The organism is Dehalococcoidia bacterium (assembly GCA_035528575.1).
In the GTDB taxonomy this organism is placed as follows: domain Bacteria; phylum Chloroflexota; class Dehalococcoidia; order E44-bin15; family E44-bin15; genus DATKYK01.
Window position 1 is genome coordinate 1 of sequence record DATKYK010000020.1, and the last position, 57671, is coordinate 57671.

Below are 57671 nucleotides of genomic sequence, written 5' to 3' on the forward strand. Positions count from 1 at the left end.
TCCTGAGGCTTCATGCCTCTTTTTTCTTTCACTATCACTATAACACCCTTCTGGGGCAACTGACTTCCGCCGTAATACCTGTTTCTGCTTGCCGAAATGTCGTATGCCCATGATCAATGGATAGGTATTTATGCCTGGTGATAATGATGTAAGCAGGTGGGTGGCCACCTTGATGTTAAGATAGCCTTGATCGGGCACAACGGCTGACGGCAAACCAGTGGCGACTGGCAAAACTTCAGGCTATGCGTGACAGACTATATTTGACAATGCGTGCAAATCACGCCAGAGTTCGCCATGCTTCGTAGAGGCTCTCATGGGACAGCCGTCAATATGAAACCCTCGGGCCTTTTCCCTTTTACTTAATCGCTCTCTGGAACGCAACGTAGGCCAATAACATACCAAAAGCCGCAAAAGCCACAACGACAATAAAACATAGCCATAAGGGCAGAAACTCGGCACCTGCCAGAGTAACGCTGCTGTCGAAAAATGTTTGTCGCATGCCGTCTACTACATAGCTGGTCGGATTCAAGCGGGCACAGATCTCCATCCACTTTGGCATAGATTCCAGAGGATAGAGTGCGTTGCTCATGAATAGAAGCGGCAAGGTTAGGAGAAAGATCACCATGTGATATGAACCAGGGTTGTCCGTCTTGGATGCAAATGCCAGCGCAATGCCAGCAAAGCCCAACCCATAGGCCATGACCAACACCAGTCCACCAAGCCAGCCCAAAGGATCGAGGTTTCCTTGAGCGCCAATCAGCACTCCAATCACTAGTATCACTATCGCCTGAAACAGTGTCTTGGTTACTATGCTCAGGGCATTACCCAACAGTATACTAAGTCGGGGAATAGGCGCTGCAAGATACTCCTTGACAATGCCCTGGATCCGCTCGGTCAACCACACCAGGCCGCCGCCGATAGCACCGCTCATAGCGGTGAGGGCAACAATGCCTGGCACCATGAACGTTATATAGATATCGCCTCCGCCTGCAATTGCCGGTCCAAGCAGGCCCTTCATACCAATACCAAACAGCACGACCCACAGGATGGGCTGGATCAGCATTCCAACAGCTTCTTCCGGGTGCACCCGCAGCTTCTGCATTTGCTTGCTCCAAAGGATCAAAGCTGCACTCATTTCGTATTCCCCCTTATCTTCGGCGCTATAGGCGGTTTGCGTCTATTTATCCCGCAACTGGCGGCCCGTGTACTTGAGGAAAACATCGCTCAGGCTGGGCTTAGCAACTGAGATGTCCTCGACAACAAAGCCGCTGCCGGTCGCCGCAGATATCACATCGGAAAGCCGTCTGTTACCAGAATCGACGCCAATCTGAATCAACCCATCGCCCGTCGTCACAGTCTCTACAAAGGATAAAGCCCGAACTTTCTCAACGAACTTGTCGCTATCTCCTTGCCCCACAATTCGGATAGAATCAGCGCCCATCTGGTCAATCAACTCACGAGGCGAACCTTCAACCACAATGCGCCCATGGTCAATGATTCCAACCCGATCGGCCAGTTGCTCGGCTTCGTCCATATAGTGCGTCGTCAGCAGCAACGTCGAGCCGCGCTGCGTCTTCAAATTGCGGATGTAGTCCCAAATACTGGCTCTATTTTGCGGGTCGAGACCCAGTGTTGGCTCATCAAGAAAGAGCACCTCCGGCTCCGTCATTAAGCCACGTGCAAGCTCCAGGCGGCGCTTCATGCCACCTGAGTAGGTATTGACCCGGCGGTCAGCCGCCTCTTTCAACTCAACCAGTGCCAGCAATTCGGCAATCTTGGCCTTGCGTCGTGCCCTTCTCAAGCCATATAGCCGTCCGTGATATTCCAGTACCTGTCGCCCTGTCAGCTCGATATCTAAAACCATCTCTTGAAATGTTACACCGATGCGTCGGCGGACGGCGCTTGCCTGGTGTACCACATTAAAGCCAGCTACACTTGCCGAACCAGCCGTCGGTTGGATAAGCGTCGTCAGCATGAGAATCGTCGTCGTCTTACCGGCCCCATTTGGACCCAGCAGAGCATACACGGTGCTGCGTCTAATGGCTAGGTCAACTCCATCTACCGCTAGGATATCGTCACCATAGCGTTTAACCAGTCCCCTGGCTTCAACGGCCATGTCTGCGATAGCTTGTTTGTGAACTTCTGCTGCCTGAGTAGTGTCGCCCTCTTGACCTCCAATTGCTACTTTCCCCTTGCACTCAGGATAACGAGTGCACACATGGAATGAACGGCCAACATTTGGGCCTCTTTTTGCTGTCCGTACAACTGTTTGAGAGCCACATTTTGGACATCTAATATCTTGGGACATCACCCAACTCCCTTCTCTCCAAATCCGTCTGGCTGGAGTGTTCGCTCTATTATGGTACTATCATATAGCATGGCACACAATAGACCAGACAGCTTGCCGTTTTAGCTTTCCCAGTTAAAAATGTTAGCCGATAATACGCATGGATGGTGAACAATTCACTAGAATGTGACCGAGTGAACAAATCGTCAAAGAGTGCAGGTTTTTACGTCCTCATGGATACCGATATAACCAAGCAACGCATACTTTAATCTATTGACCTCGCCTCATTAAGATCCCTGTTGCCTATTGGCACTAATGTGTAGGACTGTTATTACCTATCTGCCTATAACCTTCCACTTCATCATCATTAAGGCTGAGCATGTTCCATTCACTCTCGTCCATAATACTTACCTCGCTTCAGTTAGCCTCTTCTTAAAAGTACACTAATCTGCCACCCTGCCTTTGTCGAGAGCCCACTCTGTTTATCATTAATTGGCTATCTAGCAACAGCCAAGTTACTCAGGGATATGCCATTCTCTTTTCGAAGCGAGTGCAATATAGGTTCCTCTGTTCTGCTTAAATCATTTCCATGGTTGAGAACGGTGGATAGCCTCCACTAGAACTTAGATGAAACCAACTTAGGGCGTCGAAATGGAGGTTAGGGGGTTGCCATATATGTAAAACGCTGACTGCTTAACTTCTGATTATGGTGTCGATGTATTTGGTCTCTACTTGTGAGTAACTATTGACATCATCCTTCTTAGCATCTAGGATGTGCACACAAATGAACAGAGCACAATTTGCCTAGTTTGGTATTTAATATAAAGCTGAGGGATGACTATGAAGAAGTTCAGATGTACCGTTTGCAATTACATATATGATGAAGCGAAAGAGGGCAGGGAGTTTTCAATACTAACAGATGATTGGACTTGCCCGGTATGCAATGCTCTCAAGAATGCCTTTGTACCACTCTCAGAAGATCGCAAGGAAATACCTTCTAAACAGAAGACTGTATCTGATGTGCTAGTTGAACAAATGGCAGAGTGGGGTATAAATTACGTCTTCGGCGTACCTGGAACATCCTCATTAGGGTTGGTGGATGCTATCAGAAAAAATGCGAGACTGAAATACTACCAAGTACGACATGAGCAAACAGCCGCCTTTATGGCATCGGCTTATGGAAAGCTCACTGGACATATAGCTGCCTGTCTGACTGTGGCAGGGCCTGGCGCGGTTAACCTCGCTACTGGTCTGTATGATGCTAAGTTAGATCATGCTCCGGTATTGGCTATAACCGGATTAGTAAAGAGGCAGTTGATTGGGCCTGGATCATTTCAGGAAATAGACCAACATTCCTTTTTTGAACCTATATGTGTATTCAATAAAGTCCTTATGTCGGAAGATCAGACAACGAGCTTGGTAACTCTAGCAATCAAGCATGCTTTGGTTGATAGAGGTGTTTCACACATTAGTGTACCCAATGATCTTCAGAAGCTTCCATATAATGGGAACGTTTTGCCCATGCAAGGTAGAATCCCTAATAGAAATATCTTGCAGTGCGATCTGCTTATTAAGGAAGCGGCTTTGGTCATCAATAATACGAAAAGGCCTGTAATAATAGCTGGGTTTGGTGCTATAGACCAGGGGAACAAATTACTGCAACTTGCAAAAAAAATTTCCTCTCCCATTGTGACTACATTTCGGGGTAAGGGAGTTATTGATGAAGAAAATGAACTGTATGTAGGAAGCCATGGGACAATTGGATCGACTGCTGCTGCTAGGCTAGTGCGAGAGAGCGACTTATTGATAGTGATTGGATCGTCATTCTCCGATATGACCCAAATACCACAAAAGAGAATAATACAGATAGATATAGATCCAATGATGATAGCTAAGAATTACCCTGTAGAGGTTGGATTATGGGGCAACAGTGCTGAACTCATACCGAAACTCACTGAAGCTGTTAAGAAAAAACCAAATACCGAGTACCTGGCTGAAATAACCAGACTAAAGGGGGAATGGGTTTCTCAACTGATTCGAGAAGCTGATGCATCAAGAACCCCAATAAGACCGCAATACATAATCAAAGTACTGAATGATAGAATAGGCAGTGACGCTGTGATTTCCTTAGACGTAGGAGAGAACGGCTGGTGGTTTGGCAGGAATTTCTGGATGAAACAAACTCAGAAAATGGTCATGTCAGGTTATTTAGCTTCAATGGGTGCTGGGTTGCCCGGAGCTATGGCAGCACAGATTGCATATCCAGATAAACAAGTTGTATGTATTACAGGTGATGGAGGGTTCTCAATGGTAATGGGTGACTTCCTTACTGCTGTGAAATATGCGTTGCCTGTTAAGGTTATACTCTTTAACAACAAGCAACTCGGCATGATTATGCAGGAGCAGAAGGTTGAGAATTATCCTAATTGGCAGACAGACCTATACAATTGCGATTTTGCGGAATATGCGCGCAACTGTGGCGGACTCGGGATTAAGGTGGTGGATCCTAAGGAGCTCGATAGTTCTATTGAAAATGCACTATCATCCGACATGCCAGTTATTGTAGACATAGATACCGATCCGAGGAGATTCATTAGAAGCTGATTTTATTTATAGCGACCATACATTCTATTTAAACAAATATGGACACAATTTTACTGGTTCATGCTATTAGATATGCAGGCTAATATAACCTCACACGTTAATTATGGTTAACACATTACATGCTCAGTATTCTTTCTATGTGCTATTCCGCTATTACTTAGTATAGTGATAATAAACTACCGTCTTAATGTATTGGAGGGGATAGGAGAACAATGGATGATACATTGAAGCACAAGTCTATCACAGAAGAGGGACTCTCACAGTGTGATGGGCAAGATAGCCACCCATCCTACGTAGCATACAATGGTAAGGGCCTCACATAAGCGAGGAGGTTGGTACTGGCTATATCTATCGTAATATCAGTAAGGATAGGTGCATGAAAGAAAGAAAAGCAGTCGTAACTTTCCATGGCAATCCACTAACGTTGCTGGGGCCAGAGATCGAAGTGGGGCAGAAGGCGCCTCATTTCAGACTATTGTCAACAGATATGAAGGAGGTAGAGCTATCGCAAAGCGGAGGCAAGATCAGGCTTCTCAGCGTCGTACCGTCCCTGGATACGCCGGTCTGCGACCTGCAGACGCAGAGATTTGAAAGCGAGGCGAGCAACTTCAGGGATGTGGTCATATATACGATAAGCATGGACTTGCCTTTTGCCCAAGCCCGCTACTGTGGTGCACACGGTATTAGCAACCTGCAGACTCTTTCTGATCACCGTGAAGCGTCTTTTGGCGCTGCCTACGGGGTTTTAATCAAGGAACTGCGCCTACTTGGCCGCGCAGTTTTCATTATCGACCGCAATGACACTATACGATACGTTGAGTACGTGAAAGAGGTTACACAGCATCCTGACTATGATAAGGCGGTTGAGGCTCTAAGAGAAGCAGTCGCCGCAAATTAGTGATAAACTCGGCTCACAGCACTTTAAACTAGCCCTTAGTTCGAATTGAAAAACCCCAGCATTGTATTGACATCTGTTGTCGGCAGTTGGCAAGAGTAGTTTATACACACATAGGCAGTGGCCTTACCATCAATACTTACGAGGTCTTTAGCAAACGGGGCAATATGGTCGATCTCAGGAGATTCCTGATCCACCGGACGAAGAATTACCACCTTATTCGGTATATATCTCGCTTGAATCGCTTCTAACATCTCTTTCATATCCTCTGCTTTAGAGTCGCCAGCGAGGACGATTTCGTAAGTTAGTCCTAAAGCAAAGTCCAAGGCAACCATAAGTTGGGTATAAGATGATGGTGATTGTCCGACATTATTGGCAAAAGCACGGCCTATTCTGGCCGCTTTGTAATCAAGATCAGGATTGGCAGTTATCCGCCCCAGGCGAAGCAGGTTCAACATTGCGACCGAATTCCCCGACGGTATTGCACCATCATAAATCTCCTTCTGGCGAATTAGGAGATTCTCACTATCATCCGCTGTAAAATAAAATCCTCCGTTATCTTTGTCCCAGAAGTGCTCTATTAAATCTTGGTTCAGTGATAATGCCCATTCTAGGTAACTCTCCTTAAAAGTCGTCTCGTATAGTTCAAGCATTGCATAGATTAAGAAAGCGTAATCATCCAAATAAGCTGGTACTGATGCCTGACCATCTCGATGGCGGTGAAGAAGTCTCCCATCGGCAGTAATCATATTATTCAGGATGAACTGCGTTGCTTTTTCAGCAGCGCTTGTATACCTGGATTCACCAAACACTCGTGCCCCTTTGGCTAATGCAGCGACCATAAGACCATTCCAATCGGTTAAAATCTTATCGTCCTTATAAGGGTGAATGCGCTTCTCACGGTAGGCGAATAGTCTCTGTCGTACTACCTCCATATGCCTTTGCAGCTCTGGTATGGACATCTTCATATCGGAGGCGATTTCTTCAAAGGATGCGGTAAGGTGCAGAATGTTGTTGCCGGTTTTCCTCCCAGTAAACTCCATAAAATTGCCATCATCCTGGATATTGAACACCTTAAAGGCCAAATCTGCTTCTTCCGCTGATAATATATGGTCGATTTCCCCTCGTCTCCATACATAGAATTTCCCCTCTTCACCCTCACTATCGGCATCCTCGGCAGAGTAAAAGCCACCCCCTGGAGCCGCCATATCACGCAAGACATAGGTAAAGATTTCACGGGCTGTCTGAGAATATTCGACTTTTCCCGTTGCCTGATAAGTCTCCGTGTATGCCATTGCTAACATAGACTGGTCATAGAGCATCTTTTCAAAGTGAGGCACAAGCCACTGGGAGTCTGTTGAATAGCGATGAAAGCCAAATCCAATATGGTCATACATTCCACCAAGTCGTACTGCTTGAAGGGTTTTTTCAACCATATACAAAGCTTTCTGATTATCAGTACGGGCCCAGTGACGAAGTAAAAAAAGCAAGTTGTGCGGAGTCGCAAATTTCGGTGCGCCGCCAAAACCACCATACTGTTCATCGAAGCGCTCTGCAAGCTGCTCATAAGCACGATGGAGTATAGGTTCACCTAATTCCTTGCCCGGCATAGTCATAGATGTTTGTTGTAAAGCTGAAGTGATTTGACTGGCTGAATTAAGAATCTCGGCATGTCGAGTTAACCATAGTTCCTTAATACGTGGTATAAGGTCCAGCATTCCAATTTGTCCAAACTTCGCTTCCCTGGGAATGTAGGTGGCTGCAAAAAACGGCTCCTTATCAGGTGTCATAATGATGGTAAGAGGCCAGCCCCCACTGCCTGTCATTATCTGACAAACTTGCATATATACTGAATCTATGTCAGGTCGCTCCTCACGGTCTACCTTTATAGAAATAAATGTATCATTCATTAAACTGCCTATTTCCGGGTCCTCAAATGACTCATGCCCCATTACATGGCACCAGTGGCAAGTCGAATACCCTATAGATAAAAATATTGGCTTGTTTTCCTCTTGAGCTTTGGTAAATGCCTCGTCTCCCCAGGAATACCAATCAACAGGATTTGATGCATGCTGCAGCAGATAGGGGCTTTTCTCAAGAACTAATCTATTTTGATATTTATTACTCATTCTTTTATGCCGTTACTAGTCTTAGGTATTACTTCTCTTGTTTCAATTATTTATCTTACCAATCTGTGGTACTCCTTGTATGCAACCTTTGTCTCATTTGGGAGACCAGAGGTCCCTCGGAATACTGTGCAATGCGTGCATTACTCTGACAAGGTAATCTTAGCACGGTGCAATGAACTGGAAGTGATTCATACATGTTACCAAGATAAATGAGAGGGCAGCACGAGTCAAGTGCAAGAAGCATTAAAAAAGCCAGGAGACACGTTATCAAAGAGATTTTCGATATGTTAGCCTATGAGGAAGAAGTTCACATTAGCGTTCTGGAGAAGTCTGAAAAGGACTTGAAGATCCTGTGTGCCGACGACAAGAAGCTGTAGACAGAGTATTCAAGTTGTTGACCTGACCTGGCGGAGGTGACACAATATCTCTGAGGAAAAAATGAGCACTCAAATGCTGATCTACTCAGATTTCGTCTGACCCTTCTGCTATAGAGCCGGGAGGAGCAGCCTGGTCAGGCCGGAAAAGGAATTTGACATCGAGGTGAAGGATGGGGTGGTCTCGGTTAGGCTAACCTGTGCCTGCGGCGGTTGCCCCCGTGGCGACCATGACCCTGCGGAACGGGATCGACCGCAATGCGTGACAGACCATATTTGACAATGCGTGCAAATCATGATAGAGTTCGCCATACTTCGTAGAGGCTCTTATGGGACAGCCGACACTATGAAACCCCCGGGGCTCTGGCCGGGGTTTCATAATAATGGTTCGCACAATATCGACTATGTGGTAGCACGGCCATGTATTTATGTCAACATATAATGCTACAACGGTTGATTTGTTACCACTGATATGAATCATGCCGGCCATCGCATGGCATCTTACTTATGCGGAAAGGAGTCCAAGAATGTCCTGGAGAGAGGAATACAAATCGAAGTTATGCAGTAATGAGGATGTAGCGAAGATCGTTCAATCGCACGACCGGTTATTCACCCCCCTTGGCCTCGGTGAGCCTACAACGGCTATAATGGACGCAATCGCGGACCGCAAAGATGAGCTCGAGGACATCCAGTATATATCGGCGCTCAGTTTTCATCCTTACAAGATTTTCACACCCGAGTACAGAAAAACCTTCAGGCTGATGTGCGGCTTTTATTCACAGCTTACCATGGGTCAGCATGCAGATGGCAGTTCAACATTCATTCCGGTTCAAAGCTCCAGTGTAGCTCTTGTTGCAGAGAAGCGGCAAGAAATCGATCCGCGCAGGCAGGTTATGATCACCCAGGTCAGCCCTCCGGACGACCACGGGTATGTATCACTCGGCCTCGACCTGTTCTACACGCCGGACATGTTTGGCAAGGTCGACCGGTTTATCGGCGAGGTCAACCCGAAGATGCCGAGGACCTACGGCGACACGCACCACCACATCAGCCAATTCGACAGGTTCGTTGAGATAGACGAACCCCTGTTTGCGCCTCCGCTGCCCGAGCCGTCAGAGACGGATAAGAGGATTGCGGAGAACGTGGTACGCCTGCTCAGGGACAGGGATTGCCTTCAGGTAGGAATAGGCGCAGTTCCCGGGCAGATATCCAAGCTTATTGCGGGCAGCGATCTCAAGGACCTGGGCATTCACACCGAGATGGCTCCCATGGGCACCCGCCAGCTTGTGGAGAAGGGCATCGTCACCGGTAAATATAAGAAGACCCATCCGAATAAGATAGTCATGGCCTTTGCCTTTGGCGACCAGGAGCTTTACGACTTTCTGGGCAACAACCCCCTGGTCGAGTTCTATTCCGCTTCATATTGCAACTCGATTCCCATGCTGGTCAAGGAGAAGAACCTGGTGGCTATAAACGGCGCTGTCGAGGTCGACCTTGTGGGAACCATCTGCTCGGAGTCTTACGGCGATGCGATGCGCTCCGGCACGGGCGGACAGCTCGACTTTGTAATTGGCGCTTACTGGTCCGAAGGAGGAAGGGCGATCAACACCCTGCACAGCACCGCCAAGGGCGGGACAGTATCACGCATCGTGCCTTACCCGACGAAGGGGTCCAGGGTGACCGTGCCCAGGCACTACGCGCAGTATATAATCACCGAGTGGGGAACCGCTGACCTTGGGGGCCTGGATGAAAGAGAGCGCGCCCTGGCTCTTATCGAGATAGCGCATCCCAAGTTTAGAGATGAGCTTCTAGAGGCAGCCAAAAAGAGACTCATGTTTTAACAGGATTAACTTTGTAGCTGGCATTTGAACTGGTATGATGAAATAACCCGCAAGGGGCAGGCAAAAAAAGGGCACGGCTTTTCAGCCGCGCCCTCTCTAAATCTTGGTAGCGGGAGTTGGATTCGAACCAACGACCTACTGTTTAGGAGGGTTGGGATTTGTCATGGTGTCCCCCTTCTTCTCATTCGAGGAATCAACATTGGAACCTCTTTCTTATAATCTTCATAGTCCTTGCCAAATTTACCCAACAACAGTTTTTCCTCATGTTTTGAGTTAAAATAGTAGAAGGTAATGATAAGAACCCAAATACCTATTGCAATGATCGAAAAAGTTATTACCAATAGACCTAAGTAAAACAATATGGCCCCTAGATATATAGGATGGCGAACAATGCCGAAAACTCCCTTTCTAATAACACTTGGCTGTTCTCTGATTTCGCCAAACACAATACTCAGGCCAGTCCTTGCCAAATATCCTGCGCTGAACAGAATAATTACTGATAACGGCACTTTTACATACAGCGGAACATAATTTGAAATGAAGGTTGAATAGCTGAATATAAAGGAATCAAGTATCCATGCAGTTAAGAACGTGAATAAAAGCAAGAGCTGTCCTATATCACTTAACGCATGTTCACCTGCTAAATCCTTTCTTTTATCATGTCCCGTTCTATCAGACATTTCCCCCTCATAACGCATTCTCCCCTTTTTTATCTACCTCACTCCTCGCTCTACCTCATTTACTGATAGGGTACATGGGGAGCCTCGATTTGCACTAGAATACACCTGGGTCAGAGATTGTTCAATAGCAAGAAGTAATGTTCTGATGAATTATTAAATACTATTGCAGGCAGATAAAAGGATTTCATATTAAGGCGCTATAATAACTGCACCCGCAGGGGGTCCGACCCCACCTCGGGGCGGGTAAAAAGAGGGGGGACAGTTTCAAGACCGCGCCCCCTCACTCTCTTGGCAGCGGGAGTTAGCTCCGAACCAATTTGGGACTAGGATAGGTCCTTCTTGATCTGCTCAAACTCTTCCTGCGAGATCTCGCCTTTGGCGTAGCGCTCCTTAGCTATGTCCAGCGGGGTGCGCTTTTCCGCAGGGCCTGTACTGGAGCCCCTGCCTCCTCTAAGCCTACTTATCCCCCAGACCACTAGAGCGATGACAGCGCCCCAGAATAACAGCATAAATATGCCACCAAACGCCATCCACCATCCCATGCCGTCATGCAAATAACACATTGCTATCCTCCTTGCACCTCTAATTACCCGTATATACTTTTATACTTTAACCCGGCGTGTTAATCAAGGAACACCTTTGTGCACACAGACCTAATCACCTCATCGCGTCAGTATTGGACCTATTTCTCTTCCTCGCTGAGGTACTTCTCAGGAGCTTGCTCAAAAGCCTTCTTGCAGCCAGGCGCACAAAAATAGTAGGTCTTCCCTTTGTATTCAGAAGTTCCCGCAGCGACTTTCTCATCCACTTCCATATTGCAAACAGGATCCTTAGCCATTGCCCTTGCCTCCTTTAAATAATTACCAGCCTATTATTTATACTATATTCTATCACCAGTCCATCATACCCCCGTCCATGTGATCCCACATTCCACCCCGAGGATTGGTAGGTGCTTGGCTTCCATCCTCATGTGTGTGATAGCCTTCCTCGTGGCATGGCATGTAGCCAAAGCCTTCGCTGTGTATATCCTCGGCTGCTTCAGCCATTGCACCCCCGTCACCAACCTCACAGGCTTCGTGCATATCTTCCCAGAGCTCTTTATTAAAAGGAGCTCTTCGGATGGGGCAATTGGCACGATGGCACAGTTGGCAGCTCTGAAAGGAAGTCTCCGAAGAAAAAAGGATACCTGTAACTGACATGTCCGGTACCATTACAAGTGAATCCGTCAACCTTACACCAATAAGCCTTTCAACATCACTAAAAATGGAAAATAATTCCTTCAGTTGTTCGATGGGCCATACACTAGCATCACCGGAACCCGGGTTCATGGTGGATAAATCAGATACTTTATAACGCTCTTTTATTTGCTCTATCAAATACTGAATACTGGTTTGCAGGAGGTTCAGTTTGATGTAATACAGCCAGACTTTCTTCTCTAAATCGTCATTTTCTATCACAATTTCATCAATTTCGGTACCACATGTCGCAATATATGGAAATACACGGTTAACCGAATCAAGGTTTGTCCTTAAAGCGAGGCTGGTAAATGTAACATCCTCTATTGTGATGGAATCAGTATCTTTATTGTCTATGAAGGAAACTTTATATAGGGCTTTCGGTTTTCCAATCTCTTGTACTACACTAACGAGCTCTTCCAACTCTCTACTGAGACTAGTACCTAAGTTAATATGAAGCGTTTCAGACAGCTGGTCGGAATTCAGATTAAACGGAATGTCAGTTATCGAGATCATATGCACTCCAAAATGTGCTGTGTCTATCCCCATCTATCCGCAAGGATCTTCCCAAGACGCTTGTATCCGGCCGACGGAACCCATTTCTTCATCCAGTCTTCAACAGCCGTGAGACCATCCGGATGTTGTTCCCTTATAGCCTCTATTTCAAGTGATGCATCGTTGGCTGCGTCGTCCATCGCTTTTGGATCGAAGTCTGGCATGTCTCCCCTCCTGTTTTCTGGATCTGTGGCGGTTAACTTACTCCCGATCATTGTACCACTTTTAAATTAGGGCTTTCTGGCGTTGGAGTGCTCCCCAATTCAAGTTTATAAAACGTTAGGGCACAGAAAAGTGTTGCACTTCACAGATTACCCTTGACACCTACAGCCATGTAGCCCCCGGACTCCAGGAAGCTGCGGCTAACCGCTTTGACGAACTGGTAAACCCTGGTCATGAAAAAGAAGCTCTTGAAATATTTGATTAGCTTTTTATTAGCTAAATTAAGAAAGACCCCTGTGCCACGTGGCTTTGCAGGGGTCTTTCACGTATAATTCTTGGTAGCGGGAGTTGGATTCGAACCAACGACCTCCGGGTTATGAGCCCGACGAGCTGCCACTGCTCTATCCCGCGTCACAAACGCTTAAAACGTTAGCTATGCCCAACTATTAGTGTAGGTCAAGCCCTCGGCCGTTAGTACCGCTCAGCTGAAGCGCTCACACGCCTTACACCTGCGGCCTATCAAACAGCTAGTCTCGCTGCGGCCTTACCCCCCGACGAATCGGGGATGGCAGATCTTATCTTGGGGTGGGCTTCGCACTTATATGCTTTCAGCGCTTATCCTGACCAGACTTGGCTACCCAGCGGTGCCGATGGCACGACAACTGGCACACTAGAGGTCTGTCCCTCTCGGCCCTCTCGTACTGGAGAGAGCTCCCCTCAAATCTGCTACGCCCACGACGGATAGAGACCGAACTGTCTCACGACGTTCTGAACCCAGCTCGCGTGCCGCTTTAATGGGCGAACAGCCCAACCCTTGGGACCTGCTCCAGTCCCAGGATGCGACGAGCCGACATCGAGGTGCCAAACTCTGCCGTCGATGTGAACTCTTGGGCAGAATTAGCCTGTTATCCCCGGGGTAGCTTTTATCCGATAAGCCACGGCCCTTCCACTCGGCACCGTGGGATCACTTTGCCCGACTTTCGTCCCTGCTCGACTTGTAGGTCTTACAGTCAAGCCCCCTTCTGCCAATACACTCTACAGGTGATTTCCATCCACCCTGAGGGGACCTTTGGGCGCCTCCGTTACTCTTTGGGAGGCAACCGCCCCAGTCAAACTACCCACCAGACACTTTCCCCCTGCTTGCTCAGGGGTTAGGACCAACATCAAGGAAGGGTGGTATTTCACCATTGGCTCCACCGGGGCTGACGCCCCAGCTTCCCCGCCTCCCACCTATCCTACACATCCGAAACCTCAACCCAATGCCAAGCTGTAGTAAAGCTCCACGGGGTCTTTTTGTCCTGTCGCGGGTAACCCGCATCTTCACGGGTATTGCAATTTCGCCGAGTCCCTCGTTGAGACAGCGCCCAAGTCGTTACACCATTCGTGCGGGTCGGAACTTACCCGACAAGGGATTTCGCTACCTTAGGACCGTTATAGTTACGGCCGCCGTTCACTGGGGCTTCGGTTCAAGGCTTCGCAATGGCAAGCCATCACTAACCCCTCTCCTTAACCTTCCAGCACTGGGCAGGTGTCAGCCCCTATACCTCCTCTTACGAGTTTGCAGAGACCTGTGTTTTTGTTAAACAGTCGCTTGGGCCATTTCACTGCGCCCCGATATAATCGGGGACCCCTTCTCCCTAAGTTACGGGGTAATTTTGCCGAGTTCCTTAACGAGGGTTCTCTCGATCACCTTAGGATACTTATCCTCACCTACCAGTGTCGGTTTTCGGTACGGGCGCTCACTCCAAGCAATGGGGCTTTTCTTGACAGCTTAGGATCAGTGGAGTCGTCTCAGGTCTCCCCTCAACTCCCCCCGCTCCTCACCCCGATAAATCGGGGCTACGATTGGGGACGCACCATGTCCAATAGGCACGCCCCACCTACCTTCCTGTGTCCCCCCACGCCCGTATGGAGTGGGCGGTGCTGGAATAATAACCAGCTGTCCATCGCCTACGCCTCTCGGCCTCGGCTTAGGCCCGACTAACCCTACGCGGATTGACCTTCCGTAGGAAACCTTGGGTTTTCGGTGGGCGTGGTTCTCACACGCCTTACGCTACTCATGCCGGCATTCTCTCTTCCGTCCACTCCAGCAAGCCTCACGACTCACCTTCACTGTAAACGGAATGCTCCCCTACCCCCCCCCGATAAATCGGGAGAGCCATAGCTTCGGTGGTAGACTTAAGCCCCGTTGGATTGTCGGCGCGGCACCACTCGACCAGTGAGCTATTACGCACTCTTTAAATGATGGCTGCTTCTAAGCCAACATCCTGATTGTCTGGGCAACACCACTTCCTTGCCCACTTAGTCTACACTTGGGGACCTTAGCTGATGGTCTGGGCTGTTTCCCTCTCGCCTGCGGAGCTTATCCCCCACAGACTCACTCCCAGAGTCTCAAGCCATGGCATTCGCGGTTTGGTTGAGTTTGGTAAGCTTTTCGCCCCCTAGCTCATCCAGTGCCCTACCTCCACGGCTCATCTCTGAGGCTGCACCTAAATGCATTTCGGGGAGAACCAGCTATATCCGGGTTCGATTGGCATTTTACCCCTAACCACAGTTCATCCCCCAGTTTTGCATCACTGGTGGGTTCGAGCCTCCACTCAAGGTTTACCTGAGCTTCACTCTGACCATGGCTAGCTCACCCGGTTTCGGGTCTAATCGATGCAACTATCCACCGATAAAATCGGCGGATCACGCCCTGTTCAGACTCGCTTTCGCTCTGGCTCCGTCGTGCAAACGACTTAACCTCGCTACACCGATTAACTCGCCGGCTCATTCTTCGATAGGCACGCCATCACCCCGATAAATCGGAGCTCTGACTGCTTGTAGGCACACGGTTTCAGGTTCTATTTCACTCCCCTCCCGGGGTTCTTTTCACCTTTCCCTCACGGTACTAGTTCACTATCGGTCGTCAAGGGTATTTAGCCTTGGGATGTGGTCACCCCAGCTTCCCACAGGATTACACGTGTCCCGTGGTACTCAAGAACATGGTAGGAGCCTCCCCCTTTCGCCTACGGGACTCTCACCCTCTATGGTTGGCCTTCCCAGGCTCCTTCAACTAGGGATCGGTTTGTAACTCCTCGCCCCCACTCGGGTCGGGGCCACCATGCCTTACAACCCCGTAGCTACATAGGCCCCGAGGCCACTAAGCAGCTACGGTTTAGGCTGCTCCCCTTTCGTTCGCCACTACTAAGGGAATAATCTCTTTTCCTCGGGGTACTTAGATGTTTCAGTTCCCCCGGTTCCCCCTTCCTGGCCTATGTGTTCAGCCAGGAGTACCCCGATTTTATCGGGGTAGGTTGCCCAATTCGGGAATCCCCGGCTAAGCTTGTTAGACAGCTAACCGAGGCTTTTCGCAGTCTTACCGCGCCCTTCTTCGGCCCTTGACGCCAAGGCATCCACCATGCGCCCTTAATCGCTTGACCTACACTAACAGGTGGGCATATAACTCTATTCAGTTTTTAAGGTGCTATACACATTAAGAGGCGGCTTGATGCAAGCCGCCTCTCAGTTTACATCAGGCTCTAATCTAAGTCAACTATTCAGTTTTCTCTCGCTTCCGTATCACTTCTAATATGCTATCACATTTAATCTCACTATGTCAATACCTGCGATATCAAGTTGACAACCGCCGACAACCCTTTCTACGTAACGCGACCCAGCGGGACCACCGGCGAGCCTCCACAGGTTAGCACCATCGGCTCCCATCACGGGCACCGCAAAATACCATCCTCTGCTGCGCTGGTCCACGACACGCCTCCGACGCTAGAGACAGGGTAACGAGTTGCGGTATCTCCCGACCTTTCACCACTGCTCCTTCCGCTTTCTTTCACAGGATGGGCAGATAGCGCCTCATCTCGTAGTCGGTTACCTGGGTGCGGTATTGGTCCCACTCGATCTTCTTGTTCTTAATGAAGGTATCGAAAACATGGTCACCGAGGGCTTTTCGCACCAGATGGCTCCCCTCTGTGACCTTAATGGCCTCGAACAGGTTCCCCGGCAGCGTATCGATCCCCCTGCGCTCCCGCTCCTCCTCAGCCATCTCAAACACGTTCTCCTCCACTGGCGGGGGTAGCTCGTAACCCTTCTCAACCCCCTCGAGCCCGGCGGCCAGCATTACGGCGAAGGCGAGGTAGGGGTTGCAGGCGGGGTCCGGCGAGCGGAACTCTACCCGGGTAGCATTCTCCTTCCCCGGCTGGTACTCGGGGATGCGGATGAGGTCAGAGCGGTTTCTGCGGGCCCAGGAGATATAGACCGGCGCTTCATAGCCCGGGATCAATCTCTTATAGGAATTGACCCACTGGCTGGTGATGGCGGTTATCTCCGCGGCATGTTTCAGTAGCCCCGCCACATAGCATTTCCCTATTTTGGATAGGTGATATGCATCATCCTTATCGAAGAAGGCGTTGCGCTCGCCCTTAAATAGCGATTGGTGCACATGCATGCCATTGCCATTCACCCCAGCGATAGGCTTGGGCATAAAGGTGGCATAAACACCGTACTTCTGGGCTACCTGCTTCACCACCAGGCGATAGGTCATCACGCCATCGGCCATATTAAGGGCCTCGGCATACCTCAGGTCGATCTCGTGCTGACTCGGGGCCACTTCGTGGTGAGCAAACTCCACCTTGAGGCCCATCTCTTCAATGGCGAGTACAGTCTCGCGACGCATGTCGGTGACTACGTCCGATGGGGTTAAGTCGAAGTACCCGCCCTGATCCAGGGGTTTAGCTCCCTCGGCATCCTGGAAGTAAAAAAACTCCAGCTCTGGCCCCACATAGAAGGTGTAACCGAGGTCGGACGCCCGTTTCAGGTTCCGCTTCAACACATAGCGGGGGTCGCCTTGGAAGGGCTCGCCACCGGGCTTGAGGATGTCGCAAAACATCCTGGCTACCGCATGCTGCTTGGGCCTCCAGGGAAGCATGCAAAAGGTTAGGGGATCGGGCATTGCCACCATATCGCTTTCATCGATCCGGGCAAAACCCTCGATTGAGGAGCCATCGAAACCTATCCCATCCTCCAGCGCCCTCTCCAGCTCCTCTACCGTGATGGAAACGCTCTTTAAAAAGCCCAGGATGTCGGCGAACCACAGCCTGATGAATTTTACATCCTGCTCCTTGGCTATCTTAAGAACCTGCTCTCTGGCCGCTTCAACCCCGCTTGCCATGTTAAACCTTCCTTCCACGTCGATAGCTTATATCTGTACTCGATGCCCTGTCAACACTACCTTCAATACCCGAGCTGCGCCACCGAGGTCGGCGAGGAGCTCTATCCAAGCCTCGGGGAAGAGGCCCTTTACCCATGAGGTCAGCGCCGGCCCCTGAGGGGGCGCGATCTCGAGAAGGATTACGCCCCCGGGGCGAAGCTTCTGGGGCGCATCAGCCAGCAGCTGACGCACCTTATCCAGCCCATCTCGACCCCCGGCGAGGGCCACTCTAGGCTCGTATATCCTTATCTCTGCGCCGAGCTCCCCCAGTTCCTCGTCCCTAACATAGGGCAGGTTGGCGATGATGATATCCACCGGCTCAGGAAGGGGATCCAGCAGGTCACCCTCCAGGAGATGGACCTGAACCCTATGCCGCTCGCAATTGATCGCCGCAATCTCCAATGCGCGCGGTGAGATGTCGGTGGCATAGACTGTCGCCCACGGCAGGCGCAGTGCCAGGGAGATGGCGATGGCCCCACAGCCAGTTCCGATATCCGCGATCTTCTGGAATTTTTCCAGCGTCGCCAGTTTATGCCCGGCTGGCAGTTCTTCCCCTGACGTTTCAACCCCTTCAAACCCCTGGGAGCAGTGTAGACTATCCGGGCGATGGCGCTCCACCAAATCGAGTGCCTCCTCCACCAGGAGCTCACTCTCCGCCCTGGGGATTAGCACCCCGGGGGCTACGTGGAAGTCCTGGCCGAAAAACTCCCGGTGACCGGTAATATAGGACATAGGCTCACGAGAGAGGCGACGATCTATCAGCCGGTCAAGGGCATGCTCATCATCGGGTAGGAGTTCATCCTCAAGTCGGACATAGAGGTGAGCGCGGTCGACGCCTAAAAGGTGCATGAGAAGCAGCTCTGCTTCCAATAGGGCATCATCGATAGCGTGAGCGGCCAGGGTTTGCGAAGCCTGGTGGCGGGCCTTCTTTATGGTTGTGGTCACGCCTCCTCCAGCCGATTCGCCCGATCGTGCGAAGCCAGATGGTCGATGAGGGAGTCGATCTCCCCACCAAGGATGCTTTCCAGGTTGTGAAGGTTGAGCCCGATGCGGTGGTCGGTTACTCTTCCCTGGGGGAAATTGTAGGTACGAATCTTCTCGGAGCGATCCCCGGTACCAACCTGAGAGCGTCGCTCTCTGGCGATCTCCTCAAAATGTCTTCTTTGCTCCTGGTCGAAGACGCGAGCCCGCAGCACCGCCATTGCCCTCGTCTTGTTCCTGGACTGGGAGCGCTCATCCTGACAGATGGCCATAATCCCGGTAGGTAGATGGGTGATGCGCACCGCAGTGGCTACCTTGTTCACGTTCTGCCCCCCATGACCCCCGCTGCAGAAGATGTCCACCCTGAGGTCATCGGGTTTGATATTCACCTCCACGTCCTCAGCCTCGGGCATGACGGCGACGGTAGCGGTGGAGGTATGAATGCGACCGCTTGACTCGGTGACCGGCACCCGCTGCACCCGGTGCACACCTCGCTCGTACTTGAGCCTGCTATAGGCGCCCTTCCCCTTGACCTCGAATATGACCTCCTTAAACCCACCAACGCCGCTCTGGCTACTGTCGATCACATCCACCTGCCAACCCCTGGTTTCAGCGTATCGGGTGTACATCCGGAGCAAATCTGCGGCAAAGAGGGCGGCCTCCTCACCACCGGCACCAGCGCGAACCTCCACAATGACATCCTTCTCAGCATAGGCATCCTTGGGGGTAAGGGCTTCCTCCAGTTCCCCGGTCAGGCTCTCAAGGCGCGCTTCGAGGCTTGCCAGCTCTTCCCGCACCAGTGCCGCCATCTCATCGTCCATGCCCTTTTCCAGCATGGCGCGTGTCTCTTCAAGATCCCGAGACGTCTTCTTATAATCCCTATATTTGGCCACCAGGTCGCCAATCCCTGCCTGCTCCTTAGCCAGACCATGCAGGCGCTCCATATCGGCGATAACTCCGGGCTGGGCCATGAGCCGGTTCAGCTCCTCATAACGATTTTCCAGGGTTTCCAGTCTCTCCTGCATTTCTCGCCCTCTTCACCTCAATTGCCTGACATAATCGCAATAAAAAATCCTGTCCTATCGCCTCTTGTAGCAGCTCGAGCAGAGAACCCTCCCCGCTCATGGGAGCATATTGACCATAGCGTTCCTTCCCTGCGATTGTGATCCAAATAGGGAAACCAAAATTCATGCTTGCCTTCGGAGGGAGGCCCTTCCCAATCTATATTTACCAGACATGGCTCAGAATGTGCCTCGCCTATCTCAGCGCTATGGCAGATGACTGGCTTGGCCAGTTTATATACCTTCTTTACCGTGAAACTCCCCCCCATACTCCGCTCGCTTTTCCTTACCTAATTTTATCACCGCTACTTCATCCTTTTTTAGTAAAAAAACCCCGAAGGGGGTCATTTATATTGTACCACAACCGAGCTATTTGTTAAACCTGCGTTAGCAGGGCAATCACCTCATCCACCGAAACCTCCCACTGCTCCCCCTCCACCATGTCCCGGTAGACCACCTTGCCGTTTTTAATCTCATCCTCTCCAAATATGAAGGCCTGGTCTGCCCCTGAGGCATTCGCCTGACGCATCTGGGCCTTCAGACTCTTTTGACCAAAGCTCCGGTAGACCGGTAGGCCGGCACCGCGCAACCGGGCAGTCAGCTTAACCGCCTCTTCTTTCGCCTTATCCCCCACGTAGGCAATGTATATCCCCTGCGCTTTGGGTGCCGGCAGGGTGATGTCATGCTCCTTCAGATTGAGCACGGTCCGCTCTATCCCCGCAGCGAAGCCGATGGCCGGTGTGGGCTTGCCCCCCAGCTCCTCGATGAGGTCATCGTAGCGACCACCGCCACCCAGGGCACTCTGTGCACCCCCGTCACCCTGAGGCTGGACCTCGAAGACAGTCCTTGTATAGTAATCCAGGCCCCGCACCAGACGATGGTTCTGCTTGAAGGGGATCTTCACAAGACGGAGATGCCCTAACACATCTTTGAAATGTTCTCTGCATTCGGGGCACAGGGACGCTGTGCTTTTAGGAGCACCGTTGGCTGCACCCTGACATGAGGGCTTCTTACAGTCAAGCAGGCGTATCGGATTCTTGCCATACCTTGTTTTACACTCGGGGCACAGCTGGTCGATATACTGGGAGTAATACCCCTTGAGCTTCTTTAGATAGACAGGGCGGCACTTCTTGCAACCGATGCTGTTTACCTGCATGGAAAGCCTGCGCAATCCGAGTGACTTGAAGAAGCACCGCGCCATCTCGATTACCTCGGCATCCAAGGCGGGGTCGCCCTCGCCCAGCGCCTCATAGCCAAACTGCCGATGCTGCCGGTATCTACCCTTCTGGGGCCGCTCGTATCTGAAGATGGAGGCAAAGTAATAGAGCCTTACCGGCAGGGGCAGGTTATGCATACCATGCTCCAGGTAAGCACGACATATCGGGGCAGTGCCCTCGGGGCGCAGGGTCATCATGTGACCACTGCGATCGTAAAAGCTGTAGGTCTCCTTCTCCACGATGTCCGTGCCCGGGCCGATGGTACGAATAAAAAGGCGGGAATCCTCGAAGACCGGGGTATCGATGCGTACGTAGCCATAACGCTGGCAAATCTCGGCTGCCCGCTCCTCCACGTATCTGAAGTAAGCCTGTTCCGCGGGCAGTACATCCGCTGTTCCTCTCGGTGCCTTATACAAAAGTCCCCTCTTAACTGGCTAGCATACACTAGGGTAAAGGGGTTGTAAAGGGTGCACAAGAAAGCTTTACCAGGAATACAAATCCCACACCTCATGTAAAACGGGGGTATTGGCGCTATCTGTAGTTGTCAGAGTTGCCCGCCACTGCTGATACCTCCCCGTTGGCAGGACAGAGGCATCCTGCCACGCCGGTGTGCCATTACCTTTTAGGAATATGGTATCCGATGCCCTAACCTCAAAGCTTATGTCGGTACCCGAGAGAAGCGTTTTGTCCCATCCCAGCAGGTCCCAGCCAGCATTCACTTCAGAGGTATCATAGACATTGGAGGCAATGGTGCTCGGGGAGTAAGCCTCTTCCGCCTCCACGCTGGCGCCCGGCTCCGGGTCGGCGTATTTGCGCCTCTCATAATGACACTTGATTTCATCCGCACTCAAAGCCCTATTGTAGATGCGGACCTCGTCAATCATGCCATCGAAATATCTCTGGCTAGCACCTGGCCTTCCGATTCTCAGATTGGTGTCCCAATCTGTCCTAGCGGTTTGGTCTCCTGTATCGTTTCCCACAGAAACCCCATCTAAGAACAGTTCTCCTGATGGTGATGAACCAGCATTCGTTACTATAAAAGCCACATGATGCCAATTGGTTGTATCTGAGAAAGAAGCATCTATCCTTATAACGTTTGGTTCTGATGCATCTTCATTGGTTCCATAAAAGCCTCCCACTATGTTATCCGCATCATAGGCACCAACATTTATGTGAGCTTCGTGATGTCCACTAGCACCAGCGCCCCATCCGTTTTCGGCTGACGGGCCTTCCCATAATAAATGATGTGCACCTGTTGTTGTATGTGTCTTGAACCAACATTCCCAAGTGAAATGGGTGGCTGTTTTCGACTCACCGCTTGTGGTTTGGATATAATCATCACTACCATCAAGATCGAGGGAGTCGCCATTGGAGAAGCGTACATCAGTTCTGCCATCCCAATAACCGCCATCTGAAGCTACCCACTCATCATTGTCTCCATTAGTAATCGTTCCATGATTTCCCTGTCCAGAACTGTCTGAAACATTTGTCCCAGATCCTTCGTCCATGTGCCACAATCCTACCAATCCAGACTCACCAAAATCCTTGGTGAACGTGTTATCAAAATTGGTAGCAGCGCTCGCCTCAGAATTACCATAGTACATGTAAATCCTTATACTTCCCGAAGGGATGGAGGACACTTTGACCCAGAACACCGCCGACGTGTTTGAAGTATAACTTTCCGTCCAATACGAGAGTAAAGTGGTACCATCGCTTGCAGTGAAGCGGATGTCATCGAAGTTGGACTGCATGTCAGCATCGTAGGTTACATCAACCCTGACCTGATAATCAGTCAGGGCAGAGCCCGAGTTACTTATGGTTACCGGGGCCCGCCGGCTCCAGGAAGCATCATACCAGTTAGAAACGGGATAATAGAGAATTTCCTCCGAGCCTACACTGGTGGTCGGCGCTGGGTCAGCGTATTTGCGAACCCTGACATTGTCAAATCTGCAATATGCCCCGTAATGGTTTGCCAAGCCAATCTCACCTGGTCCCGAATAGCTTGTGTCGGTTGCCGTGGACTTAAGGCTGCCATCGTTGTATATCTCAAACGTGGAGCCACTTATCACCAGTTTGGCTTCTTGCCACTGACCTGCGATACCAAATCTTGGCACCGATGTACCAAAAGTTCCCCACCCGCTGTACGGGGGCTTCAGCCACGGCGTTTCATCCCCAGAGCGACAATCCCACCTTCCTTTATATCCAGTATTTGCAGGATAATTCCCGCGGAATATAATTTCCGGAAGGGCATTTGTGTCTGGATAAATATCAGCCTCAATTACCCCGTCCTGAAATCCGGTGTAGGTCGCATCTGAGCCGATAGCGGCAAATCCATAGGGAGAGCTTGTTGTGCCTCCACTGATTTCCAGGCAGGGAGCGGGATTACCGACACTGGAGCTAATCGCAACGTCGGTATCGATGTGAATAGTCCACTTGCTTAAGTCCCCGGAAAAATCATCAAAGAAGACAAAGGTGTTCGTTCCATTGCTCGTAGTGCTAACGCTCGGATTCCCATAATACATATAGATGGTGGAGTCGCCAGCAGGGACAGAAGACACGTTGACCCAGAACACCGCAGAGGTGCTCACACTGTAACTCTCCAGCCAATATGAGAGCAAGGTGGTACCATTGCCCTCGGTGAAGCGAATATCATCGAAGTCGGACTGCATGTCATCGTCGTAGTTTACATCAACCCTGACCTGATATTCGGTGAGGGCAGAGCCAGAGTTACTTATGGTTACCGGTGCCCGCCGGCTCCAGGAAGCATCATACCAGTCCTCAGGCATTTCAAGCTTTACATCCCCAGGGCTCGAGGAGGTATCGACATTATTGAGAACGCCATCATTAAACTCTGACTCAGTGGTTACTACCCACAGGCCGAAGGAGCGATTGAAGTTCGATAGCCTCTTTGGGAGCAATTCGTGAGAGCTGAGGGCATACACATTACCGCTGCTGGTAAGAGCAAATAGCAGCGCTAGAGCAAGGAGAGGGAATATCCTGGTAAAAAGGTTTTTCATAAGCCATTAGCCCGATCACCGTTTTGATTCAGCGCTATGCTCAGCGAGTCTATATCCTCAAGCGGGAACTTCCGGGGCAGGGGCACGGCAACATACACAGTGGCGTCGGGGTCGATATCCACATACCGAATGACGCGGTTGACGGGTTCATCATTTATGTCGACATCTACAGCTACTTTATGGGGGCAGGTATCACCATTGGTAACCTTTACGATGACACCGCTCACCTTGCTAATGGCCTCTATAGCTTTCCCCTTGCTTCTCTTAGTAGCGTAAGCCAGGCGGTAATCATTCACCATGATGGAGTCCGCATTGGTGATTTTGCTCCTGATCTGACACACCGCGGGCTTGCTTGAAGCGAAAATTGTGATGCCGGCGCCGAGGACCGCAGCCCCGGCAATAACCGCCACCAGAATATAATCCCCCCATTTAATCACGCCCCCAATTAGGTAGCCATAACCTATTATCGCCACTGCAATTACAATCAAGGGGACTATGGCGATGCTGATTCCCTTGGAATCCCTCATCGCTGGATCCTTATAGCTTCTCGATTTACCCATCAGATCGCTCCCACCGGCGAAATCAACTCAGGGGGCTGAAGGGGCACCGCAAATCGGCACCCCCTCAGCCAATGATAACCCTACAGCTATCGATTACCTTAGCCCTCATCGGTTACTATTATTTTCAGCTCGTCTACATCTACCAGGGCAACATTGCTGCCGAGACTTACAGTAACCTCGGTAGTGGTTGATGCAGTAATAGTCTCGTCAGCTGCCGTCCCGCTGGCCTGGAGCGTGCTAGTGCCATCGAGAATGGCGACATCGATATCCGCCGTATGATTGGAAGTATCGGTATTATTCACCGTGACCTTTACCTGTGTTACCTCGGTTAGCTCACCATTGTAAACTAACTCATAGTCGGTCACCGACAAATCACCGGATTCCGAAATCGTCGCCTCTCCCGCCCAGGGCTCGGTGCCCGGCGTTACGGTATTCACCGTAAAGGCATAGGCGACACCGACGCCAGCCAGCAGCACTATCACCAGCAGCTCCACCGCTATGATAGGCCTCATGACTACCCTTTTATTCATCGCTTTCATCTCTCACCCCCTATATACAATAAAAACCGACCCTTACGGTCGGTTTTGCTATTGGCTCCGCGAAGCCCCAGCAACCATCTAACAGGCTACGCTTCTACGCCTCCGTAAAACAATTTCCCCCAGTTTTAAATGATCTTTTAATTTAGGTTCAACACCCCCTTCCCCGGCTAATTTTGGTCGCCACCGTTCCCCGAAGCTGGCAACCATTTAATTCATAACACCATAATTTTTTGCTCTATATAGCATATTATTTTATATATTATTATACTAAATCCGTATATTATATAACTTATAGTATACTTTGTCAATACCTTTTAAGCATAATTAAGCAAATTGCTTTATTATTATCCTAATCGGCACATCAAGTTTTACTGGCCAGTTGCGGATAGCTTGAACCATTTGGAGATTACAGGGCAATGACTTGGTGCCAACCGACTTTGGTGCTGGTTGTCATGCTAAACTTGTTTCAGCATCCCCACGTTTCATGACGGAATAACACTGAGATTGCCACGTCCCCCGACACGTCGGGGAACGCTTCGGCCTATATTGGGGCCGGGGGTCTGGGGGTCATCATCCGGCTTGACCGGATGATCCAGGGAGCATACTGAGCCAGTTTCTGGATTGCCCGATCGAGTCGGGCAATGACGGGTACGGTGTAGGGAGGGCAATGACAGTTAAAAAGTCGGCCAGCGGTTCTGAGGAAACACAACGAGTAATGAATCACCCCTCAGCAAGCTGAGGGGCATTTCACCAATTGCCAATCACTAATCTCTAATTGCCAATTACCCAACACGGCCTAGAATGACCTCTGACATTTCGGGCATACAAAATGCGCTACGAACCAGTGCCCATCGGTCCGGCTATAATCGGGCATAAGCTCCATAACTAATTCTTCTGAACAGTCAGGACAATTAAATGGCCCGGTTAGACCGATACCGTGCGCTAACTTTGTCGCATCTACCTTTTCTTCCTTCACCAGAACTCTACATGGGCTAATAGCTTTTCTGATCTCAGCCTGTTCCAGTATTGTGTCAATCTTTGTCATTACTTCGCTTGGCGAGTAAAAACCCTTTAGCAGATAGTCATTTGCTCCCAAATGCAGACCTTTGCGAATGTCCTCCCATTGACCCAATATGGTTAGAATAATAACAGGAATGTCTTTTATTTCATCGTCACAACGAATGTTTTTCAACACTTCCAATCCATGAATTCTGGGCAGCTTTAAATCCAGCAGGATCAGGTCCGGCTTCCCTGTCTTTGCCATTTGCAGTCCACTCTCGGCATCTTCAGCCATTAGAACCTTATAACCATAATCGGTGAGAGCATCCTCATACACCATCTTGAATACGGTTTCATCTTCGATAACTAATACCGTTCCCTTATTCACTTCGTTACCAGTGGTGCTCATATATTTTTACCTCGCATGTCTCTATTCCCAAAGCGGCATTTTCAATGCCTGGTAAATAAAAGCACCTTCCAGTCCATCAATTTTTCTACCTTCGGTAATATTCGGTTGAACCGCCACAAGCTCGGAATGACATATGGCTACAACCACCAATTACCAATTACGAATTGCCAATTACCCAACACGGCCTAGAACGACCTCTGACATTTCGGACACACAAAATGCGCTACGAACCAGTGCCCCTCGGTCCGGGTATAATCGGGCATAAGCTCCATAGTTAATTCTTCTGAACAGTCAGGACAACTAAATTGCTCGGCTAGACCGATATCTCTCCCCAAGTTAACTGCATCTGCCTTTGCTTCCTTCACCAGAAGTCTATATGAGCTAATGGCTTTTTTGATATCAGCCTGTTCCAGTATTGCGTCAATCTTCCTTAATACCTCGCGTGGCGAGTAAAAGCCTTTTACCAGATAGTCATTTGCTCCCAAATCCAGACCTTTGCGAATGTCCTCCCGTTGACCCAGTACTGATAGAATAATAACAGGAATGGCTTTTATTTCATCGTCATAACGAATGTTTTTCAACACTTCCAATCCATGAAGTTTGGGCAGATTCAAATCCAGCAGGATCAGGTCTGGCTTCTCTGTTTTTGCCATTTGCCATCCACTCTCGCCATCTTCAGCCGTTAGAGTCTTATAACCATAATTGGTAAGAGCATCCTGATACACCATCCTGAAAACGTTTTCATCTTCGATAATTAATATCCTTCCCCTATTCACTTCGTTACCAGTGGTGGTCATATACTTTTACCCCATATGTTTCTACTTAGATCGACCACGACGTTCTCTCGAAACCCTTAAAACAAAGGTGCTTCCTTCGCCAACAACAGAGGTTGCGGTAACATCCCCCTTCTGTGCCTTCATAAAATTCTTTGCAATATAAAGACCAATGCCCACACCGCCTCCTGCTATTGGGGGACCGTTAAGAACTTTCTCTTTGGTGAATAAATTGTTTAGAACTTTGTCGGACATTCCAGTCCCGGTATCCCTGACCTCAACAATCCCATATTTACCTTCCATGGTTATCTCATCAGTAATCCTAATGGTAATTGATCCTTTACCGGTGAACTTCACCGCATTATTGATGACATTGCTCAGTGCCTCAACCATCTTATCCACATCTGCAAGAACAACGATTCCTTCATCCACTTCCTCAAGCTTCAGGGCTAATCCCTTCTTCTTGATATCCTTCTGGTAATCTCGTAGGGCCAGGTCCACAATTTCCCTCAGCTTGACAGGCTCTATATCCACCGATAACACCCCGCGCTCAATCCTTGATACGTTGAGCAAATCGGTAACTAAACGGTGACTCCTGGAGCAAATCTCATACATCTCCTGAAGATACCGCTTTTGCTTGGTGGTCAACTCACCGGTCAGTCCCCCCAGCATGTTTTCTATACCCAGCTTTATTCCTACCACAGGTGTTTTCAATTGATGAGAAACAAGGGAAACAAAATCGCTTTTCATTGTCTCAATTTTCTTGCGCTCGGTGATATCCCTTAAGATTCCCACGAAGCCAACTGGATTGTCAGAAGCATCCCTCAACAATGCTCCAGTTAATTCAGCATCAAATTCGGAAAAATCTGCTCTCAGGGAAGTATATTCCAGATGCATGACTGTCCCATGCTCCAGAGTTCTCTGCATTTCGACTATCGCCGTGTTAATGTCACTTGCATTAAAAAACTCAAAGTAGTTTTTCCCCAGGATCTCATCCTTGGAGCCAACCCCGAGCATCTCCAGCATTTTGTCATTGAGTTCCGTGTAGGCGCCATTCAGGTCAAGAGTGAATATGCCATCGGTGGCAGACCTAAAAAGTTGCCGCATTTTCTCCTCCGACTTCCGCAGTGCCTCCTCCGACCGTTTGCGCTCCATAGAATAGCGCAGGGCACGCCACAGCAGCTTGCTATCGACATCGCCTTTGACCAGGTAATCCTGTGCGCCCTGGCGCACCGCTTCCACGGCAGTTACCTCATCATCCAGACCAGTAAGCACAATAATAGGCACCGCCGACGCCTGAGCGCGCACCTTGCCCAGTGTTTCCAGCCCCTGGCTATCGGGCAGGCCAAGGTCCAGGAGCACCACATCGATTCCTCCCTCTAGTAAGCGCTCCAATCCCTGGGACAGCCTGTCGGCGTGCTCAAGTTGATAATCTGCCTTTCCCGGTTCGGCCAGCATTTCCTGTATCAAACGAGCGTCACCGGGGTTATCCTCCACCAGCAAAATCCCAATAGTTCTGATAGCCTCTCCGGTTGTCACTGCTCTTCACCTCCTTTGGGTATTGTGAAATGGAATGTAGAGCCCTCCCCGGGCTGAGACTCCACCCAGATGCGCCCGCCGTGACGCTCCACAATCCTCTTGCAAACCGACAGGCCAATGCCGGTTCCGGGATACTCTTCCCTCCCGTGCAGGCGCTGGAAGATAACGAAGATGCGGTCGAAATACTCTGGGTTGATGCCAATGCCGTTATCGCCGACGGAGAAGAGGCACTCATTTGAATCCTGTTTGGCTGAGACATGAATACGCGGCTGCTCCTCCCCGCGAAACTTGATGGCGTTGCCCAGCAGGTTCTGGAATAGCTGAATCATCTGCGTTTCGTCGGCCATTACCCGCGGCAGCGGGTCATGGGTCACCCCGGCGCCGCTCTCATCAATGGTCACTTTCAGATTATCCAGCGCCTGTTTAAAGACGGACTCACACTCTGTTGGCTCAAAGGGCTTGCCGCGGGTACCCACGCGGGAATAGGACAGCAGGCTCTGGATCATGTTCTGCATCCTTTTGGAACCATCCACAGCGTAGGCGATGAACTCCTCCGCATCGGCATCCAGACTGCCTTTGTAGCGCTTCTCCAGTAGCTGGGTGTAACTGGCCACCATGCGCAGTGGCTCCTGCAGGTCATGTGATATTATATAGCCGAACTGTTCCAGTTCGGCATTGGAGCGCTCCAGATCGTGAAGCAGGCGCTCACGCTCCTCCTCCGCCCGCTTGCGCTCTGTGATGTCTTTATCTACGCCACGGTAACCTATTAAAGAACCTGTGTTATCTAATAGAGGCACACCGCTAGTTAGTAAGTAAACAAGCTCTCCGTTTTTAGTTAAATTCCAGTTTTCTAAATCAACGATCATTTCCTTTTTAGCTACAATTTGTTCGAAAATCTGACCAATATGCTTCGCTTCTTCTTCCGGCATCAGTTCAAAAGGGGTTTTACCAATAAGTTCTTCGGGAGAATATCCAAGAATCTGTTTAACGCGCCCTGATGTAAAAACGTATTTCCCATTGGCGTCAACTTCCCAAATCAAGTCTGCTGAACTCAGCGCTATATCCTCAAACCTCTTCTCAGATTCTTTCAGTTCCTCCTCCGCCCTCTTGCGCTCGGTGAAGTCCTGGGCAATGGCAACGAACCCGGTGGGATTTCCGTCGCTATCATGCATTGTGCCGATGATTAGATTAGTAGTACTTGAGCTACCAACATTAGGGGATACCTCATGCTCCATCCTTACCGGGCCGGTCTCCCCTCTAACTATCTTCTTCCCTTGACCTACTACCTTATCCCGGTCTTCGCGCGGTAGCAGTGAAAAGCCGTCTCGACCGATAATCTCCTCCCTGCCTAGCCCGGACATGTTAACTACTACATCATTCGCGTCCGTAATTTTACCCTGTAAATCCGTAACCACGATCCCATCGGTAATGGACTCAAACATTACCCGCAGCTTCTCCTCGCTCGCCTTAAGCTCCTCCACCGCCTCGGCCAGTTTCTGCTCAGTTGCCAGCTGTTCAAACGTTCGCTGAACGGCTATGGGCAGCCGGTCAAGAAATGTGGAGTCCTTCACCATATAATCCCGTGCCCCAAGCTTCATCATCTCCACGGCTAGCACTTCGTCACCTCGGCCAGTGACCACGATGAAGGGAACGCTGCACTTATTTTCGGCAAGGGCTTTAATTAGTTCGGCACCGGTCATGTCTGGCAGACCGTAGTCCAATAGTGCCAGTGCTGCCCGATTGCTAGCCAACCATTCGATCGCCTGCGCACCATTCAGGGCTCTTTCGACATGAAAGTTGAGGCGCTCTAGACGTCCCTGGATCAGACGTGATAAACCCTGGTCATCCTCAACGACGAGAATTGTACCGGACATCGGTTCTTCGCCTGCTCCGTTGCTATCCCTGGATTGCTTTTTCATCCTTTAGTTCTCCGTTGATTTTGGGCACTTCCACCGTACCTGTCATTGCCCGACTCGTCCGAATGAAATATCGGACTCCGATGCTTTGCTCGGAGATCGGGCAATCCAGAAATTGGTTCAGCATGATCCCTGGATCATCCGGTCAAGCCGGATGATGACCCCCAGACCCCCGGCCCCAATATAGGCCGAAGCGTCCCCCGATATATCGGGGTCGGGGCACCTTTTTTTCAGTAGTCTCTTATTGCCCTGCGCCCCCCCTCCCGTTGCCCTGATTGAAAGCCTTTCACTCTCCATTTCATTCACCGCGACGGCAGCCTGACGACCCTAAGCCAGAAATCCTCGATGGACCTAAACATGTTCATAAAGTTTTCCGGGTCAACCGGCTTGGTGATATAGCTGTTGCCGTGATTGTTGTAGGTATTGAGGATGTCCTCCTCGGTATTTGAGATTGTCATAATCACCACCGGGATGCGTCTGAGGTCGGTATCCCCCTTGATTTCGGCCAGCACCTCCCGACCATCCTTCTTCGGCATATTCAAATCCAGCAGGATGATGTCGGGAAGAGGCGCATCGGCATACCTGCCCTCCCGGTGCAGGAAGGCCATGGCCTCCTCGCCATCCACCACTGTGTGCAGGTTGTGGAGCACCTCGCTGCCTCTGAACGCTTCGATGACAAGGCGTACGTCACCGGGGTTGTCCTCCACCAGCAAAACATCAATGGGTCTTCCAACCTCTCCGGTTGTCACTGCTCTTCACCTCCTTTGGGTATTGCGAAATGGAATGTAGAGCCCTCTCCAGGCTGAGACTCCACCCAGATGCGCCCGCCGTGACGCTCCACAATCCTCTTGCAAACCGACAGGCCAATGCCGGTTCCGGGATACTCTTCCCTCCCGTGCAGGCGCTGGAAGATAACGAAGATGCGGTCGAAATACTCGGGGTTGATGCCAATGCCGTTATCGCTGACGGAGAAGAGACACTCATTTGAATCCTGTTTGGCTGAGACATGAATACGCGGCTGCTCCTCCCCGCAAAACTTGATGGCGTTGGCCAGCAGGTTCTGGAATAGCTGAATTAGCTGCGTTTCGTCGGCTATTACCCGCGGCAGCGGGTCATGGGTCACCCCGGCGCCGCTCTCATCAATGGTCAGTTTCAGATTGGCCAGCGCCTGTTCAAAGACGGACTCACACTCAGTCGGCTCAAAGGGCTTGCCGCGGCTACCCACGCGGGAATAGGACAGCAGGCCCTGGATCAGGTTCTGCATCCTCCTGGCACCATCCACAGCGTAGGCGATGAAATCATCAGCATCGGCATCCAGACTGCCCTTGTAGCGCTTCTCCAGTAGCTGGGTGTAACTGGCCACCATGCGCAGCGGCTCCTGCAGGTCATGCGAGGCCACATGGGCAAACTGTTGCAGTTCGGCATTGGAGCGCTCCAGCTCGTGAAGCAGGCTCTCACGCTCCTCCTCCGCCCGCTTGCGCTCGGTGACGTCCCGGGCGACGCCAACAAAATTGATGATATTTCTAGAGCTATCACGCAGCACGGCGGTGCTAAACTCGCTCTCAAATTCCCTGCCATCCCTGTTTACAAGCGTATACGACCGTACCCCCAGGGCATCTCCCTCTCCCAGTGTCTGCGCCATGTCCAACACGATCTTATCACGATCTTTCTTAGCTATAATAGTTTCAAGGACATTTCGTCCCACTAGCTCTTCCTTGGTGTATCCGGACATGCGGGCTGCTGCCTCATTCACCTGTACAAAACGTCCCTCCAGGTCGATGACGGCAACCGCATCGCCTATGGATTCAAATGTAATGCGCATTTTTTCCTCTGACTCCCTAAGCGCCTCCTCCGCCCGCTTGCGCTCGGTGATGTCGGTTATCACTCCAGTAACGCCGATTACACGGTCTTCCTCGAAGACGGGGTGGTTGGAGGAACGCACCCAGCGGACTTCACCTGACTTGGTCACAACCCGAAACTCACCTGTCTCGCTATTTCCGGAGAGGGTGTTCATGAAACCCTCTGTGGCCGATTGCAGGTCCTCCTGATAAATGAAATCGGCAAATGAGCTGCCGATTAACTCTGAAGGAGTGTATCCCAGGACTGATTCTACTACGGGGCTGATATATGTAGTTACCCCGTTCGCATCCACTGAGTAGATGACATCGCTTATGCTCTCCACCAGGTCTCGGTACTTTGCCTCGCTCTCCCTGAGCGCATTCTCCGCCTTCTTGCGCTCGGTAAAGTCCTGGGCAATGGCAACGAACCCGGTTGGATTTCCCTCGCTATCATGCATTGTGCCGAGGATTAGATTGGTGGTACTTGAGCTACCAACCTTGGGGGATATCTCATGCTCCATCCTTACCGGGCCGGTCTCCCCTCTAACTATCTTCTTCCCTTGATCCACTACCTTATCCCGGTCTTCACTCGGTATCAGTGAAAAGCCGTCTTTACCGATAATCTCCTCCCTGCTTAGCCCGGACATGCGAACCACTACATCATTCACGTCTAAAATTATACCCTGCAAATCGGTAACCACAATCCCGTCGGTAATGGATTCAAACATTGCACGCAGCTTCTCCTCGCTCGCCTTAAGCGCCTGCTCCGCCCGCTCGCGCTCGGCGATGTCACGAATAATACCACGGAACCCCACCGGCTCACCTGAGGGCCCGCTCATCAGGGATATGGACGCCTCAACGAAACTCTTTGTCCCGTCTTTCCTGATAACCTGCCAACCGAATGCTCTGGCCGGTTCCCCTGTCCGGTAGACCCGGTTAAAGGTCTCATACACCACCTTGGCCGTCTCATCGCTCATATACTGGCGGTTATTCATTCCCATCATTTCATCACGGGGATATCCATTAATCCCGCACAAGGAATCATTGAAAAAGGTGAGGTTCCCGGCGAGGTCAACCTCATAGTAGCCCTCTTCGATGGTCTCAAGGACCGTTCGATATCTTTCCTCGCTCTCCCTGAGCTCCTCCTCCGCCCGCCTGCGCTCGGTGATGTCTCGAAAAACACTAATGAATCCCGTTGTATTTCCAGCGCTATCAAGCAGCAGAGAGGCGCTGGCCTCTGCATCATATTCTCTCCCGTCTTTGTCTACAAACATATACTCATGTGCAGGGCCATACCCCTGTTCCACTGCCTTCATCGCGTTCTCAATTGCCCTGGCGCGGTCCTTTTCGGCAATGAATTCGAAGCCAGTTCGTCCAATAACTTCTACCCTATCACTGTAGCCTTGCAGACGAACTGCGGCCTCATTCTCGTCTATTATTTGGCCCTCTAAATCACTGACTATAATTCCATCTGTAATGGATTCAAATATTACACGCAGCTTCTCCTCGCTCTCCCTCAGCGCCTCCTCCGCCCGCTCCAACTCGGAAACCCTCTTTCGCGTTTTCTCCAGTTCACGTACAAACTGTTCTTTAGTCTCGTTTTGCTTTTTCATCGTCTTGTGCCTCACAAATTGGTTAAATGGTTAACTGGGTTATTGGTTCGTTGCTTACCTCCCCTGGCTCTGGTGATGTAAGCGTTTAGCTTCAACAATAACCGGTCTTTCACTTCAACTGTGCCAGCATACTCGTCAGCATTTATCAAGTTTTGAGTTTCCGCTCTATCGAGCTAGAACCTGGTTTCATACGAGAAACATGACGTATTTCAAATAGGTGACGCATCCGGCTAAATGTAGCCTGTGCTGGACTCTCCCTTCCAAAACTGCGCTCCGGTATTGGCCAAAATCTATGTTCCTGTTCCTGTTCCTCTTTATCTTGTCCAGAAGGAATTTAAAAATCCCTATCCACTTTCATTTACTTTTCCAGTTCCTCAACGCATGACCTATCGACGTGTATCTAAATGGACCCTGTTGGCCTCAGCCCTCATCTTTTCGATATCCTCCTCAGTGAATAGTCTCCATCCCCTTCTATCTCTGGAGGCCATATCCTCGACAATGCCCTCCTTCAGCCAACGGAAGAAGGTGGCTCGGCTTATGCCAGCTATCTTACAGGCTTCCAGGGTCCTGTAGTAGGTTTGACCATTAATTCTCGTTGACATGTTACAGTCTTCTTAAGATATATTGAGATATCTCATTTCCTTATATAAAAAAACCCTTCTCCATCGAGAAAGGCTCTCCATAATATCCTTCAGCAGCCCGGCTATCCTGGCCCTTAAAGCCTCGGACCCGTGGCTTTGCGCCCCGCGATCTCCCGCGGTTTGCCTTTCCCGGACTAAAATATTCAGTTGTCCCACAATTCTATTTGTATACTGGCAATTCTCATGAATTTGTTATCTTAATATTCAACTGCTCGGTTTGTCTGTCGGAAGAGTGTGTCTTCTTGCATGGCGAAAGACACTACATTTTTTGGTATATCCTGCATAAATATTCTGTATTACAATATTATTTCAATTTTATTTTGCGAAAATATACCATAGTAAAGTATTTTTGTCAAGTGCTTTTTTACGGTGTTTAAGACATTGGCGTCATAGAACCGCTGGCCGACTTTTTAACTGTCATTGCGAGAACCCCTCCGCCTTGCGAGAGTCCGATTTATCGGACGATTTAGGCCGAAGCGTCGGCCGACCTGTCGGCCTCGGGGGACGTGGCAATCTTATTTATGTCCTTCCATGAAACAAGGGATGCTGAAATAAGTTCAGCATGACAACGTGGAGATTGATGGCGTGATATTCAGGAAAAAGCGGTCAATATGTCCCCGAACGCCTATGCCATTCCGACCGCCAGCGGCACCACGGAGGATGATAATGTTGCATTTTCGCTCCGGCTTTATCTGTCAGTACTACGGAAGCAGGAACCCGGAGACCGATGGGCCTGGATTCCCGCCTGCGCGGGAATGACATGGGCGTAGAGTTCATCCAGACATATCCAAGCTCTATTTTCGTGGCAATGACATAGGGCAGCATGCGGCGCTTTTCGACGGGGGTTGTGGTTTTACGTTCGGCTCGCAATGACAGAGGTCGGAGCAGATGCTCCGACCTACCCACAATCCCAGATCCTTCACAGCCTATCTCTTTTCAAATCCGCGATACTTAACAGAAGGGCCTCCTAGCGAAGCACTCTGTCTATCTACTTCGGCAGGGTGTTTATACGATCTGTTGGTCCTGACGGACGCTTCCTCCCAGGTGATGACACCGGACCTCGAAAGATCATCCAGGTGTTGATCCATGGTATTCATGCCGTATTGCCCACTAGTTTGTATATAAGTGGGAATCTGTTCGCTCTTGCCCTCTCTTATCAGATTCCGGATAGCATCAGTGGCGAGCATCACCTCGAAGACAGCTACCCTGCCCCTACCGTTAGCTTTGGGCAATAGAATCTGCGACAGCACACCTTCCAGAGCCAGGGCTAACTGAGTCCGAATTTGTGTCTGCTGGTGCGGGGGAAAAACATCAATTATGCGGTCGATGGTTTGAGGTGCATTCGGAGTATGCAACGTGCTCAATACCAGGTGGCCCGTTTCAGCAGCCGTGACCGCCGTAGCTATGCTTTCCAGGTCCCGCATTTCTCCAACAAGGATAACGTCAGGGTCCTGGCGAAGCACATGTTTAAGCGCAGAGGCGAAGGACTTGGTATCGTCCCCCAGTTCCCGCTGGGCAATAATGCATTTGTCGTTGCTATGCAGGTACTCAATCGGGTCCTCGATGGTTATCACGTTTCGTGTTTCGTTCTTGTTCAGGTGGTCGATCATGGCGGCTAATGTCGTGGACTTTCCGCTTCCAGTGGGGCCGGTTACCAGTACCAGGCCCTTTGGCTTGAGCACCAGCGTCTTGCAAACGTCGGGAAGACCCAGCTCATCGATAGTGGGTATTTTCACCGGGATCTTACGAAAGGCCAGGTTTATTGTCCCTCGCTGGAGGGAGGCATTGACCCTGAAACGGGCTAAACCGTGAATGCTGTAGGCTAGATCCAGCTCGAGCTCTTCGTGGAAAGTCTCTCTCTGGGTTTCGGTGGTTATATTCTCTAGGGCTTCCCTCATATCCTGGGGCGTGATAGCGGTTAATCCATCTAAAGGCATCAGATGACCATCGATGCGAATAATAGGGGAACTCGGCACCCTCAGATGCAGGTCCGAGGCCCCTTTCTCTACCATAACACGCAACATTTCATCTATGTTCACGTTGTTAGCCCTTCCGGTTATCCTCATTAATGGCCTGGAGGAATGCTTCAACTAACTGGGGATCCAATTGGTTTCCGGAGCAGCGTCTGATTTCCTCCATCGCCTCATACACTCTATCCAGGGCATTGTTCAGCGCTCCGTCCATATTCAGGGAATGGCTTACAGCCTGGGCAACGGCATAGAGAGCCTCCACCCGCTTGCTATAGCGCTTGGCATCCTCCACCGCCCGCTTGCGCTCAACAGAATAGCGCACGGCACGGTACAGCACCTTGCTGTCGACGTCTCCTTTGACCAAATAGTCCTGTGCGCCGTGACGTATTGCTTCGACGGCAAGCGTTTCATCATCGAAACCGGTCAGCACCACAACCGGCACTGCTGGTACCTGAGCCTGCACCTTTTCGAATGCGTCGAGCCCCTGGCCATCAGGCAGGCTAAGGTCCAACAAGACCACATCGACTCCTCCATTTTTAAGGTGCTCCAACCCTCTGGACAGCCGGTCGGCATACTCGACTCGAAACCAGGCTTCGCCCGCTTCGGTCAGCATCTCCTGTATCAGGCGGGCATCTCCTGGGTTGTCCTCGATAAGCAGGACCTCGATCTTCTCACTTTCCATTTCATTCACCGCGACGGTAGTCTAACGACGGTAAGCCAGAAATCCTCGAGAGACTTAAACATGTTCATAAAGTTCTCCAGGTCAATTGGCTTGGTTATATAGCTGTTGACGTGCAGGTTGTAGGTATTGAGGATGTCCTCCTCGGAATTTGAGATAGTCATTATCACCACCGGGATGCGCCTGAGGTCGGGATCCCCCTTTATCTCGGCCAGCACCTCCCGGCCATCCTTCTTGGGCAGATTCAAATCCAGCAGGATGAGGTCCGGAAGAAGCGCATCGGCATACCTGCCCTCCCGGTGCAAGAAGGCCATGGCCTCCTCGCCATCCCCCACTGTGTGCAGGTTGTTGGGCGCCTCGCTGTCCTTTAACGCCTCAATTGCAAGGCGTGCGTCACCGGGGTTGTCCTCCACCAGTAAAATCTCAAAGGTTCTGATAGCCTCTGCAGTTGTCACTGCTCTTCACCTCCCTTCGGGGCAGTTTTGCATAATCTATATTATACTATTTTATACACTATTATATTATTTATAACATATAATTAAGTATTTGTCAAGAATATTATCATGTTGTTACAGATAATTGCTAAACCGCCATACCTGCGGTATACTAAAGTCGGATGTAACGCCATGGCAAAGAAGACCGATATCAGGGCGCTTATCGATAAGACGCAGGAGTATCTGGCCAGCGAGACCCTGGTGCTCATCGAGGATGCCTACGAGTTTATCTCCCGGGCATGCCAGGGGGATGTGGAACATGCCCTTAACACCGCGAGCACCATCGCTGAGCTTCAGCTAGATGAGCAATGTATCGCTGCGGCGTTACTTCATGAAGCGCCCCAGCGATGCGGGGTAACCCTGACCCAGATAGAGGATGAGTTTGGCCCCGATGTGGCAAAGCTCGTTGAAGGGCTGACGAAACTGGACAAGGTCTCATGGCCCGAGGAGCTCAAGCCCAAAAAGGGCACCATCGATATCGAAACCCACGCCGAGAGCCTGCGAAAGATGCTGGTGGCGATGTCCGAGGACATCCGGGTGGTGTTTATCAGGCTTGCCTGTCGGCTGCACGAGATGCGCTTCCTGAAGCGGACGCCCCCCTCGAAGCGGCGTGCCATCGCCCAGGAGACCATGGAGATCTACGCCCCGGTAGCCCATCGCCTGGGCATCTGGCAGCTAAAGTGGCAGCTTGAGGACCTAGCCTTCCGCTATCTGGAGCCTGAGAAATACCGTAACATCGTTAGATTCGTCGCCTCCCAGCGGGGGGAGAGGGAGAGGTATATAGCTCAGGTAACCAGAATACTCAAGGAGGAGTTGAGGAAGGCAGGGATAGAGGCAGAGGTTACGGGGAGGCCGAAGCACATGTACGGCATAAATAGAAAGATGGAGAAGTATGCCTCCCAGGGCAAGGAGTTTAGCGATATCTACGACCTTTTGGGTTTCCGAGTCCTGGTGAGTGAGGTGGCCGATTGCTATAGCGCCCTGGGGGTGGTACACAGCCTCTGGCGCCCACTGCCCAAGGAGTTTAACGATTACATCGTACAGCCTAGAGGTAGGGTATATCGTGCGCTTCATACTACGGTAATGTGCCTGGGAACTACACCCCTCGAGATACAGATTCGTACCCATGAGATGCACCAGGTCGCCGAATATGGCATCGCCGCTCACTGGCGCTATAAGGAGGGGACGAAAGGGGACGCGGTGTTTGAGGAGAGGCTGGCAGTACTACGTCAGCTCCTTGATTGGTACAAGGATGTTGGTGGCACCGAGTTCATTGAGTCCATAAGTGCCGATGTCTTTGGCGACCGCGTTCTGGTATATACCCCCACGGGGGATATAGAGGACCTGCCCACGTCCTCCACCCCCCTCGATTTCGCCTATCGGGTCCACACCGACCTGGGTCATCGCTGCATTGGGGCAAAGGTTAATGGTAAAATGGTCCCCCTGACCTACCATCTCCAAAATGGCGATACCGTGGAGATCCTGTCTACCAAGGGGGGTAAGGGGCCGAGCCGTGATTGGCTCAACCCCGCCCTGGGCTACCTCAAGACATCACACGCCAGGGAAAAGGTCAGGCAGTGGTTCAGGAAGCAGGAGCGCAGCGAGAACATCCAGCGGGGCAGGGAACTTCTGGAGAAGGAGCTGCGGCGGCTGGGAATATCCATATCCGAGGTGGAGCTTGCCGAGCTGTTCAAGCGTGCCAGCGTGGATGATTTCTTTGCCGCCATCGGCTATGGTGACATCAGCACACATCAAATTGCCACCAAGCTCGCCGTGCAGCAAGAGAAACCGCTCCCCCAGGTTGCGCCGCCCAAGCAGGGAGCTCCCCCAGCAGTTCAGGTGATGGGAGTGGGGGACCTGTTGACCCGCATCGCCCCCTGCTGCAATCCGTTGCCCGGCGAGGAGATCATCGGCTATGTAAGCCGCTCAAAGGGGATAAGCGTCCACCGCAGGGACTGCCCTAATATAGCTCACATAGATGAGAAGGAGCGCTTAATTGGGGTGGAATGGGGTCCTCGGGAAGAGTTTCATTCCGTGCCGGTTCATATTGAGGCGTTGAATCGGGTGGGCCTACTTCGGGATATTTCCGCCCTCGTCGCCGAGGAGGGGGTGAACATAGCTGCGGCGAATGTAGCCGACCACGAAGACCACACCACCTTGATATTACTCACCCTTCAGACCAAAGGTATCGAGCAGTTAAGCCGGCTCTTCTCCAAGCTGGAGGGTGTGCGCGGGGTGCTCAGCGTGACACGACACACATAGGAGGTATGAAGCTTGACCAATAAAAAATCAGCAGAGAAGTCAGCAAAAGTGGCTGAAAGAAATGCACAGCGCAATAGACCCGTTCGCAGCTCGGTGAAGACCGCCGTCACCAAGGCAAGGAAGCTGATCCTACAAAACGATCTCGATGCCGCTCAGGTAGCAGTAAAGGATGCAGCACAGGCTCTGGACAAGGCAGCCCAAAAGGGGGTGCTCCACCCCAATAATGCCGCCCGTCGCAAGTCCCGCCTCATGAAGCAGCTTAACCAGGCGCTCGCCGCCGGCACCAGGCAGGAAGATTGAGCCAGGCCACTGGCGACTGAAGAAACGCATCCCCTGAGAGCGATACCCTCTATCCTGAGGGAATCCCCCTATATAGCTGATTTCCTCCACCTTGTCATGCTGAACTTGTTTCAGCATCCCTTGTTTCATGACAAAACATCGCTGATTATGAAACAGGAACCCGGTGACCGATCGGCCTGGATTCCCGCCTGCGCGGGAATGACAAGGGTGTAGGGTTCATCCGGACAGATAATGGTATTTTCGTGGCAATGACTGTGAAAAGTCGGGTTGCTGTGATGCATCACTGAATGTGCTGGACAAGTAAGATGGGTTGACAAAAACCCCTATCCGTGTTAATCTCTTAGAACATGTGTTCGAGGAGAGAGGAATGAAACAGCTTTCTGACAAGCAGTCTCGCATCCTAAATTTCCTCCACCGCTTTCTACATGAGCAGGGTTACCCGCCCACCATCAGGGATATCCAGAGCGGGTGCCAGATAAGCTCCACATCGGTGGTGGAATACAACCTGAGGATTCTGGAGCGGGAGGGGCATATCCGAAGGGCCCGGGAGATTTCCCGCGGCATTGAGCTGGGGGTGCGGCGAGTCGTGCGCGTACCTATCGTCGGGCACATCGCCGCCGGCGAACCGATACCCGTGCCCACCTCCGATAGCTGGAACACGGAGGAGTTGGAGTCCCTGGAGCTCACCGAGGAGCTCACCAGGGGCAAAGAGGGGGTCTATGCCCTCAGGGTGAAGGGAACATCGATGATCGATGCCCTGATCGGAGAGGGAGACCTGGTGCTGATGCAGCAGGCGGCCACCGCAGAGAACGGGGAGATGGTCGCCGCCTGGCTGAAACGAGATGGGGAGGCTACCCTTAAGCGATTTTACCTGGAATCAGGGCGAGTCCGCCTGCAGCCGGCCAATGAGGATATGCCACCCATCTATGTCGACCCGAAGGACGTGTTAATACAGGGAAAGGTCATCGGTGTCCTCAGAAAAGTGTAGTGAATGCACTAACGCTGGGGCTCGATGATGACCTTCATGGACTCCTGGGCGGCAGTCACGAGCTGAAAGCCCAGTACCGTCTCCGCCAGGCTCAGGCGGTGGGTTATCATCTCGCCAAAGCGCACCCTGCGACTGCGGATCAGTTCCAGCGCCGTTGCATAATCGGCGGGGCTGCCGGCATAGGATGTGGTAAGCGTTATATCGTTCTTGTAGAAGAGCTTCGTCACCGGTACGGGTAGGGTTACAGAGGGCTCTGTCGCCGCGAAAAAGAGAACTGTGCCCCCGCGCTCCACTGAATTTAGCGCCTGAGCCAGGGCAGATGGCGCTCCGGTGCATACCACCACCAGGTCAGCAAGGCGACCGTCGTTTAGCTGGCGAAGGCGAGCCGGTACATCCTCCTCCGCATGGATGGTTGCATCGGCCCCAAACCGCTTCGCCGCCTCCAGTCGATATGGCGTTATGTCGGTGGCTACAACACGAGATGCCCCCAGCTTAACCGCCAGTTGAACATGAATCAGCCCGGCAATGCCGCTCCCGATGACGAGCACGCTCTGTCCCGGCTGGAGGCGCGCTATCCTTTGCCCGCGCAGCACGCAGGCCAGCGGCTCGGTAAAGCACGCCTCCTCGAAGGATACCTCATCGGGCAAGCGAAATACCCCGCGGTCCACATTGATTGCGGGCAGCCGCAGGAACTCGGCGAAGCCACCTGGGTCGAAATGCGTACGTCGCAACGTTTCGCAGACGGTGTGATGGCCGCTCAGGCAATAACGACAGGTATTGCAGGGGACATGATGGGCTGCAGTTACCCGCTCTCCTTTTTCAAACTCCCCCACACCCTTTCTCGAGCTCTCTACCCCCACCCCCTCCCCCACATCGACAACAACGCCAGCGATCTCATGGCCCAGAACCAGGGGAGCCCTGGGGACACGATCCCATTCCATCACATCGCTGCCACAGATGCCGCAAGCTTCCACTCGCACCAGAAGCTCGCCGGGGCCAATCTGTGGTACGGGCATCTCCTCCACCCGCACATCATGGTTATTGTAATAAATTGCGACACGCATGGTTATTTCTCCATTCCACCTAGCATTTTCGCCGTTTACGAAATGCCGGCGTCATTTAGTCAAACATCATAAATAAGCTTTAATAAAGAGAATGCTGAAATAATCTCAATCAACCCCCTAATCCCCCAATCTTGGGGGATTTTTTAAAGCTGGGGGACACCCCCAGACCCCCGGCAGGAAGTATCCTGCACCTCTTTTTCAGCGGCCTCATAATATATCACCATCGTTTCCTCTAAGACAATGAATTATGTCAATTTGTATTTCTCCTGGGTATGAGAAAGCCCGTATTTCTCTTATACTCCATATACTGCTCTCCATAGCGAATAACGAGATCTTTTTCCTCCGCCCGGCACAGCACATAGAAGATTGGTAACCAGATGAACGAGAATAGCACCAGGAATGGGGAGTTCAATACGAATGCAATTACCCACCAGTACGTAACCTCGCCGGTCGCCTGAGGGTGCCGAACCTTCCGATAAATACCTCCGTAGAGCGTGTGCTCTTTTCTCGGCTCCATCGTTTCCTTACCGGCATCCTTTGTTCCGCGCCACCACAGATAACCGCCGGGAATGGCAATTGCAATCGCTATGATTACTGAAATCCACCAATCCCATGGAAAGGTCTCGAGGAGTTGGAGTGGCAGGGGATAAAAGAAATATACTATATAGTTGGCAGCAGCGATTATCTCAAAGGCCGAAGCTATTATCCTGTACTGCGTACATTTAGCGTAAGCAACCTCACCGATCTTCTTTTCTAATGCAGCAGGGCTTACACTCTTCACATAGAAATACAAGAAAAGTAAAGCCGCAAGGAGTAATGAGACAAAATTAATCCAAGCTATCACGTTTATCCACGTTAAACAGACTTGCTGCGGCGATTTCGGATAACAGCCATGTAGGCAAAGTCAGGGTTCGCCCGATCCAGCTGTTGCTCTCGTTTGCCAACCTTCAAGCTGTACTTATGGTACCCCTGCGGCAGTAGGATGGAATCGATTTATTGCGCCCTAACGTACTCGTTCCTTTTGCATTTCCCTCTGCTATCTCGAACGCTGCCGGCTCGCTAAACCTATGCCGATACCGGTGGCCGGCGTCCGGCCCAGGGACGCGCCTCCTCTAGCTGCGCGGCAAGGCGGAACAGGGTCGCCTCATCCCCGAAGCGCCCGATGAAGTGAGTGCCCACCGGTAGCCCCTCGGCATTCCAGTACAGGGGCACCGACATAGCAGGCTGCCCGGTGAAGTTGCAGAGCGGCGTGAATGGACAGAACACCACAGCACGGTCGAAACCCTTCATTGGATTATCCGGCGGAGAGTCGAAGGTGCCCAGTGGCACCGGCGGCTCGGCCAGCGTCGGGGTGAGCCAAACATCATAGTCGACCAAGAAATGACCGATGTCACGGGTCACTCTCTGGAGCAACGTCACGGCGATGAGATAGGCCGGTGCGCTAGTCTGGCGACCCCTCTCGCACAGGGCCCAGGTGAGAGGTTCGAACTGATCCGGGGTGGCGGTACGGCCGGTCAGAAAGGCGTAGCCATCCACGGCCATGGCGGCACCTGCCTCCCACACGGTGATGAACGGCTGAATCACCATCTCACCGACTATAGCCGGGGACGCCTCCACCACCTCGTGACCGAGATCAGCACACAGCGCCGCTGCCTCGCGCACCGCGCTGACGCAGTCGGCATGCACCGCTCCACCGGTGAAGGCCTCGGTGTTAAAGGCGATGCGCAGCCGCCCGTGGTCGGCGCCCACCTCCTTAAGGAACGGGCGCGCCGGCGGCGGGGCCCAGTACGGGTCGCCGATATCGGGGCCAGAGGTGGCATCAAGCAGGGCAGCACTGTCCCGCACCGAGCGGGTGAGGGCGTGATCGATGGTAAGCCCACCGAGGATATCGCCGTAATCGGGGCCGGAGGGGTTGCGCGCCCGGGTTGGCTTCAGCCCGAAGAGTCCGCAGCACGAAGCCGGAATACGTATCGATCCGCCGCCGTCGTTGCCATGCGCCGCGGGAACCAATCCGGCGGCCACCGCGGCGGCAGAGCCCCCGCTGGAGCCGCCCGTGGTGTAGTCGGTATTCCAGGGATTGCGGCTGGGTCCGAAGAGACGCGGCTCGGTGGTCGGGACGAGGCCAAACTCCGGCAGGTTGGTCTTCCCCAAAATAATGAGTCCGGCGCGCTTCAGCCGTGCCACAAATTCACTGTCGTGATCGGGCACGTAGTCGCGCAGGAAGGTTGACCCCGACGTCATCGGCACCCCGGCGTAAGGAGCAAATATGTCCTTGAGCAGGTAGGGCACGCCGGCAAAGGGTGCATCGGGTAGCTCGCCGCTGGCAGCGGCGCGCGCCTCCTCAAACATCGGCGTCACCACCGCATTGAGGGTTGGGTTCAAGCGCTCGATCCGCTCTATAGCAGCGTCCACCAGCTCGATGGGCTTGACCTCCCTTCGCCGCACCAGCTCGGCCTGGGCGGTGGCATCGAGTTCGACAAATGTATCTAATTTCGCCATGGTTATCCCCCTTTCTTTACAGGCTAATACGCTGATTTCATGCAACTACACCTCACCGACGGCAAATCTGAACCCTGTTTTTCAGCCCGATCAGGTTGGTTTCACCAGTCCATTATCAGCAATGACCTGCTTGTACCAGAGCGCGCTATCTTTAGGAATGCGCCGCTGGGTCTGGTAGTCCACCCAGACAATGCCAAAGCGCTGCGCGTAGCCCCTGTTCCACTCGAAATTGTCAATGAGCGACCAGACAAAATAGCCCGCCAGGGGAACGCCGCACTCAATGGCACGGTGGGCAGCCATAAAATGCTCGCGCAGATAGCTCAAGCGCCGCTGATCCCGTATCCGTCCGTCGCCATCGGGACCATCCGAATAGCTTGCACCGTTCTCGGTAATATAAAGCTTTCCCGGCTGATACTCAAAATACAACCGGTTCAGCAACCGGTAGAGGCCATCGGGGTTGACCGGCAAGCCCATCTCGGTGCACTCCACATCGGGCTCCGGGGAGACCGGAGACTGATTTCCTCCCTCCTCTTGCAGCACTATAGCGGTATAATAGTTGACCCCCAGGAAATCGGTGGGGGCGGCGATGGCATCCAGGTCGCCTGGCTGGACAAAGGTCAAGCCCTCGGGAGGTAAATTGCCGGCGGCGATGTGATCGGCCACGAGGTCAGCGGGATAGTGGCGCCCATAAAGCGGATCCAGATACCAGCGGTTTGAGTGGCCGTCTAATTGACGGGCGATATGAAAGGTGGCAGCAGCAGATGAGGCAATCACAATGGGAATGAAGAAGAGGGTGATACCAACCTCTGCATCGGGGCTGTTGCGGCGCAGCACCGGCACTGCCCAACCGTGGGAGAGCAGCAGATGGTGAATGACCTTGAGTGAAGCTGCGGTATTTGTTAGCCCCGGTGCATGTTCGCCTTTTTGATATCCCATAACCGCAACCGAAAACGGCTCGTTGTGGGTAATCCAGTGGTTCACCCGGTCCCCCAGGTGGCGGCTCAGGACATCGGCATACTCCACGAAGGCTTCGGCAGTCGAACGTGCCGCCCATCCACCCCCCTCTTGCAGGCCCTGCGGCAGGTCCCAGTGATACAGGGTGGGAAAAGGCTGGATTCCTGCCTCCAGCAGCCCATCAACCAGGCGGCTGTAGAAATCAATCCCGGCCTGATTCACTTTCCCCCGTCCGGCGGGAAGTATGCGGGGCCAGGACACGGAGAAGCGATATGCCTCAAGGCCAAGTTCCTTCATCAGGGCGATGTCCTCGCGCCAGCGGTGGTAGTGGTCACAGGCCACATCGCCGGTGCTGCCATCTTCAATGGTGCCATGGGTGTGGGAGAAGCGATCCCAGATCGATTCGCCCTTACCATCATCGTTCCATGCACCCTCTATCTGGTACGCCGATGTGGCTGCCCCCCAGATAAAGCCATCGGGGAAGCTAAGAAACCCAGGTCGCATCAAATATCCTCCTATTTGCAACTGACAATAGCAGCTAGCACCGTTTTGACTGTTCTTTGGTATAGACGCCAGAATCGGCCTTCTGGGCATGGTTGGCGCATAGCGCTATCATACCTTCGGGATTATGATGCTGATACTCTCTCCAAGGCGGATCAAAGTGATGCCATGTCAAGAACGGGCTGCCGCAACCGGGGACGGGGCAACCATAATTCACTTCTTGCCGCAACGTCTTGCATACGCTCGCTGGTGGTTTTCTGTTCATTTTTTTTGTTGTATCAATATTGCCCAATAGCTTCCAAGACGAATCAAGCATTGGCCTGATCCAGCTGCTACTCTTGTTTTCCACTCTTTACACTATCGTATATTCCTTGGGCCTCTTCCGGGGTGGCATTTTCGTGAATGATGGCGCGCAGCGCACGGATCATTGCCACCGGATAGTCGTTCTGCCATACGTTCCTGCCCAGGTTCACCCCCACCGCCCCCCTCTGAATGCCGTCGTGGACAAAGTCGAACACCTCACGCTCCGTATCCACCTGGGGACCGCCAGCTATAACCACCGGAACGGGACAACCCGCGGTAATCTTCTCAAAGCCCTCACACCAGTAGGTTTTTACCACACGTGCGCCCAGCTCGGCGGCGATGCGACTGCACAGAGCAAGGTAGCGGGCGTCTCGCTTCTCCAGCTCTTTGCCCACAGCGGTAACCGCCATCACCGGAATGCCGTACTTCTCTCCCTCGTCGACCAGCTTGGACAGGTTCAGTAGCGATTCACGCTCATAGTCACTGCCGACAAAGATGGAGATGCCTACAGCAGCCACATTAAGCCGAATAGCCTCCTCCATGGAGGTCGTGATACCTTCATTGGCCAGGTCTTTTCCCACCATGCTGGTGCCTCCGGAAACCCTGAGGATGACCGGCTTAGCGCTATCGGGCTCTATCGATGAGCGCAATACACCCCTGGTAACAAAAACGGCGTCGCAGTAAGGGAGGAGTGGCTTTAGAGTATCGCTCGGTTTCTCCAATTTTCGGGTAGGCCCCTGGAAATACCCATGATCGATGGGCATAAAAAGACAGCGGCCGTCCGATTGGATAAGCTGCGCCATGCGGTTTTTCATTCCCCAATCCATGCTGAGAATCCCCCTTTTCAAGCGGTGTGCCCGTAGTTTAGTGATTCGATTGCGTTTAGTCAAGTCGCTTTTGATACCTTTTTACAACCCAGCATTCCTATTGCCAGCGGCAACACTGAAGATGAAAAAGATAAGTTAGCCAACGTATTGCGCGAAATATTATTCTCGTGGAAATTGTAAAAGCGTCAAAAAAGACACCTCACCATAAAAGCAAGGTGCCTTTTTAAAAACAGTGTTATATATCTACCGTCGGTCGCTGTCCCTAGTCCGAAGAGGGCAGCGGCCTGGGCTCCTGGATCTCCATTTCCTTATCGCAACAAATGACCGAACCGTCGCCAGCCTTTACACACAATACCTCTGTCTGGCATACCGAGCATTTAAACCGCTTACCCAGTTGATTTGCCACTGGCCATTCCTCCTTTTTCTACATACCTACTTCTTTAGGGTCATTGGCTGACCGCAGCAAGTTAGCTTGCCTTGGCCCGCCTTGGTAACAATGAATTCTGTGCCGCACTTCTCACAGAAGTATCTCTTGCCCACTTCGTTCGCCAATTTAACACCACCTTCCGATATCTATAAGTCCTCAATAATTATAGCCTGCCTCCAAAGCTAGGTCAACACCTCTTAATGGCGCAGCCCCAGCTTTAATCCCGGTCATAAGAGACACCTCTAATGAGGTGCCAATCGCTCAGTGGCCAGTAGACAAGCCATGCCCTGCCGGTAACGTTCTCCCGCGGCAGCATTCCCCACCCGCGGGAATCGGTGCTGTGGCTGCGGTTGTCCCCCATAACAAAGTAGCTGTTTTCAGGCACTTTAGTGCGGGGGTATATAGGATGGTTTACACCCTCTATATAGGGCTCCTCCAGCGGCTCGCCGTTAATATATACATAGTCCGTGGTGACCTGCACCCACTCGCCGGGCAAGGCTATTACCCGTTTTATGAGCCCCCTATGCTCCTGGGGATGCTCACATGTGATTACATCCCCCCGCTGTGGGTCTGCGAACCAGTAGGCCACCCTTACTTTCATCACGCCCTGGCCATCATAAATGGTAGGCTCCATGGAATGACCCTCCACCGTGAAGCTGCCCAGTGTGATAAAAATCGCCAGCAGGAAAAGCAGTGCCACCACAAGGCTGCCCAGAAACCTCAGCCGGCTGACTTTTCCGGCAAAGACCTGGCGAACAGAAATCTTCTTCATCACAATCAAACATGCCTCTTGCCAGCGGTAACACCGAGTTATGAAAATGTTGCGCGTCTACGCCGGCTTTTTCTGCCAGTACTATGGAAGCAGGAACCCGGAGACCGATCGGTCTGGATTCCCGCCTTCGCGGGAATGACATGGGCGTAGAGTTCATCCAAACATATCAGGGCTCTATTTTCTTAGTAGTGACAGACACTGTCGCTCCATCTTCGTGGCAATGACAATCCATAAAAGAATTTTACGCCATTATAAACCTTTTGACCTGAAGCAAGCGAGGTGATAGAATTTGGTAGCAATAAATAATTAGTTGGGAGAGGCAAATGTCAGGTCATTCCAAGTGGTCCCAGATCAAGCGCCAGAAGGGGATAACAGACTCCAGGCGAGGTCAGCTTTTTACCAAGCTGAGCAAGGAGATTGCGGCTGCGGTGCGCCAGGGTGGCGATAGCCCGGAGATGAACTTCCGCCTTCGCCTGGCCGTCCAGAAAGCCCGCGATAGCAATATGCCAACGGATAATATTGAGCGGGCCATCAAGCGAAGCTCGGGTGGAACCGAAGGGGCAAACTTCATTGAGGCCAACTATGAAGGCTATGGCCCTGGGGGCGTCGCCATCCTAATTGAGACGCTCAGCGATAATCGCAACCGCACCACAGCGGAGATACGCAACGTGTTCTCTAGATGGGGCGGTAGCATGGGGGAAAGCGGTTGTGTCACCTGGATTTTCCAGCCCAAAGGGGTGATTACGCTGACGGCGGGGGACGCAGAGGAAGAGGAGCTGACCTTATACATCATTGATTCTGGAGCGGAGGATATTAAGCACATCGACGGGTCACTGGAGGTGCACACCAAGCCCGAGGATCTGGAGGGGATCAGAAAGGCCCTTGAAGAGCGAGAACTGGATATAGTCTCCGCCGAGGTATTGATGGTGCCCACCAGTGTGGTGATGCTCGATGAAAAGGCGGCACTTCAGGCGCTTAGACTCCTGGACAGGCTTGAGGAGCTGGATGACGTTCAGCGGGTGTTCACCAACGCTGACTTCCCCGATGAGGCCCTGGAGAAGTATCGCAGTCAGGGATAGATTCGCCCGCAAACGACTTCTTGAGCAATTGCTTTGAAATTACAGGTCGGCTTTCTATAACAGAACCGTTAGAATGAGAATGCGAGTATTAGGCATCGATCCCGGCACCATAAGCCTGGGCTATGGTCTGGTAGATGAGGAAGCGGGGCAAATCACTCAGGTGGCCTGTGGTGCTTTGACCGCTCCCCCTAACACGCCACTGGCGGAGCGTCTTTATGCCTTATTCCTGGGGCTTCGCGACATCATCGCCCGCTATCAGCCAGAGGAGGCTGCCATAGAAGAGCCCTTCGTGGCCAAGAACGCGCGCTCCGCCCTGGCAGTGGGGCAGGCGATAGGGGTAGCAACGGTGGCGGTAACCGAGAAGGGGATCCCAACTCACCACTACACCCCCACCCAGGTAAAGCAGGCGGTAACCAGCTACGGGCACAGCGGGAAGGGGCAGGTGCAGGAGATGGTATGCATCCTGCTGGGGCTTTCCTCCCCCCCCGAGCCCTCCGACGCTGCCGATGCCCTGGCAGTGGCGATATGCCACATCCAGGAGAGACGCATCTCGAGGATACTGGCAGAGCAGGGAATATGATCGCTGGTCTTGAGGGAAAACTCCAGTCCCGGAGCACCAATGGGGCGATTATCAAGGTGGGCGGGGTGAGCCTTCAGGTTTATATGCCCTCCTCCACACTCAGCAAGCTCGGAGCCATCGGTGAGACGGTCAATCTCCATACCCATCTCTACCTCAGGGAGGACAATATAACCCTCTATGGCTTTGACACTGCGGAAGAGCTCGATCTCTTCCGCACCCTCATCGGCGTACGCGGGGTGGGACCCAAGGTGGCCCTGGCAATACTTTCGGCGATGGAACCCGGCCATCTGGCCCTCGCGATCGCCACCGGAAACGTCGATCTCCTATCCAGTGTGCCCGGGGTAGGCAACAAGATGGCCGGTCGCCTGGCGCTGGAGCTTAAGGGGAAGCTGGAGGGCATCATGGTAAGCGCTCCGGCTGAAGGAGATGCCGAGGTGGTTGCGGCGCTAACCAGCCTGGGCTACAGTGCTTCCGAAGCCGCCTCCGCCCTCGCGTCACTGCCCGATTCCGCAGAGCTCTCCGTCGAAGAGAAGATAAAGCGGGCATTGCAGTACTTCGCCTCTCGTTGATACAATGAATCGTAACCTGCTTGAGCTTTTGGCCTGCCCGGAGTGCGGGGAGGCAGAACTGGCGCTCCTCCCCGGGGATACGCTTGCTTGCTCCTCCTGTGCCTCCCGCTATCCCATCATTAACGGCATCCCTCACATGTTGCCAGCCCACCTCGCCGCAACACTCCGGCAAAAAAAAGACTACCTGGAGAGGCTGATGGCGGCGATGCTCCGGGGAGAGGACCTTAAAAACCGGGGCAGCCCGGAGCTCGACCGCTTCATGTGGGAGCACCACCTCTATAACTGGGGGAAAGCGGTAATCTACAGCGACTCCAGAGCGGCTGAGATATTCGTTCAATATGCGGAAAAGGGGGCCCGCAGGCTGTGCCGATTTCTCCAGGAAAGGGCTGGTGGGGTTCATGGCAAGCGCCTGCTCTATGTTGGTAGCGGGAACGACCGCCTGGTGTCGCTACCACTGGAGCAAGCGGGAGCCTTCATGGTTAACCTGGATGTGGTGAGCGATTCGCTGGAGGATCTCATGGCGGCCGGGGCAGAGAACTGCGTCTGTGGCGACATCCGCCGGCTCCCCTTCCGAGCCGAGGCCTTCGATGTGGTCTTCTCCAAGGGCTCCATTCATCACTCCCACCCTGTAGCCGAGCCACTCCGATCTATGGCCAGGGTGGTCAAGCGGGGGGGGCATATCATCGTTGCCGAGCCGAGCAAATACATGCTCTCCCGCCTGCCCAGATTTCTCCTGCCCGCTGGATTGGGGTACCCCACACCCTATGAGGATGCCATCTCAGCCGGCGAGGTGATGAGCATCCTCGCCAAAGAGGGTATTTCCCGATTTCAACTCGCAACCCTTACCCACGCCCCTCCGGGGACGCCGGCACCCCTCGCTCGCTTATGGGAGCGCTTTGGGAAGGCGATGCCCTGGCTATTTAAGCGTTTCGCCTTCGAGTTTATGGTGTATGGGCGGAGGGTCTAGTTTAAGGAGGACTCATATGAGAATCGCCTTCGTTTACATCGACCCCAGCTACCAGGTTATGGGGCCCTTCCATGTGGGGATCGCCTCTTTAATTGCCTCTCTGAGACAGGGGGGGCATGAATGCCAGTTCTTTCACCTCATGGGCGATGTGGCTGAGGAGGAATATATCGACTTCCTGGAAAAGAATCGCCCCGATGTGGTGGCCTTCTCTGTAATGACGAACGCGTTCCCCCATGTCGCCCCGCTGGCCTTGCTCACCAAGCGTCACTCCGATGCGCTGACCATTTGTGGCGGCGTCCATGCCACCCTGTGCCCCGATGAAGTGATCGCCGTTGAGGGCATCGATGTAGTCTGCCGCGGAGAGGGGGAAGAGCCACTTTTCGACCTGTGCCAGGGGCTGGAAGAGGGAAAGGATTTTTCGAACATTTCGAACATCCCTAATCTATGGGTTAAACAAGGCGAAGAGATTCATAAAAACCCGCTGCGGCCGCTCATTGCCGACTTAGATGCCTTACCCTTCCTCGATCGGGAGGTCTTCCCGTATAAGGATAGCTTTGACCTTCAGTTCATGAAGCGGGGCGTCTTCATGGCTTCCCGCGGCTGCCCCTATAACTGCGCCTACTGCTGCAATCATGCCATCAAGCAGTTATACGGTGGCGACATGTATATCAGGTTCCGCAGCGTTGAAAGCATTGTGGAAGAGGTGGAGATGGTGATCAGGAACTTCCCCCAGGTCGAGTACAACGTCTTCCACGACGACCTACTGCCGATGAAGAAAGAGTGGTTCGCCGATTTCGTCACGGAATATCGGAGAAGGATAAAGCTGCCCTTCGAGATGAACTGCCACCCCAACCTGATGGACCGGGAGATTGCCCAGATGGCGAAGTCGGCGGGGTGCTCGCTGATGCGCTTCGGGCTGGAGAGCGGCAACGACCATATCCGCCGCAAGGTTCTCGACCGCCCTGTGAGCACAGAGCGTATCATCAATGCCTTCGCCTGCTGCGATGAGGCGGGGATCCAGACCCTGAGCTACGATATGATCGGGCTGCCGTTTGAGACCAGGCCCCAGATTCTGGACACCATCAAGCTCAATGCCAGGGTGAGACCGAAGGTGATGCACGTCTCCATCTTCTACCCCTATCCGGGGACAAAAGCCTACGAGATATGTAAGCGGGAAGGCTTTGTGACCGATAAACACATCGATACCTATTATGAGGACAGCGTGCTTCAGCAGGAGAGCGTCTCGGCGGAGCAACTGAGGGCTTTGAGAAGGCGCTTCGAGTTTTTCGTTCGCCTGTATTCCTGGCGTTATCGGTTGCCCGGATTTCTGGGCAAAATCGCCGAGAAGATTATCGATATTGGCATTCTGGCAGCCACCAGCCGGCGGGTGCTCAGGGCATTGGGCGGGAGAGCGGGGCAAAAGGGGGAAAGCGATGGTGCCGGCACATGCTATACTTTAGGGGAGGGGGAGGTCAGGGTCTGGGGCGAGGAGTAAGGGGGTATTATGGATACGGTTGTCTATGTAATTTTCGCTATAGTTGTCCTGGCGCTGCTGGCAGTCATCGTGGTGCTGGCGCTCAGGCCGCGCAGGGTAGAGATTCCGGACATCGCCAGCATGGAGCAGAAGCTCCTTTTCGCCCTGGCCTCGCAGACCTCGGTTAAAGAGATACAGGATATTCTAAAAGATTTGCCCCGCGACGTGATGCAGTCGATCACCGGCAGCCTGAGCAAGCGTACCGGCAAGCTCCACGAACTGCTGGCCACGCTGGAGATGACTAAATATGACCGCTTGTTCTACCTGGAGTCTCCGATAGACTTCGTAGGAATCAAATACGACGAGGGGGTGGACTTCATCGAGGTGAAATCGGGCAAAGCACGCTACACCGACGATGAGAAGAAGCTGCGGGAATTGATAGAAACGGGGCGGGTATACTATGTACCTCTAAAGGTTGAGCGAATAAAGATTCCCGATGAGATAGACACAGAGGAGATGGAGACGGGGGAGTAAGGGGAGATAAAGACTGTGAGCTGTCTTGGCCTGATCACAGCGGTCGCAACAATATGGGGATACCTATCATCGCCGATTAGGTGGCTCTTTAGGCTGTACCGCCGTTTCCAAACAGAAAAGAGGATAGCGGTGGAAGATGTAGGCGTCTCGTTGGAAAACCTCAAGAAACTACTTGACGAGCAACTAGCTAAGGAGACAAACCCTGAGAAAAGACAAGCCCTTGAGGATAGATTAGAAGAACTGAATGCGGCGGAGAGAGGCTACTATATGGCGAGGCTAAAATCAGCCCTTGAGCGAAGCGACCTGCCTCCGTACGATGCCCTAGTGGCCAACGGTGAACGGGTGCTGGAGCCTGAGAATAAGGCGAAACTCACTGAAGCAGTTACCCACCTCGACCTCCTGCCACCCCCACCCACAGCGGATGATTTCATGGCTTCAGCCACTGCAAACTATGCCCTGGAGCGCTATGAGGCGGCTCTCGCAGACTTGAACCAGGCCCTTAACTTAAGACCTGATTACCATGAGGCCCTCAACAATCGGGGCATCATCTACCGTCACCTGGAGCGCTACGATGAGTCCCTGGCAGACTATAATCGCGCCCTGGCGCTAAGACCTGATGACCCGGACACTCTTAACAACAGGGGTGTAACCTACGGTAGCTTAAAGCGCTACGATGAGGCCCTGGCCGACTATAATCGCTCCCTAGCGCTAAGACCTGATCACCCGGACACTCTTAGCAACAGGGGTGTAGCCTACGATAGCTTAAAGCGCTACGATGAGGCCCTGGCAAACTATAATCGCTCCCTGGCGCTAAGACCTGATCACCCGGACACTCTTTACAACAGGGGTGTAACCTACGGTAGCTTAAAGCGCTACGATGATGCCCTGGCCGACTATAATCGCTGCCTGGCGCTAAGACCCGATCACCCGGACACTCTTAACAACAGGGGTGTTACCTACTATAGCTTAAAGCGCTACGATGAGGCCCTGGCCGACTATAATCGCTCCCTTCAGCTAAGACCTGATCACCCGGACACTCTGAACAACAGCGGTTTAACCTACGATAGCTTAAAGCGCTACGATGAGGCCCTAGCAGACTATAATCGCGCCCTGGCGCTAAGACCCGATCACCCGGACACTCTTAACAACAGGGGTGTTACCTACTATAGCTTAAAGCGCTACGATGAGGCCCTGGCAGACTTGAACCAGGCCCTCAACTTAAGACCTGATTACCATGAGGCCCTCAACAATCGGGGCATGATCTACCGTCACCTGGAGCGCTACGAGGAGGCCCTGGTAGACTATAATCGCGCCCTTCAGCTAAGACCTGATCACCCGGACACTCTTAACAATAGAGGAGCCACCTACTCAAAAATGGCGCGCTATGACGAGGCACTCTCCGATTTTAACCAAGCCCTCAAGATAAAACCTGATTACCCGGATGTCGTCTACAACAAGGCATGCTTCTTCTCACTAAAGCACAAACCAAAAGACGCCATTTCCTATTTAGAGAAAGCTATAGGGCTGGATGAGAAATGCCGGCAGGATGCTGCAACCGAGAGCGACTTCGACAATATTAGGGATAACCCCCACTTTAAGAAACTCATCGCTGGGGATTAACCATGCCATCCTTCAAGATCGTCTCTGACTTTCAGTCTACCGGAGACCAACCCCAGGCGGTGGACAGGCTGGTGGAGGAACTAGAGCGCGTCGGCATCGCCGAGGGGTTGGAGACGGGGGAATAAGGGGTTAGGAGTGAAGCGGATAACCGGTTTTTAGATAGGGCGATAAAACAATGGTTATAAAGGCGGCTCTCACACTATTGGGGATAATCGTGGTGGCGGTTGTAATCTTTAGCATTGGAATGTGTGCGTTTACGGATGAGGGTTCAGTATCCTACACGGACATCAAAAAGTCGATGGGGGTAGCGGTGCCCGCTTACGCGCTCCAGGCGCATTCGGCCAATCCGCCAACTACGGGCGAAACGGTTACTATAGACAAGGGAACGTTCGAGATTATCGACATCTGTAAAATAGTAGATACCGTCTCATTCGAGCCAGAAGTCCTGGAGGCACTGCTTCTATCCTGCGCCGATACCACCCATGACAACTGCGAGCCTGGACCCTGTAGCTGTAATACAAATGCCCACTACGTCTGGCTGGTAGACGATGAATTGAACGTTTATTCAACGTGTGTGGGCAATGACTGCGCTGACAATAATGAGGATGGCTATCAGGGCGTCTGGCCCTGAGCTCCTGAGCTATCAATAGAGTTGAAGATAAAGTAGGATGGGTGCAACCCATCGAATTGTGCTAAAGGTGGGTTATGCTGCGCTGCACCCACCCTACAGTCTAAAATAGTAAGATAGCCATGCCACCCTTCAGGATCGTATCTGATTTCAAGCCTACCGGGGACCAGCCGCAGGCGGTGGACCGGCTGGTCGAGGGGCTGGAGCGCGGCTATAAGCACCAGACGCTGCTGGGCGTGACCGGCAGCGGCGAGGAGATGGACACGGGGGAGTAGGGGGGTGAGGAAAAGACAAAGCCGGGAATACATAAGTTTGGGAGGGGCTAAATCCTTATGCGGCGCGAAATAGCTTTCTGGGTAGGCCTTGCACTATTAGTAGTGCTCTGCATTGGGCTGGCTCTAAGCGGTCGGTGGCTTCCCAGGCCGCCTTCAGCGTCTCAGCTACCTCAGGGCCATAACGCCGAGGACGTCCCTGACGCTTGACCGACCGCGGCAGGTTGCCTCGACGCAGCAAACGGACTGCTGCCTTACGGTGGTAGCCCGTGACCTGGGTGAACTCGTCTAGCATCCGTCCCTTCTCCTTCTTGCCAGCGCCAAGGTAGCGACCTCGCACTGCCTCGGTGTACTCCCGTATGCTGCCTCTTGTCATGCTCCCCTCCATGGGTAACAGTTTTTTTGAGGCAACAATACATCATTTAATAATAGGGTTAAAACACCTACCTACTTTCCTATAATGGGTCGGCTTCCTACGAAGGAGCTAGCTCATGCCAGGTAAACCGAAAGGCTTGTCCTGCAAAGAGGATGCCCTAGACCCTCAACAGGTAACCGAACTTCTGTTGGTTTGTTCTAGCCTCCGAGACAAATTTATCATCTACAGTCTGATATTTGCTGGGCTGCGGGTATCGGAACTCAAGCATTTACAGAGGGCTTGGTTTAACGCCGAAGAAGAAACCATCACCATTCCAAACCGACAGACTTGCGAGTGTAAGGAGTGTAAGAAGAAAAGGAACTGCAAATGGCAACCAAAAACAAAAAAGGGGGCTAGAACCATACTGATACACCCGAAGCTATTGCCAGTCATGCATGAGTTCTTAGCTGGCCATGAGGAAATAG

Annotated in this window: 54 protein-coding genes, 1 tRNA gene, 1 rRNA gene and 2 riboswitches (1 of these 58 running past the window's edge); of the genes, 17 read left to right on the top strand and 39 right to left on the bottom strand. The window is 52.2% G+C overall.

The window, feature by feature from the left end; translation table 11 throughout:
- The 3 genes from VMX96_03620 to VMX96_03630 all read right to left on the bottom strand — a co-directional run.
- Positions 1–231, bottom strand: a 231-nt coding sequence (locus VMX96_03620) for a hypothetical protein (protein ID HUU62993.1), incomplete at its 3' end; no start/stop codon positions are given.
- A 124-nt stretch (positions 232–355) separates the two neighbouring features.
- Positions 356–1135, bottom strand: coding sequence for an ABC transporter permease (locus VMX96_03625; GenBank protein HUU62994.1), 780 nt, complete (start codon positions 1133–1135; stop codon positions 356–358).
- A 42-nt stretch (positions 1136–1177) separates the two neighbouring features.
- The gene (locus VMX96_03630; protein ID HUU62995.1) at positions 1178–2308 is read right to left on the bottom strand and encodes an ATP-binding cassette domain-containing protein; all 1131 of its coding nucleotides are present in this window, start codon (positions 2306–2308) and stop codon (positions 1178–1180) included.
- Positions 2309–3127: 819 nt separating this feature from the next.
- Between VMX96_03630 and VMX96_03635 the strand changes: the two genes are divergently transcribed.
- Positions 3128–4891: a thiamine pyrophosphate-dependent enzyme gene (locus tag VMX96_03635; protein HUU62996.1), complete on the top strand. Its 1764-nt coding sequence runs from the start codon at positions 3128–3130 to the stop codon at positions 4889–4891.
- 376 nt (positions 4892–5267) lie between these two features.
- Entirely contained in the window at positions 5268–5789 is a 522-nt protein-coding gene (gene tpx / locus VMX96_03640) for a thiol peroxidase (protein ID HUU62997.1), read from the top strand.
- Positions 5790–5824: 35 nt separating this feature from the next.
- Here tpx and VMX96_03645 read toward each other — a convergent pair whose 3' ends face one another.
- Positions 5825–7915: a thioredoxin domain-containing protein gene (locus VMX96_03645; protein HUU62998.1), complete on the bottom strand. Its 2091-nt coding sequence runs from the start codon at positions 7913–7915 to the stop codon at positions 5825–5827.
- A 901-nt stretch (positions 7916–8816) separates the two neighbouring features.
- On the opposite strand from VMX96_03645, the gene VMX96_03650 reads away from it, so the two are divergent.
- Positions 8817–10130: an acetyl-CoA hydrolase/transferase C-terminal domain-containing protein gene (locus VMX96_03650; protein HUU62999.1), complete on the top strand. Its 1314-nt coding sequence runs from the start codon at positions 8817–8819 to the stop codon at positions 10128–10130.
- Positions 10131–10291: 161 nt separating this feature from the next.
- On the opposite strand, the gene VMX96_03655 is transcribed toward VMX96_03650, so the two are convergent.
- The 26 genes from VMX96_03655 to VMX96_03780 all read right to left on the bottom strand — a co-directional run bounded on the left by VMX96_03655 (position 10292) and on the right by VMX96_03780 (position 38172).
- Positions 10292–10810: an isoprenylcysteine carboxylmethyltransferase family protein gene (locus VMX96_03655; protein HUU63000.1), complete on the bottom strand. Its 519-nt coding sequence runs from the start codon at positions 10808–10810 to the stop codon at positions 10292–10294.
- Positions 10811–11133: 323 nt separating this feature from the next.
- Positions 11134–11373 (bottom strand): SHOCT domain-containing protein, encoded by a 240-nt coding sequence (locus VMX96_03660; GenBank protein HUU63001.1) that lies wholly within the window; start codon positions 11371–11373, stop codon positions 11134–11136.
- A 119-nt stretch (positions 11374–11492) separates the two neighbouring features.
- Complete coding sequence (locus tag VMX96_03665) at positions 11493–11648, bottom strand: YHS domain-containing protein (GenBank protein ID HUU63002.1); 156 nt, start codon at positions 11646–11648, stop codon at positions 11493–11495.
- A gap of 52 nt (positions 11649–11700) precedes the next feature.
- Positions 11701–12561, bottom strand: coding sequence for a vitamin B12 dependent-methionine synthase activation domain-containing protein (locus tag VMX96_03670; protein ID HUU63003.1), 861 nt, complete (start codon positions 12559–12561; stop codon positions 11701–11703).
- 23 nt (positions 12562–12584) lie between these two features.
- A complete protein-coding gene (locus tag VMX96_03675; protein ID HUU63004.1) occupies positions 12585–12764 on the bottom strand; it encodes a hypothetical protein in 180 nt (59 codons plus the stop codon).
- A 334-nt stretch (positions 12765–13098) separates the two neighbouring features.
- Positions 13099–13173, bottom strand: a tRNA-Met gene (locus VMX96_03680).
- Between the two features lie 41 nt (positions 13174–13214).
- A 23S ribosomal RNA gene (locus VMX96_03685) occupies positions 13215–16184 on the bottom strand.
- Between the two features lie 145 nt (positions 16185–16329).
- Positions 16330–16509 (bottom strand): hypothetical protein, encoded by a 180-nt coding sequence (locus tag VMX96_03690; protein HUU63005.1) that lies wholly within the window; start codon positions 16507–16509, stop codon positions 16330–16332.
- 79 nt (positions 16510–16588) lie between these two features.
- On the bottom strand, positions 16589–17926 hold the full coding sequence (locus tag VMX96_03695) for a glutamine synthetase family protein (protein ID HUU63006.1): 1338 nt from the start codon (positions 17924–17926) through the stop codon (positions 16589–16591).
- 27 nt (positions 17927–17953) lie between these two features.
- A complete protein-coding gene (prmC, locus tag VMX96_03700; GenBank protein HUU63007.1) occupies positions 17954–18910 on the bottom strand; it encodes a peptide chain release factor N(5)-glutamine methyltransferase in 957 nt (318 codons plus the stop codon).
- The gene (gene prfA / locus VMX96_03705; protein ID HUU63008.1) at positions 18907–19971 is read right to left on the bottom strand and encodes a peptide chain release factor 1; all 1065 of its coding nucleotides are present in this window, start codon (positions 19969–19971) and stop codon (positions 18907–18909) included. Before prfA ends, prmC begins: the two co-directional genes overlap by 4 nt.
- Positions 19972–20383: 412 nt before the next feature.
- Entirely contained in the window at positions 20384–21640 is a 1257-nt protein-coding gene (gene hisS, locus VMX96_03710; GenBank protein ID HUU63009.1) for a histidine--tRNA ligase, read from the bottom strand.
- Between the two features lie 66 nt (positions 21641–21706).
- Positions 21707–24241 (bottom strand): DUF2341 domain-containing protein, encoded by a 2535-nt coding sequence (locus VMX96_03715; protein HUU63010.1) that lies wholly within the window; start codon positions 24239–24241, stop codon positions 21707–21709.
- Positions 24238–24801 carry a hypothetical protein gene (locus VMX96_03720; GenBank protein HUU63011.1) on the bottom strand — a complete coding sequence of 188 codons (564 nt, stop codon included), beginning with the start codon at positions 24799–24801 and terminating at the stop codon, positions 24238–24240. Before VMX96_03720 ends, VMX96_03715 begins: the two co-directional genes overlap by 4 nt.
- A gap of 98 nt (positions 24802–24899) precedes the next feature.
- Positions 24900–25340 carry a hypothetical protein gene (locus tag VMX96_03725; GenBank protein HUU63012.1) on the bottom strand — a complete coding sequence of 147 codons (441 nt, stop codon included), beginning with the start codon at positions 25338–25340 and terminating at the stop codon, positions 24900–24902.
- 28 nt (positions 25341–25368) lie between these two features.
- Positions 25369–25453: riboswitch (cyclic di-GMP riboswitch) on the bottom strand.
- A gap of 683 nt (positions 25454–26136) precedes the next feature.
- Complete coding sequence (locus tag VMX96_03730) at positions 26137–26748, bottom strand: response regulator (protein HUU63013.1); 612 nt, start codon at positions 26746–26748, stop codon at positions 26137–26139.
- A gap of 185 nt (positions 26749–26933) precedes the next feature.
- The gene (locus tag VMX96_03735) at positions 26934–27545 is read right to left on the bottom strand and encodes a response regulator (protein ID HUU63014.1); all 612 of its coding nucleotides are present in this window, start codon (positions 27543–27545) and stop codon (positions 26934–26936) included.
- A gap of 21 nt (positions 27546–27566) precedes the next feature.
- Positions 27567–29060, bottom strand: a complete 1494-nt coding sequence (locus tag VMX96_03740; GenBank protein ID HUU63015.1) for a response regulator — start codon at positions 29058–29060, stop codon at positions 27567–27569.
- On the bottom strand, positions 29057–30979 hold the full coding sequence (locus VMX96_03745) for a PAS domain S-box protein (protein HUU63016.1): 1923 nt from the start codon (positions 30977–30979) through the stop codon (positions 29057–29059). The genes VMX96_03740 and VMX96_03745 overlap by 4 nt, the downstream gene beginning before the upstream one ends.
- A 117-nt stretch (positions 30980–31096) precedes the next feature.
- Positions 31097–31273 carry a hypothetical protein gene (locus VMX96_03750; protein ID HUU63017.1) on the bottom strand — a complete coding sequence of 59 codons (177 nt, stop codon included), beginning with the start codon at positions 31271–31273 and terminating at the stop codon, positions 31097–31099.
- 5 nt (positions 31274–31278) lie between these two features.
- Positions 31279–31725 (bottom strand): response regulator, encoded by a 447-nt coding sequence (locus VMX96_03755; protein ID HUU63018.1) that lies wholly within the window; start codon positions 31723–31725, stop codon positions 31279–31281.
- A complete protein-coding gene (locus VMX96_03760; GenBank protein HUU63019.1) occupies positions 31722–34427 on the bottom strand; it encodes a PAS domain S-box protein in 2706 nt (901 codons plus the stop codon). The genes VMX96_03755 and VMX96_03760 overlap by 4 nt, the downstream gene beginning before the upstream one ends.
- Before the next feature lie 386 nt (positions 34428–34813).
- Positions 34814–35029, bottom strand: coding sequence for a MerR family transcriptional regulator (locus tag VMX96_03765; protein ID HUU63020.1), 216 nt, complete (start codon positions 35027–35029; stop codon positions 34814–34816).
- Between the two features lie 88 nt (positions 35030–35117).
- Positions 35118–35203, bottom strand: a riboswitch (cyclic di-GMP riboswitch).
- A 791-nt stretch (positions 35204–35994) separates the two neighbouring features.
- Positions 35995–37107, bottom strand: coding sequence for a type IV pilus twitching motility protein PilT (locus tag VMX96_03770; GenBank protein ID HUU63021.1), 1113 nt, complete (start codon positions 37105–37107; stop codon positions 35995–35997).
- Positions 37108–37111: 4 nt separating this feature from the next.
- The gene (locus VMX96_03775; protein ID HUU63022.1) at positions 37112–37720 is read right to left on the bottom strand and encodes a response regulator; all 609 of its coding nucleotides are present in this window, start codon (positions 37718–37720) and stop codon (positions 37112–37114) included.
- Positions 37721–37725: 5 nt separating this feature from the next.
- Positions 37726–38172: a response regulator gene (locus VMX96_03780; GenBank protein HUU63023.1), complete on the bottom strand. Its 447-nt coding sequence runs from the start codon at positions 38170–38172 to the stop codon at positions 37726–37728.
- A gap of 171 nt (positions 38173–38343) precedes the next feature.
- Between VMX96_03780 and VMX96_03785 the strand changes: the two genes are divergently transcribed.
- The 3 genes from VMX96_03785 to lexA all read left to right on the top strand — a co-directional run bounded on the left by VMX96_03785 (position 38344) and on the right by lexA (position 41761).
- Entirely contained in the window at positions 38344–40473 is a 2130-nt protein-coding gene (locus VMX96_03785) for a bifunctional (p)ppGpp synthetase/guanosine-3',5'-bis(diphosphate) 3'-pyrophosphohydrolase (protein ID HUU63024.1), read from the top strand.
- Positions 40474–40485: 12 nt separating this feature from the next.
- Positions 40486–40773: a 30S ribosomal protein S20 gene (gene rpsT, locus VMX96_03790; protein ID HUU63025.1), complete on the top strand. Its 288-nt coding sequence runs from the start codon at positions 40486–40488 to the stop codon at positions 40771–40773.
- Between the two features lie 367 nt (positions 40774–41140).
- Entirely contained in the window at positions 41141–41761 is a 621-nt protein-coding gene (gene lexA / locus VMX96_03795; protein ID HUU63026.1) for a transcriptional repressor LexA, read from the top strand.
- An 8-nt stretch (positions 41762–41769) separates the two neighbouring features.
- Here lexA and VMX96_03800 read toward each other — a convergent pair whose 3' ends face one another.
- The 8 genes from VMX96_03800 to lepB all read right to left on the bottom strand — a co-directional run bounded on the left by VMX96_03800 (position 41770) and on the right by lepB (position 49108).
- The gene (locus tag VMX96_03800; GenBank protein HUU63027.1) at positions 41770–42825 is read right to left on the bottom strand and encodes a zinc-dependent dehydrogenase; all 1056 of its coding nucleotides are present in this window, start codon (positions 42823–42825) and stop codon (positions 41770–41772) included.
- 250 nt (positions 42826–43075) lie between these two features.
- Entirely contained in the window at positions 43076–43669 is a 594-nt protein-coding gene (locus VMX96_03805) for a methyltransferase (protein HUU63028.1), read from the bottom strand.
- A 221-nt stretch (positions 43670–43890) separates the two neighbouring features.
- Positions 43891–45324: an amidase gene (locus VMX96_03810; GenBank protein ID HUU63029.1), complete on the bottom strand. Its 1434-nt coding sequence runs from the start codon at positions 45322–45324 to the stop codon at positions 43891–43893.
- Between the two features lie 90 nt (positions 45325–45414).
- Positions 45415–46782, bottom strand: a complete 1368-nt coding sequence (locus VMX96_03815) for a GH1 family beta-glucosidase (GenBank protein HUU63030.1) — start codon at positions 46780–46782, stop codon at positions 45415–45417.
- A 329-nt stretch (positions 46783–47111) separates the two neighbouring features.
- A complete protein-coding gene (gene lsrF, locus VMX96_03820; protein HUU63031.1) occupies positions 47112–47972 on the bottom strand; it encodes a 3-hydroxy-5-phosphonooxypentane-2,4-dione thiolase in 861 nt (286 codons plus the stop codon).
- Positions 47973–48171: 199 nt separating this feature from the next.
- A complete protein-coding gene (locus VMX96_03825) occupies positions 48172–48315 on the bottom strand; it encodes a desulfoferrodoxin (GenBank protein HUU63032.1) in 144 nt (47 codons plus the stop codon).
- Positions 48316–48341: 26 nt separating this feature from the next.
- Positions 48342–48461 carry a hypothetical protein gene (locus tag VMX96_03830; GenBank protein ID HUU63033.1) on the bottom strand — a complete coding sequence of 40 codons (120 nt, stop codon included), beginning with the start codon at positions 48459–48461 and terminating at the stop codon, positions 48342–48344.
- Between the two features lie 92 nt (positions 48462–48553).
- Complete coding sequence (gene lepB, locus VMX96_03835; GenBank protein ID HUU63034.1) at positions 48554–49108, bottom strand: signal peptidase I; 555 nt, start codon at positions 49106–49108, stop codon at positions 48554–48556.
- Positions 49109–49431: 323 nt separating this feature from the next.
- Between lepB and VMX96_03840 the strand changes: the two genes are divergently transcribed.
- The 10 genes from VMX96_03840 to VMX96_03885 all read left to right on the top strand — a co-directional run bounded on the left by VMX96_03840 (position 49432) and on the right by VMX96_03885 (position 56834).
- Positions 49432–50187: a YebC/PmpR family DNA-binding transcriptional regulator gene (locus VMX96_03840; protein HUU63035.1), complete on the top strand. Its 756-nt coding sequence runs from the start codon at positions 49432–49434 to the stop codon at positions 50185–50187.
- A gap of 79 nt (positions 50188–50266) precedes the next feature.
- Positions 50267–50767 carry a crossover junction endodeoxyribonuclease RuvC gene (gene ruvC, locus VMX96_03845; protein HUU63036.1) on the top strand — a complete coding sequence of 167 codons (501 nt, stop codon included), beginning with the start codon at positions 50267–50269 and terminating at the stop codon, positions 50765–50767.
- The gene (ruvA, locus tag VMX96_03850) at positions 50764–51336 is read left to right on the top strand and encodes a Holliday junction branch migration protein RuvA (GenBank protein ID HUU63037.1); all 573 of its coding nucleotides are present in this window, start codon (positions 50764–50766) and stop codon (positions 51334–51336) included. Before ruvC ends, ruvA begins: the two co-directional genes overlap by 4 nt.
- Positions 51337–51340: 4 nt before the next feature.
- Complete coding sequence (locus tag VMX96_03855) at positions 51341–52303, top strand: methyltransferase domain-containing protein (protein ID HUU63038.1); 963 nt, start codon at positions 51341–51343, stop codon at positions 52301–52303.
- 16 nt (positions 52304–52319) lie between these two features.
- The gene (locus tag VMX96_03860; protein HUU63039.1) at positions 52320–53798 is read left to right on the top strand and encodes a radical SAM protein; all 1479 of its coding nucleotides are present in this window, start codon (positions 52320–52322) and stop codon (positions 53796–53798) included.
- Positions 53799–53807: 9 nt separating this feature from the next.
- Positions 53808–54311, top strand: a complete 504-nt coding sequence (locus tag VMX96_03865; protein HUU63040.1) for a Holliday junction resolvase-like protein — start codon at positions 53808–53810, stop codon at positions 54309–54311.
- A gap of 129 nt (positions 54312–54440) precedes the next feature.
- Positions 54441–55931: a tetratricopeptide repeat protein gene (locus tag VMX96_03870; GenBank protein HUU63041.1), complete on the top strand. Its 1491-nt coding sequence runs from the start codon at positions 54441–54443 to the stop codon at positions 55929–55931.
- A 2-nt stretch (positions 55932–55933) separates the two neighbouring features.
- Complete coding sequence (locus VMX96_03875; GenBank protein ID HUU63042.1) at positions 55934–56056, top strand: hypothetical protein; 123 nt, start codon at positions 55934–55936, stop codon at positions 56054–56056.
- Between the two features lie 50 nt (positions 56057–56106).
- Positions 56107–56562 carry a hypothetical protein gene (locus VMX96_03880; GenBank protein ID HUU63043.1) on the top strand — a complete coding sequence of 152 codons (456 nt, stop codon included), beginning with the start codon at positions 56107–56109 and terminating at the stop codon, positions 56560–56562.
- A 119-nt stretch (positions 56563–56681) separates the two neighbouring features.
- Positions 56682–56834, top strand: a complete 153-nt coding sequence (locus VMX96_03885; protein HUU63044.1) for a hypothetical protein — start codon at positions 56682–56684, stop codon at positions 56832–56834.
- 55 nt (positions 56835–56889) lie between these two features.
- On the opposite strand, the gene VMX96_03890 is transcribed toward VMX96_03885, so the two are convergent.
- Positions 56890–57207 (bottom strand): hypothetical protein, encoded by a 318-nt coding sequence (locus tag VMX96_03890; protein ID HUU63045.1) that lies wholly within the window; start codon positions 57205–57207, stop codon positions 56890–56892.
- A 115-nt stretch (positions 57208–57322) separates the two neighbouring features.
- Between VMX96_03890 and VMX96_03895 the strand changes: the two genes are divergently transcribed.
- Positions 57323–57671, top strand: partial view of a site-specific integrase gene (locus tag VMX96_03895; GenBank protein ID HUU63046.1) — the 5' portion only. 248 nt of this gene lie beyond the right edge of the window; only the first 349 of its 597 coding nucleotides appear in the window; it begins with the start codon at positions 57323–57325; the stop codon falls past the right edge of the window.

What these genes read in the sequence shown, in the direction of transcription:
- VMX96_03695 (HUU63006.1), bottom strand. Translation starts at nt 17,926, where the DNA reads ATGGCAAGCGGGGTTGAAGCGGCCAGAGAGCAGGTTCTTAAGATAGCC.
- VMX96_03815 (HUU63030.1), bottom strand. Translation starts at nt 46,782, where the DNA reads ATGCGACCTGGGTTTCTTAGCTTCCCCGATGGCTTTATCTGGGGGGCA.
- VMX96_03645 (HUU62998.1), bottom strand. Translation starts at nt 7,915, where the DNA reads ATGAGTAATAAATATCAAAATAGATTAGTTCTTGAGAAAAGCCCCTAT.
- VMX96_03865 (HUU63040.1), top strand. Translation starts at nt 53,808, where the DNA reads ATGGATACGGTTGTCTATGTAATTTTCGCTATAGTTGTCCTGGCGCTG.
- ruvA (HUU63037.1), top strand. Translation starts at nt 50,764, where the DNA reads ATGATCGCTGGTCTTGAGGGAAAACTCCAGTCCCGGAGCACCAATGGG.
- VMX96_03735 (HUU63014.1), bottom strand. Translation starts at nt 27,545, where the DNA reads ATGACCACCACTGGTAACGAAGTGAATAGGGGAAGGATATTAATTATC.
- VMX96_03675 (HUU63004.1), bottom strand. Translation starts at nt 12,764, where the DNA reads ATGCCAGACTTCGATCCAAAAGCGATGGACGACGCAGCCAACGATGCA.
- VMX96_03890 (HUU63045.1), bottom strand. Translation starts at nt 57,207, where the DNA reads ATGACAAGAGGCAGCATACGGGAGTACACCGAGGCAGTGCGAGGTCGC.
- VMX96_03880 (HUU63043.1), top strand. Translation starts at nt 56,107, where the DNA reads ATGGTTATAAAGGCGGCTCTCACACTATTGGGGATAATCGTGGTGGCG.
- VMX96_03875 (HUU63042.1), top strand. Translation starts at nt 55,934, where the DNA reads ATGCCATCCTTCAAGATCGTCTCTGACTTTCAGTCTACCGGAGACCAA.
- VMX96_03785 (HUU63024.1), top strand. Translation starts at nt 38,344, where the DNA reads ATGGCAAAGAAGACCGATATCAGGGCGCTTATCGATAAGACGCAGGAG.
- VMX96_03670 (HUU63003.1), bottom strand. Translation starts at nt 12,561, where the DNA reads ATGATCTCGATAACTGACATTCCGTTTAATCTGAATTCCGACCAGCTG.
- VMX96_03810 (HUU63029.1), bottom strand. Translation starts at nt 45,324, where the DNA reads ATGGCGAAATTAGATACATTTGTCGAACTCGATGCCACCGCCCAGGCC.
- VMX96_03650 (HUU62999.1), top strand. Translation starts at nt 8,817, where the DNA reads ATGTCCTGGAGAGAGGAATACAAATCGAAGTTATGCAGTAATGAGGAT.
- VMX96_03745 (HUU63016.1), bottom strand. Translation starts at nt 30,979, where the DNA reads ATGAAAAAGCAATCCAGGGATAGCAACGGAGCAGGCGAAGAACCGATG.
- VMX96_03885 (HUU63044.1), top strand. Translation starts at nt 56,682, where the DNA reads ATGCCACCCTTCAGGATCGTATCTGATTTCAAGCCTACCGGGGACCAG.
- VMX96_03765 (HUU63020.1), bottom strand. Translation starts at nt 35,029, where the DNA reads ATGTCAACGAGAATTAATGGTCAAACCTACTACAGGACCCTGGAAGCC.
- lepB (HUU63034.1), bottom strand. Translation starts at nt 49,108, where the DNA reads ATGAAGAAGATTTCTGTTCGCCAGGTCTTTGCCGGAAAAGTCAGCCGG.
- VMX96_03855 (HUU63038.1), top strand. Translation starts at nt 51,341, where the DNA reads ATGAATCGTAACCTGCTTGAGCTTTTGGCCTGCCCGGAGTGCGGGGAG.
- VMX96_03800 (HUU63027.1), bottom strand. Translation starts at nt 42,825, where the DNA reads ATGCGTGTCGCAATTTATTACAATAACCATGATGTGCGGGTGGAGGAG.
- VMX96_03630 (HUU62995.1), bottom strand. Translation starts at nt 2,308, where the DNA reads ATGTCCCAAGATATTAGATGTCCAAAATGTGGCTCTCAAACAGTTGTA.
- VMX96_03655 (HUU63000.1), bottom strand. Translation starts at nt 10,810, where the DNA reads ATGTCTGATAGAACGGGACATGATAAAAGAAAGGATTTAGCAGGTGAA.
- VMX96_03775 (HUU63022.1), bottom strand. Translation starts at nt 37,720, where the DNA reads ATGGAAAGTGAGAAGATCGAGGTCCTGCTTATCGAGGACAACCCAGGA.
- VMX96_03665 (HUU63002.1), bottom strand. Translation starts at nt 11,648, where the DNA reads ATGGCTAAGGATCCTGTTTGCAATATGGAAGTGGATGAGAAAGTCGCT.
- VMX96_03750 (HUU63017.1), bottom strand. Translation starts at nt 31,273, where the DNA reads ATGGAGAGTGAAAGGCTTTCAATCAGGGCAACGGGAGGGGGGGCGCAG.
- tpx (HUU62997.1), top strand. Translation starts at nt 5,268, where the DNA reads ATGAAAGAAAGAAAAGCAGTCGTAACTTTCCATGGCAATCCACTAACG.
- ruvC (HUU63036.1), top strand. Translation starts at nt 50,267, where the DNA reads ATGCGAGTATTAGGCATCGATCCCGGCACCATAAGCCTGGGCTATGGT.
- VMX96_03860 (HUU63039.1), top strand. Translation starts at nt 52,320, where the DNA reads ATGAGAATCGCCTTCGTTTACATCGACCCCAGCTACCAGGTTATGGGG.
- VMX96_03725 (HUU63012.1), bottom strand. Translation starts at nt 25,340, where the DNA reads ATGAAAGCGATGAATAAAAGGGTAGTCATGAGGCCTATCATAGCGGTG.
- lexA (HUU63026.1), top strand. Translation starts at nt 41,141, where the DNA reads ATGAAACAGCTTTCTGACAAGCAGTCTCGCATCCTAAATTTCCTCCAC.
- VMX96_03760 (HUU63019.1), bottom strand. Translation starts at nt 34,427, where the DNA reads ATGAAAAAGCAAAACGAGACTAAAGAACAGTTTGTACGTGAACTGGAG.
- VMX96_03840 (HUU63035.1), top strand. Translation starts at nt 49,432, where the DNA reads ATGTCAGGTCATTCCAAGTGGTCCCAGATCAAGCGCCAGAAGGGGATA.
- VMX96_03730 (HUU63013.1), bottom strand. Translation starts at nt 26,748, where the DNA reads ATGAGCACCACTGGTAACGAAGTGAATAAGGGAACGGTATTAGTTATC.
- VMX96_03660 (HUU63001.1), bottom strand. Translation starts at nt 11,373, where the DNA reads ATGTGTTATTTGCATGACGGCATGGGATGGTGGATGGCGTTTGGTGGC.
- VMX96_03625 (HUU62994.1), bottom strand. Translation starts at nt 1,135, where the DNA reads ATGAGTGCAGCTTTGATCCTTTGGAGCAAGCAAATGCAGAAGCTGCGG.
- VMX96_03715 (HUU63010.1), bottom strand. Translation starts at nt 24,241, where the DNA reads ATGAAAAACCTTTTTACCAGGATATTCCCTCTCCTTGCTCTAGCGCTG.
- VMX96_03635 (HUU62996.1), top strand. Translation starts at nt 3,128, where the DNA reads ATGAAGAAGTTCAGATGTACCGTTTGCAATTACATATATGATGAAGCG.
- VMX96_03720 (HUU63011.1), bottom strand. Translation starts at nt 24,801, where the DNA reads ATGGGTAAATCGAGAAGCTATAAGGATCCAGCGATGAGGGATTCCAAG.
- prfA (HUU63008.1), bottom strand. Translation starts at nt 19,971, where the DNA reads ATGCAGGAGAGACTGGAAACCCTGGAAAATCGTTATGAGGAGCTGAAC.